Source organism: Kluyvera sichuanensis, from assembly GCF_014218705.1.
In the GTDB taxonomy this organism is placed as follows: Bacteria; Pseudomonadota; Gammaproteobacteria; order Enterobacterales; family Enterobacteriaceae; genus Kluyvera; species Kluyvera sichuanensis.
Genome location: NZ_JABBJF010000003.1, coordinates 115,343 through 173,013, shown reverse-complemented (window position 1 = coordinate 173,013; position 57,671 = coordinate 115,343). Strand labels below are relative to the sequence as shown.

Sequence of the window (57,671 nt, the reverse complement as noted above, 5' to 3'; positions counted from 1 at the left end):
TTTTGTACTCACCGGAGCCAGTCTTAATATCTTCGTGAACCGGGATACTCTCCACCACGGACCAGGTCAGACCTTTTTCAGCCAGCATCGCTTTACGCTGTTTAATTTCTTCAACCGGCCATACCTGACCGTTTGGAATGTGGTGCAATGCCGTTACGACGCCCGTCGCGCCAGCCTGACGCACATCATCAAGAGATACCGGATCGTTCGGGCCGTACCAACGCCAGGTTTGTTCCATTGCCTCACCCTCTAAAGTTGTTATACCAATAAAATCACCTTCAATGACGACTACCATACATGTTTATTCAGAACCGTCAATAAATCCGCTGGGATTGATTGATCAAGCTCACATTAACGCGATAAATACGGCACACCAATTCAATTTGTTGTCATATAACTTTACACTGCATACGTTAATTAATCGTTAATCGGATGTGTGAACAATGAATACAATCGCCACAAGTGCCCTTCCCACCAGCGTCCAGCGCCCTCAATATGATAGACAACAGCTACGTTCGCGGATTGTGCACTTCGGTTTTGGTGCTTTTCACCGCGCCCATCAGGCGCTGTTAACCAACCGGGTATTGAACCAGCACGGCGGCGACTGGGGGATTTGTGAAATCAGCCTGTTTAGCGGCGACGTGCTGATGAGCCAGCTCCGCCAGCAGGATCATCTGTTTACCGTGATGGAGAAGAGCGCTGCGGGCAATCAGCCGATTATTATTGGCGCGGTCCACGAGTGCCTGAACGCAAAGCTTGATTCTCTGGCGGCGATTATCGAAAAATTCTGTGAGCCGCAGGTGGCGATTGTCTCGCTGACGATCACCGAAAAAGGCTATTGCATCGATCCGGCGACCGGTCATCTCGATTTCACCCAGCCGCGGATCGTTCACGATCTTGCATCACCCACGGAGCCCCACTCCGCGCCGGGCATTCTGGTCGAAGCCCTATCTCGCCGTCGCGATCGTGGTCTCCCGGCCTTCACCGTCCTCTCCTGCGATAACATTCCTGATAACGGTCATGTGGTCAAAAATGCGGTGCTGGATATGGCAACTCGTCGGGACCCTGAGCTGGCAAGCTGGATTGCGGAATACGTCAGCTTCCCCGGCACCATGGTTGACCGTATCGTCCCAGCCGCAACCGAAGCGTCGCTGGCAGAAATCACCCTGGAGCTGGGTGTCGAAGATCCGTGTGCCATCAGCTGCGAACCGTTTATCCAATGGGTTATAGAAGATAATTTCGTCGCCGGACGCCCTGACTGGGGCAGCGTGGGGGCGCAGATGGTCAGCGACGTTCTGCCGTGGGAAGAGATGAAGCTGCGTATGCTTAACGGCAGCCACTCGTTCCTTGCCTATCTCGGCTATCTTGCGGGCTATGCGCACATCAGCGACTGCATGCAGGATGAATCTTACCGCCGGGCGGCACGTCATCTGATGATGGCCGAGCAGGCACCCACGCTGCGCATTACCGATGTAAACCTCGGCGCGTATGCCGATAGCCTGATCGACCGCTTCAGTAACCCGGCGCTCCAGCACCGTACCTGGCAAATCGCCATGGACGGCAGCCAGAAGCTGCCGCAGCGTCTGCTGGACGGCATTCGTATTCATCTCCAGAACGGTAGCCGCTGGCCGCTGCTGGCGCTGGCCGTCGCCGGATGGATGCGCTACGTGAGCGGCGTGGACGATGCCGGGCAGCCGATTGATGTTCGTGACCCGCTGGCGGAGAAAATTCGCGGCATCGTGGCGAACAGTAGCGACGAGAAGCGGGTTGCTGCGCTGCTCACGCTGCAGGAAATTTTCGGCAGCGACCTGCCAGCCAACCCGCAGTTTGTTCAGGCTATCGAGCAGGCGTGGCAGCATCTGGTGCAACAAGGCGCACGCCAGGCGGTGCTGACCGCGCTCAATAGTTAACATTTTCTGCTATTTCGCGGGTTAATATTAGATTAGCCCGCCTTAACACTTCTCTTTTCGACGTCGCTTCGCCAGGATAAAGTGATCCAGATAACACTATCACTATGTCCTCTGCGGAGTTTTCGTGACTAAAACCAATCTGATCACCGGCTTTCTCGGCAGCGGGAAAACCACCTCAATTCTGCACCTGCTGGCCAATAAACCTGCCGACGAAAAATGGGCCGTGCTGGTCAATGAGTTTGGCGAAGTCGGCATCGACGGCGCCCTGTTGGCCGACAGCGGCGCGTTGCTCAAAGAGATCCCCGGCGGCTGCATGTGCTGCGTTAACGGCCTGCCGATGCAGGTCGGCCTGAATACGCTGCTGCGCCAGGGTAAACCGGATCGTCTGCTGATTGAGCCTACTGGCCTCGGTCATCCCAAGCAGATCCTCGACCTGCTTACCGCCCCGGTTTACGAGCCGTGGATCGACCTGCGCGCCACGCTGTGCGTGATCGATCCTCGCCAGTTGCTGGACGACAAGGTCGCCAACAATGAAAACTTCCGCGACCAGCTCGCGGCGGCAGACATTATCGTCAGCAACAAAACGGACCGCGCTACCGTCGAAAGCCAGCAGGCGCTGGCCGCCTGGTGGCAGCAGCACGGCGCTGAACGCCAACTGGTAGAAGCCACTCAAGGCAGCATCGATAATGCCCTGCTGGATACGCCACGCAGCAACACGGCGCCGCTCAAGGCCAGTGCGGCGCACTCGCACTCACATCCGTCAAACAAAGGCCTCGCGGCGTTAAACCTGCCGGAGCACCAGCGTTGGCGCAGAAGCGTCAACGAGGGCCAGGGCTATTACGCCTGCGGCTGGATTTTTGACGCCGAAACCGTGTTTGACACCATCGGCCTGCTGGAGTGGGCGCGTCTCTCTCCGGTGACTCGTCTGAAGGCGGTGATGCGTATTCCTGAAGGGCTGGTGCGTATTAATCGCCAGGGCGCCGATCTGCATATTGAAACGCAGAACGTTGCGCCACCAGATAGCCGTATTGAGCTGATAAACGACACGCAAACCGACTGGAATTCGTTACAAACGGCGCTGTTGAAACTTCGTTTAGGTTGAAACCGCTAAGGTTTCCGCCGAGACTAATTGCTATGAATACTAAGATGCGTACACGTTATCCCCTGATTATTTTACTCAACGCCGCCGGCGTGGTGTTGTTTCTCTCCTGGTTCCTGCCGGCAAATCACGGATTCTGGTCCGCGGCCGACCTTGGCATTTTTCACTTCTTTAACCGGGGTTTGACCGCAGATAATTTGGGCTACGCCTGGTTCTTAGCCATTATTAATAATCGCGCCTTTGACGGCTGTTCGCTGTTGGCAATGGGCTGTCTGATGCTGAGTTTCTGGCTTAAAGAATCCACCCAGGGCCGTCGCCGAATCGTGGTGATGGGGCTGGTGATGCTGCTGTCGGCGGTCATCATTAACCAGCTGGCGCAGCACCTGATGCCGGTCACCCGTAGCAGCCCGTCGCTCTCCGTGCCGGGCGTACACCGCGTCAGCGACTTTATCGACTTCTCGACCAAAGACGGCTCGCGGGACAGCTTCCCCGGTGACCACGGAATGATGCTGCTGATATTCGCCACCTTCATGTGGCGCTATTTCGGTCAGAAAGCGTTCATTATTTCACTGATTATTTTTGTGGTTTTCGCCTTCCCGCGCGTGATGATCGGCGCACACTGGTTTACCGATATTGCCGTCGGTTCGTTAACCGCAGTGCTGATTGGCGTACCGTGGGTGCTGATGACGCCATTAAGCGATAATGTGATCGGTCTATTTGAACGAAATTTGCCCCATTTATCCAAAGCGAAATCGGCGCAATAAATAACCAATTCATCTGATATTCCAGAAAGAGGGTATTCACCCTCTTTTTCTTTTTTTTATCCCACCGCGTTATTGTCATCTTCCCGTCACAACATTCATTTTGATAATGAATGAGTTGCCCATTTTTCATTCACCAGCGACGCAATTTTGGCCATTCACAATTTTTAACTTTGTGTATCACGATTTCTTATAAAAAATCGGGCAAAAGCGCTCGCAATGCCGCTTTCGTTAAGGTAATCTCATTCGCGTTTGTCGTTTCAAAGAGCAATTATTTGGTTCGTAAATAAAACTTTGTGCGCTAAGCCACAAAAATGAATTCAAAGAATTGTCTCATTGATTGCGTGTATTTAGTCTCAGACGCGTTTGGCATTTTTTATAACGACTCCATCGTTAAGGACTTCAAGGGAAAACAACGAAAATGGTCAAATCTCAGCCGATTTTGAGATATATCTTGCGAGCGATTCCAGCAGTAGCAGTTGCGGTTCTGCTTTCTGCCTGTAGTAACACCAGCAACACCGCTAAGAACATGCATTCTGAGACGCATGCAGTGGGCACCGAAGATGCCTCGTCACTGCAAGCCTCTCAGGATGAATTTGAAACCATGGTGCGTAACCTCGACGTGAAGTCCCGTCTGATGGATCAATACGCAGGATGGAAAGGTGTCCGTTACCGTCTGGGCGGCGACACCAAGCGCGGTATCGACTGCTCCAGCTTTGTGCAGCGTACCTTCCGCGAACAGTTTGGTTTAGAGCTGCCGCGCTCCACCTGGGAGCAGCAGGAAACGGGCAAATCCGTTAAACGCAATCAGCTTCGAACCGGTGATTTAGTGTTGTTCCGCGCCGGCTCTACCGGTCGCCATGTTGGCATCTACATCGGCAACAACCAGTTTGTTCATGCTTCCACCAGCAGTGGTGTGACGATTTCCAGCATGAATGAACCGTACTGGAATAAACGTTACAACGAAGCACGCCGCGTCCTGAGTCGTTCGTAATGTCGTTTACCGTCAGTTTCCCTTGGCTGACGGTAAGCATAAAAAAAGCACTGCTCCGGCAGTGCTTTTTTTATGCTTCATCATTATTCTTTTCTTTAGAGTTCCGTAGCATAGAGAAGTTGCATGTTCACTCGCCACTCATCAATTAACCGTCGAATCGTCCTCACCAGTATTGTCGCTGGCCTGCTGATTGCGCTCGCGGCCGGGCTGGCACAGTATTCTATTTTCCATCACCGCCGCTCGGTCCAGTTTGATAACACTATCTCCAGCCTGCAAAACTACTTAAATAACTATTTCAGGCAGATCCTGGTGACGATGGATTCCCTGCAGCCGCTGACCATGGATCCATGCCATGCCGTGTCGTCGGAACTCACCGAACGCGCTGCGTTCAGCATGAACGTGCGAGCATTTTTGCTGGTGAAAGATCAGATAGCCTACTGTTCATCGGCTACCGGGGAGATGTCGCTGGGGCTTAAGGATCTGGTGCCAGATCTCGATCTCAGCAAAACGCACGTGATGGGGATCGTCCCCGGTACGCCGATGATGCCAACCACCCCAGCCTTTGTGCTGTGGGTAAAAAGCCCGCTGCTGGAGAACCGTGGCGTTTTCGCCTCGATTAACGCCAACCTGATGCCCTGGGTGCTCTACTCGTCAAAGCAGACCCCGTATAACGGCGTCGCGCTGGTGGTTAACGGTAAGACGGCCATCTCTACCTTTAGCAGCAAACCCCTTGCGGTCGACGACATCACCGATACCGCCGTTCGCCACGTGAAGATCAACGACGTGCCGCTGGAGGTCTATCTCTACAGCAACGCGCTCAGCAGCGATAACTCGCTCTATTCCATCCTGCTTGGGCTCACCTGTGGCCTGATCGGCGGCCTGCTGTGCCTCTATATTCTGGCCATTCGCTCGCGTCCAGGAAAAGAGATCCTCTCTGCCATCAAACACCGTCAGTTCTACGTGGTCTATCAGCCGGTTGTGGATGCGAAGAATCGCCAGATTACCGGCGCAGAGGCGCTGATGCGCTGGTCGCACCCAACCGCCGGGAATATTCCCCCGGATGCGTTTATCAGCTATGCCGAAGCGCAGGATCTCATCGTCCCCCTCACCCACCATCTGTTTGAGCTGATCGCCCGCGATGCGCCGGTGCTAAAAGATCTTCTGCCGCCGGGCGCCAAGCTCGGCATCAATATTGCGCCCGGTCACCTGCATGCCGAGAGCTTCCAGCAGGATATCCGCAACCTGGCGGCCAGCCTACCGCAAAACTACTTCCAGCTGGTGCTGGAGATAACCGAACGAGACATGCTGCACCAGGAGAAGGCCATGAGCCTGTTTACCTGGCTGCGCGGTGAAGGCATTGAAGTGGCTATCGATGATTTTGGCACCGGGCACAGCGCGCTTATCTACCTTGAACGCTTCACCCTCGACTATCTGAAAATCGACCGCGGTTTTGTCAACGCTATCGGTCGGGAGACCATCACCTCACCGGTGCTGGATGCGGTACTGACCCTGACGCATCGCCTGAACCTGGTGACGGTTGCCGAAGGGGTGGAAACGGAGGAGCAAGCAAGCTGGCTTCGCGATCACGGCGTCGACTATCTTCAGGGCTATCTGATAAGCCGCCCGCTCACGCTGCAGCAGCTGATTGTGGAATATCGTAAGCCAGCAAAGTATTTCACAAGTTAAGCAAGGTCATTTAAGATTCAGGGATAAAAGACGTTTTCAATCAATACTTTTCAATGCGGGGTAGCCCTATCGTGATCGTAGCGCGTGTCTGTTTGACCCTGCTGATGCTGTTCAGCCTGTCCCTGCAGGCGCAGACCATTAAAGAGAGCTACGCGTTTGCGGTGATCGGTGAACCTAAATACGCCGTCGACTTCAACCACTTTGATTACGTCAATCCTGCCGCCCCGAAAGGCGGCAACGTCACGCTAGCCGCACTCGGCACCTTTGATAACTTCAACCGCTTTGCGCTGCGCGGAAACGCCGCGGTGCGCACCGACTCGCTGTACGACGCGCTGTTCACCACCTCCGACGACGAGCCGGGCAGCTACTATCCGCTGGTCGCCGACCGGGCGCGCTACGCCGATGACTATTCCTGGGTGGAGTTGACCATCAACCCGCGCGCCCGCTTCCACGACGGCAGCCCTATTACCGCGCGTGACGTCGCCTTCACCTTTAACAAATTTATGACCGAAGGCGTGCCGCAGTTCCGGTTGGTCTACAAAGGCACTACCGTCAAGGCTATCGCCCCACTGACGGTACGCATTGAGCTGGCGAAACCGGGCAAGGAAGATATGCTGAGCCTGTTTACCCTGCCGATTCTGCCGGAAAAGTTCTGGAAAGATCATAACCTCAGTGAACCGCTCAGCACGCCGCCGCTGGCAAGCGGCCCTTACCGCATCAGCGACTGGAAGATGGGGCAATATATCGTCTATCAGCGCGAGAAAGATTACTGGGGCGCCGACCTGCCGGTAAACCGTGGCCGCTGGAACTTCGACACCATCCGCTATGACTACTACCTCGATGACAACGTCGCGTTTGAGGCTTTCAAGGCCGGTGCCTATGACGTGCGCACCGAGAGCAGCGCTAAAAACTGGGCGACGCGCTATATCGGCAAAAACTTTGCCAGCGGTTACATCGTTAAGGATGAACAGAAGAACAACGCCGCGCAGGATACCCGCTGGCTGGCTTTTAATATCCAGCGCCCGGTATTCAACGACCGCCGCGTGCGTCAGGCAGTCAGCATGGCATTTGATTTCGAATGGATGAACAAAGCCCTGTTTTACAACGCCTACAGTCGTGCCGACAGCTATTTCCAGAATACCGAATACGCCGCGCGTGGCTACCCGAATGCCGACGAGCTAACGCTGCTGGCTCCGCTCAAGAGTGAGCTACCACCGGAAGTGTTCACCTCCATCTACCAGCCCGCCGCGTCAGACGGGCACGGCTTTGACCGCAACAACCTGCTGAAGGCGGGAAATCTGCTGACCGACGCCGGCTGGGTGCTGAAAGGCCAGCAGCGCATCAATGCAAAAACCGGCCAGCCGCTGCGCTTTGAACTGCTGCTGCCCTCCGGCGGCAACGATCAGTGGGTGATGCCCTTCCAGCGCAATCTACAGCGTCTGGGTGTGACAATGGATATCCGCCAGGTCGATATCTCGCAAATCACCAACCGGATGCGTAAGCGCGACTACGACATGATGCCGCGCCTGTGGCGGGCGATGCCGTGGCCTAGTTCAGATCTGCAAATCTCCTGGTCATCGGAATACATCAACTCCTCCTACAACTCGCCTGGGGTGGCAAGCCCGGCGATTGATAACCTGATCAACCAAATCATCCGCTGGCAGGGCAATAAGCAGAAGCTGCTGCCGCTCGGGCGCGCCCTCGACCGGGTACTGACCTGGAACTATTACATGCTGCCGATGTGGTATATGTCCGGCAGTCGAACCGCCTACTGGAATAAGTTTTCTTATCCCAGCATCCACCCGCTCTATGCCTCCGGCACGGATGCGCCGGGCTTCGACACCTGGTGGTACGACGTGAATAAAGCGGCAACCTTACCCGCTTCCCGACGTTAAGGAGAGAACATGGGTGCCTATCTGATTCGCCGACTGCTGCTGATTATCCCGACCCTATGGGCAATCATCACGCTCAACTTTTTTATCGTACAGATAGCGCCCGGCGGCCCGGTTGACCAGGCGATTGCGGCGGTAGAGTTCGGCCATCAGGGCGGGCTACCCGGCGGTGGCGGCGGGCTGGAACGTAGCCAGGCGCGGGCGGGCGTTGGCAATATCGCGGAAAGTCAGTACCGCGGCGGACGCGGCCTTGACCCAGAGGTTATCGCCGAGATAACCCATCGCTACGGCTTCGACAAACCGCTGCACGAACGCTACTTCAAGATGCTCGGCGACTATCTGCGCTTTGATTTCGGCAACAGCCTGTTCCGCAACGCCTCGGTTATGCAACTGATGAAAGAGAGCCTGCCGGTCTCCATCTCGCTCGGGCTCTGGAGCACGCTGATTATCTATCTGGTCTCTATTCCGCTGGGCATTCGTAAGGCGGTGTACAACGGCAGCCGCTTTGATATCTGGAGCAGCACCGGCATTATTATCGGCTACGCTATTCCGGCGTTTCTCTTCGCCATCGTACTGATCGTCTTCTTCGCCGGCGGCAGCTATTACGACATCTTCCCGCTGCGCGGGCTGGTCTCAGCGAACTTTGACACCCTGCCGTGGTACCAGAAAATCACCGACTACCTTTGGCACATTACCCTGCCGGTGCTGGCAACGGTGATCGGCGGCTTTGCCGCACTCACCATGCTGACGAAAAACTCATTTCTCGACGAAATTCGCAAACAGTACGTGGTCACCGCGCGGGCAAAAGGGGTCGGCGAAAAGCAGATCCTCTGGAAGCATATCTTCCGTAACGCCATGCTGCTGGTTATTGCTGGCTTCCCCGCCACCTTTATCAGCATGTTCTTCACCGGCTCGCTGCTGATCGAGGTGATGTTCTCCCTGAACGGACTGGGGCTGCTGGGCTACGAAGCGACCGTCTCCCGCGATTATCCGGTGATGTTCGGCACGCTCTATATTTTCACCCTGATAGGGCTGCTGATGAACATCGTCAGCGACATCAGCTACACGCTGGTGGACCCACGCATTGATTTTGAGGGCCGCTAATCATGACCCTAAACGCCGTCAACCAGGCCCGCTGGGCGCGTTTTTGCCACAACCGACGCGGCTACTGGTCGCTGTGGATCTTTCTGGTTATCTTTGTCTGTAGCCTGGGCGCTGAGCTTATCGCCAACGATCGCCCGCTGCTGGTCAGCTATCAGGGCAGCCTGTACGTCCCGGTGGTGAAAAACTACAGCGAAAAAACCTTCGGCGGAGAGTTCGCCACCGCCGCCGATTATCAGGATCCGTGGCTGCAGCAGCGGCTGGAGAAAAATGGCTGGGTGCTGTGGACGCCCATACGCTTCGGCGCCAGCAGCATTAACTTCAGCACCGATATCCCCTTCCCAGCCCCGCCGTCGCGGCAAAACTGGCTGGGCACCGATGCTAACGGCCGTGATGTGCTGGCGCGTATTCTCTACGGTACGCGCATCTCACTGCTGTTCGGCCTGATTCTGACGGTCTGCTCCAGCGTGATGGGGGTGATTGTCGGCGCCGTACAGGGCTACTACGGCGGGCGTATTGACCTATGGGGGCAGCGTTTTATCGAAGTGTGGTCGGGTATGCCGACGCTGTTTTTGATTATCCTGCTCTCAAGCGTCGTGCAGCCAAACTTCTGGTGGCTGCTGGCGATTACCGTGCTGTTCGGCTGGATGTCGCTGGTCGGCGTGGTGCGCGCCGAATTCCTGCGGACCCGCAACTATGATTATATTCGCGCCGCGCAGGCGCTGGGCGTCGGGGATCGCAGCATTATCCTGCGACATATGCTGCCCAATGCGATGGTCGCCACCCTGACCTTTATTCCGTTTATCCTGTGCAGCTCCATCACTACGCTGACCTCGCTCGACTTTCTTGGCTTTGGCCTGCCGCTCGGTTCACCGTCGCTCGGTGAACTGCTGCTTCAGGGCAAAAATAACCTGCAGGCCCCCTGGCTTGGGATCGCCGCTTTTCTCTGCGTTGCCGTACTGCTCTCGCTGCTGATCTTCATCGGCGAGGCGGTGCGCGACGCCTTCGATCCTTCTAAGGCGGTATAAGATGCAGCAACCACTTCTGGAGATCGATAACCTCTCCATCGCCTTCCGCCAGCAGGGCATAACCACCACCGTGGTTGAACAGCTCTCACTGACGCTCGCCGCCGGAGAAACGCTGGCGCTGGTCGGGGAATCCGGCTCGGGGAAAAGCGTCTCGGCGCTGTCGATTCTGCGCCTGCTGCCAGAGCCACCGGTCAGTTACCCAACGGGCGATATCCGCTTTGCCGGGGAGTCACTACTGCACGCCAGCCCGCAGACGCTGCGCGGGGTGCGCGGCAACCGCATTGCGATGATTTTTCAGGAACCGATGGTGTCACTGAACCCGCTGCACAATCTGGAAAAGCAGCTTTATGAAGTGCTGTCGCTGCACCGGGGCATGCGCAAAGAGGCGGCGCGCGGCGAGATCCTCGACTGCCTTGACCGGGTCGGCATTCGCAACGCCGCAAAACGGTTGAGCGATTTTCCCCACCAGCTTTCCGGCGGTGAGCGCCAGCGCGTGATGATCGCCATGGCTCTGCTGACGCGCCCGGAATTATTGATTGCCGATGAACCAACGACCGCACTGGACGTTTCGGTGCAGGCGCAAATCCTTCAGCTACTCAGAGAGTTGCGCACCGAGCTGAATATGGGGCTGCTGTTCATCACCCATAATCTGAGCATTGTACGCAAACTGGCTGACCGCGTGGCGGTAATGCAACATGGCCACTGCGTTGAGCAGAACAGCGCTAGCGCGCTTTTTGCCGCGCCGCAGCATCCGTACACCCGTAAGCTGCTGGACAGCGAACCAGCGGGCGATCCGGTGCCTTTACCGCCGGAGGCTACCCCGCTGCTGGAAGTCAACAAGCTCAGCGTGGCCTTCCCGATTCGCAAAGGTATCCTGCGCCGTGTGGTTAGTCACAACACGGTGGTCAACAACCTGAGCTTTACGCTGCGCAAAGGGGAGACGCTGGGGCTGGTCGGTGAGTCCGGTTCAGGTAAGAGCACCACCGGGTTGGCGCTGCTACGTTTAATCGCCTCGCAGGGCGATATTCGTTTTGCCGGGGAGGCTATTCAGGGGCGTAACCGTCAGCAGATGCTGCCGCTGCGTCGTCGGATTCAGGTGGTGTTTCAGGACCCTAACTCGTCGCTCAATCCACGGCTCACCGCGCTACAGATTATTGAAGAAGGTCTACGGGTTCATCACCCTGCCCTCACCGCAGCAGAACGCGAGCAGCGGGTGATGGCAGCCATGCAGGAGGTGGGCCTGGAGCCGGAGACCCGGCAGCGCTATCCGTCTGAGTTTTCCGGCGGCCAGCGACAGCGTATCGCCATCGCGCGGGCGCTGATCCTGCAGCCGGAGCTTATCGTGCTGGACGAACCCACGTCCTCGCTCGATCGCACCGTTCAGGCGCAAATTCTGGCGCTGCTTAAAGCGTTACAGGAAAAGCATCAGCTGACCTACATCTTCATCAGCCACGATCTGCACGTCGTTCGTTCGCTGTGCCATCAGGTGATGGTGCTGCGTCAGGGAGAAGTCGTCGAACAGGGAGAGTGTCGGCGCGTATTTTCAGCACCGCAGCAGGAATATACGCGTCAGCTCATTGCGCTGAGCTGACGGTTAAAACGGGTTGTTGCCGGAGAACGGTTCGGCAATTGCCACGCCGAAATTTTTCAGGCGGCAGGTTGCCGCAAACTCATCCTGACGTTTCACGAACAGGCACGGCTCCCCTTCGCACTCGAGCACCGAGCAGTCGACGGAGATATCGGTTAACGCCTGGCTCAGGGAATGCATCACCGGCCAGGCGCTATCGCCGTCCGGGCTCAGCAGTTTGAGGGCCACCAGCGCATTTTCGCCGGATGCGCCGTTTTGCGGAATCGGTTCAACTTTCGAACCTGCAAAACCCGCAGACCAACGATAGTCCTGCGGCAGTCGATGTACGATTGATAGCTGTAATGTCATTACGTTCTTTTCCCCGGAAGCGACAGTGCTTCACAATTATTTCACATCCATATTAACACATTGTTGACAAATCGTCCTGCATCCAGAAAAAAAACGCCAGCATTCAACATTCTTCTTACGACATAGTTCGGTGTAATGATGCGTTTTCGCGCTATATGTACCCGTATCTGTGATCTAACGCAACCTTTTTATCTACAACAATGTGACTTTTTACATTAATGGATTTTACATAAAAGAAACATTACACCCTATCAGGAATGCGATTTCAGTTGATATGTATCAACAAAGGGGCGTATTTCGCCCCTCTAAAGGCTTATTAGTGCGTAGTTTTGCGGGGTCGACTGGCGTAGAGATAGAAGAGGATCGAGCAGGTCGCGCACAGGGCGATGGAAATCAGCATTGGCCAGGCGGTGGTGAAGGTCGCCATCGACAGCAGCGCGCCGATAATGGCCCCAATCCCAAAGCGGAACGTCCCCGCCAGCGATGACGCCGTACCCGCCATATGCGGAAACTCATCGAGGATCACCGCCATGGCGTTCGAGGAGACCATCGACACGCAGCCGACAAACACCGCAATGCCCAGCACCAGCGACCAGAAACCAACATCCAGCAGCGCGCAAACCACCATCCAGATTGCCATAACGAACTGGATTGTCAGCCCGGCGCGGAACATCCACAGCGCCCCAACCCGGCGAACAAAGCGGCTGTTAATGGTGGTCATGACAAAGAGGAACACAATGTTCAGCGCGAAGTAGTAGCCGAAGTGCTGCGGCGACACATGGTTAAGCTCGATATAGACAAACGGCCCGGCGCTTAAGAACGAGAACATCGCCGCAAAGCTAAAGCCGCTCGCCAACATGTACGACAGCACGCGCTTGTGGCGGAACAACGACGCAAAGTTGCCGAGCGTGGTGCTCAAGCGGAACGGCTGCCGTTTATCGGCTGACAGCGTTTCGTCAATAAAGAACCAGATCGCCGCCGAGGCTAGCAATGCGGCAACCGCCAGGATCCAGAAGATAGCATGCCAACTAAACCAGACCAGCACCGCACCACCCACCATCGGCGCCACCAGCGGGGCAATAGTCGTCACCAGCATGACAAACGACATCATGCGCGAGAACTCTTCTTTCGGGTAGATATCGCGCATCAGGGCGTTGATCACGACGCTTGCCGCCGCGGCCGCTAGCCCGTGGAAAAAGCGGGTGACGATCAGGTAGTCGATGGTCGGTGCCAGCGCACAGGCCACCGCCGCCGCGGCAAAGATAAGCGTACCGCCCAGAATGACTGGCTTACGCCCGAGGCTGTCCGCCATCGGCCCGTACAGCAGCTGACCCAGCGCAAAGCCCAGAATATAGGTGCTCAGGGTCATCTGTGCGCTGCCTGCCGGCACGCCAAATTGTTGCGAAATGACCGGCAGCGCCGGAAGGTACATGTCGATCGATAACGGCATTAACATGGCCAGAAGGCCAAGAATAAACACAATTTTTAACGACGAGCGCGGCCTGGACGTCACAATTTACCTCGGTTGTTGGTTAGCGCTACGGTGCGCCAACGCTGGCGATTTCTGCTTCTGTTAACGGACGGTATTCGCCCGGCGCTAAGTCTGGATCGAGTGCAATCTCACCGATACGTTCGCGATGCAGACCGACAACGTGGTTACCCACTGCGGCAAACATGCGTTTCACCTGGTGATAACGACCTTCACTGATGGTCAGACGCACTTCGGTCGGCGTAATCACTTCCAGCACCGCTGGCTTGGTAAGATCTTTCTCATTGTGCAGCTGAACGCCTTTGGCGAACTGCGCGGCGGTGTCATCGCTGACCGGATTTTCCAGCGTCACCAGGTAGGTTTTCTCGCAATGATGGCGCGGCGAGGTGATGCGATGGGACCACTGACCGTCATCGGTCATCAGCACCAGACCGGTGGTATCAATGTCTAAACGACCCGCGGCATGTAGCTTGTGCGCCACCGGGACATCGAGGAAATAGAGCACCGTTGGGTGATCCGGGTCTTCCGTGGAGCACACGTAGCCCTGCGGCTTATTCAGCATGAAATAGCGCGGGCCATTCTGCTGGGTCAGCGGGTTGCCTTCGTAGGCTACGTCGTGTTCTGGTAGCAGTTTAAACGCGGTATCGCGCACCACTTCGTCATCAACGGTCACGTGTTGACCGCGGATCAAACGCCCGGCAATAGCACGGCTGACGCCGAGTTGCTGAGCGATAAACTTATCAAGTCGCATGAAGTATTTTTAGCCTGTAATAGTGCCGGGTGCCGGACGAAAGGTCCGAAAAATGGGGTAATCGACTCGATGCCTGCCGCAGAGCGGGAAAATGCCACCGGCAACGGGTGAGACAGCGAGTATAACAATCCGTAAGTATAACGGGCTTGTTATCCCACTCAAGTGAAAAGATTCATGGCATACTATTTGGCTGTTAAGGACAATCATCACGCCAATGACTTTTACACTTCGCCCCTATCAACAGGAAGCGGTTGACGCCACCCTGGCCTACTTCCGCCGCCACACTCAACCTGCAGTTATCGTGTTGCCCACCGGCGCCGGGAAAAGCCTGGTGATCGCCGAGCTGGCGCGGCTGGCGCGCGGCCGCGTGCTGGTGCTGGCTCACGTCAAAGAGTTGGTGGCGCAGAACCACGCGAAATACTGCGCGCTGGGGCTGGAGGCCGATATTTATGCGGCCGGGCTGAAGCGTAAAGAGAGCCACGGCAAAGTGGTGTTCGGCAGCGTGCAGTCGGTGGCGCGTAATCTCGACCACTTCCAGGGTGAGTTTTCCCTGCTGATCGTCGATGAGTGCCACCGCATCAGCGACGATGATGATAGTCAGTACCAGCAGATTCTCACCCATCTGGGGAAAGTGAATCCTCACATTCGGCTGCTGGGCCTCACGGCCACGCCGTTCCGTCTGGGCAAAGGCTGGATTTATCAGTTCCACTACCACGGCATGGTGCGCGGCGACGAGAAAGCGCTGTTCCGTGACTGCATCTATGAGTTGCCGCTGCGCTATATGATCAAGCACGGCTATCTGACGCCGCCGGAGCGGCTGGATATGCCCGTGGTGCAGTACGATTTCAGCCGCCTTCAGGCCAACAGCAACGGGCTGTTCAGCGAGTCTGACCTCAACCGTGAGCTGAAACAGCAGCAGCGCATTACGCCACATATCATCAGCCAGATTGAGGAGTTTGCGCAGACGCGCAAAGGGGTGATGATTTTTGCCGCCACCGTCGAGCACGCTCGCGAAATTACCGGGCTGCTGCCCGCCAATGACGCGGCGCTGATCACCGGCGAAACCCCCGGCCCGCAGCGCGACGAGCTGATTGAAGCCTTTAAAAATCAGCAGTTCCGCTATCTGGTTAACGTCGCCGTACTGACTACCGGTTTTGACGCCCCGCACGTTGACCTGATTGCGATTCTGCGCCCTACCGAGTCCATCAGCCTGTATCAGCAAATTGTGGGCCGTGGCCTGCGTCTGGCGCCGGGGAAAACGGACTGTCTGATCCTCGATTACGCCGGTAACCCGCACGACCTCTACACGCCGGAAGTGGGTTCACCCAAGGGCAAGAGCGATAACGTGCCGGTGCAGGTTTTCTGCCCCGGCTGCGGCTTTGCCAACACCTTCTGGGGAAAAACCACCGCCGACGGCACCATTATTGAGCATTTTGGCCGCCGCTGTCAGGGCTGGCTGGAGGATGATGAAGGTCATCGCGAGCAGTGCGACTACCGCTTCCGCTTTAAAAACTGCCCGCAATGCAACGCCGAAAACGACATTGCCGCCCGCCGCTGTCGGGAATGCGACACGGTGCTGGTCGACCCAGACGACATGCTGAAAGCCGCGCTCAAGCTGAAAGACGCGCTGGTGCTGCGCTGTAGCGGCATGGTGTTACAGGACGGCATGGATGAGAAAGGCGGCTGGCTTAAGATAACCTATTACGACGAGGACGGTGCGGATGTCAGTGAGCGCTTCCGTCTGCACACCCCCGCGCAGAAAACGGCGTTCGAGCAGCTGTTTATCCGCCCGCACACCCGCACGCCCGGCGTGCCGCTGCGCTGGATAACGTCTGCCGATATCATCGCCCAGCAGGCGCTGCTACGCGCGCCGGATTTTGTCGTCGCCCGTAAGAAAGGCGTCTACTGGCAGGTGCGCGAAAAAGTGTTCGACTACGAAGGCCGCTATCGCCGGGCTAACGAACTGCGCTAGCCGCGCGTCTGCTTCACCCACAGCAAACTGTCGACCGGGAACCCGAGCCCACGGGCGATGGTCAGGTAGTTTTGCTGTACCTGTGGCGGCAGCGTTGGCGTGCGCGATAAAATCCACAGATAGTCGCGGTTCGGCCCGCTGACCAGCGCGTACTGGTAGTCATCATCCAGCGCGATGACGTTATAGCCGCCGTAGAAGGGGCCAAAGAACGACACCTTCAGTGCGGCAACGCTCGGCTCGCCGGTGAAGTATGCTTTCCCTTCGCTCTCTTTCCACTCGCCTCTCATTGGGTCAAATCCACGGTTCAACACGCTAATGCCACCGTCCTTACGCTTACCGTAGTGAGCGGTCACCTGCTCCAGACCGCGCTCAAAACGGTTATCCAGACGGGCAATTTCATACCATTTCCCCAGATAGCGGCTGGCATCGAAATGGCGAATCGGCGTCACCCCTTTTGGCGGAGTGGGTGAACGGCAGGCCACCAGCGCGAGCGACAACGCCACTCCGGTGACTACGGGCCATAGCTTCATGCAGTTTCCTCTCTTTACGATCCTCGGTTAAGTGTAGAGGATAAAAAGCCACGCGGCCGGAAGCGGGAGAACCTATGCTTGAGCTATGGCCCACCACAAACAGGACAATAATATGAACGACAAACCGATACTCGGCATCAGCGGCTGCCTGACCGGTGCTGCCGTTCGCTTTGACGGCGGGCATAAGCGGATGGGGTTTATTATGGATGAGCTTGCCGAATGGGTAACTTTCAAACCCGTCTGCCCGGAAATGGGCATCGGCCTGCCCACTCCACGCCCGGCGCTGCGGTTGGTGAAGACCGCAGATGGCGATACCCGCGTGCGCATGAGTCAGGACCTGGATTGCGACCTCACCGATAAAATGCACCGGTTTGCCGAGGGTGTACTGCCGGGTGCCGCGCAATTCTCCGGGTTTATCGTCTGCGCAAAATCCCCCAGTTGCGGAATGGAGCGGGTAAGGCTGTACGATGAACGTGGCAACCGGGGTGCGAAGGAAGGCGTTGGCCTGTTTACCGCGGCGCTACAGGCGCGCTATCCGTGGCTGCCGGTGGAAGAGGACGGCCGGTTGCACGACCCGGTACTGCGGGAGAACTTCGTGGCGCGGATATTTGCGCTGCACGAGTTGAACGCGCTGCGGGAAGAGGGATTAACCCGTCAGGCCCTGCTGGCATTTCACAGCCGCTATAAGCTGCATCTGCTGGCCCACAACCAGCCGGGCTACCGCGAGATTGGTCCTTTTATTGCTCATCTGCATGAGTGGCAGGATCTGGATGCCTTTTTTGTTGCCTATCGCGATAAGCTGATGGCGATTCTGCGCCACCCCGCCTCACGTAAAAATCACACCAACGTGCTGATGCACATTCAGGGTTATTTCCGCAAACAGCTCAACGATCGCCAGCGGGCAGAGCTTCGCGACGTTATCGTCAACTACCACGCCGGGCACCTGCCAATCCTCGCGCCGCTGACGCTGCTGAAACACTACCTCGCCGAGCACCCGGATGATTACCTGCTGACGCAGCGCTATTTTTCGCCCTACCCGGACAGTTTACGGCTGCGCTTAACGGCCAACTGAAGGTGAGGTTTTCATTGCCCGTAAGGCAATAGGCGGCTATAATGCCGCCCGCTTTCACATCCGTGAAGCAGATCATTTGCCTGCTGCTGGGTCGCCTGTAGCAGGATTAATTAAGAGAGCTATCAATGTTTACTATTAACGCAGAAGTACGTAAAGAGCAGGGTAAGGGTGCGAGCCGCCGCCTGCGCGCAGCTAACAAGTTCCCAGCTATCATTTATGGTGGCGAAGCAGCTCCTGTTGCTATCGAACTGGATCACGACAAGCTGTGGAACCTGCAGAACAACGCTGAATTCTACAGCGAAGTTCTGACCATCGTTGTTGATGGTAAAGAAGAAAAAGTTAAGGCTCAGGCGGTGCAGCGTCACCCGTTCAAGCCAAAACTGGCTCACATCGACTTCGTTCGCGCTTAATCGCCGACAAGTCTTCGTGACGAAAGAACGGCTCCTTCTGGAGCCGTTTTTTTTTACTGCTTCGCCGCCTCTCGCACGACCGTCTCCTTCCCTGTCGACGTTATCACCTCATTATTCACGCTGTCTGAAAGCGTAATACCGCTTACCTGCGCAACGTTCCAGGCATGCTCCGTATTATCAAACGTGACGTTGGTAAACTGGCTGTCATGCAGGAAGGTGATTTTGCTCGCCTGTACGTTACGAAACTTCACGTTGCTGAACGCCAGGTTCTGGTGATAGGCATCGCGCGGGTAAGTCATCCCGTAGGCCGCCGCCATTTCCTGCACCGTCATGCCATCCACCAGAATGCTTTTCTTCGCCGCCGTGCCGTCAACGGTGACGTTCTCAACGGTCACGTTGCGGAACTGCGCGGGCTCAGTTGCTGGCGTGGTGTCATTCACGTCGGCACTGTACTTGATGGTGAAGATAAACGGCTCTTTCGCCAGATCTTTCATCGCGTTATTACGGAATAGTACGTCGCGCGCCCCGCCGCCGTAGTACGGGCGGCTTTTCATTCGCAGGCCGATATCCGTCATATACATAACGTTATCTTCCGCTTTGATCTTCTCGATCCAGGCGCCGGTATGGCTGCCGGTCACTACCGCGCCGTGGCCTTTGCGGAAGTAGTTATTGAAAATCCATGCCCCGCTCTGCGGTTTCTGACCAAAGGTTTCAACACCCTTGCCGTAACCCGCTGCGAAGTTCATCCCGTCGTCGCCGGTATCAAAGAAGTTATTAAAGACCAGGCTATTTTGGCTATTACCCAGTTCAATGCCGTCAGCGTTATTACCGTCGAAAGTCTTATGGCTGAGCGCATTCAGCGCGATATTTTCCGACTCCAGCACCATAATCCCATGAAATGCCGGGTTGAGAATCGTCAACCCTTCAATGTAGAGATTGCTGACGCCGCGCAGCGTCATCAGGCTGGAGCGTCGGTTTTTGTAGGCACTGTCGCGGTCCATCCCTTCGGATACCGCCAGCTCGGTCTGATGTTTTGCCAGAATCCCGTCTTCGCCCACTTTATTGGCGTTGCTGGCGCGATACTGCGGCAGCGCATTGCCTGCTTCATCAACGATAGACTCCGGCCCGCCGTGCTTCACGCCTCGCGTCCAGCCATTACCATCGATGGTGCCTTTGCCGACGATGCGAATATTGCGGAAAGTGCCCGCGTGAGAGCTTCCTTTGTCGTCGGCCTCCAGTGCGTTAATTAACGACGGTGGACGCTTCGGCAGCGGATTATCAGTATAGGGGTAAAGAAAGTAACCTTTGTTCATTGGGTACTGCGCTGGGTCATCCGAGCCCAGTAGCGTCGCGTCTTCGGCAATCTCCAGCGTCATATCGCTGTGTAAGAACAGCGCGCCGGTTTTAAACACACCGCCGCGCACGCTGACTTTGCACCCTTGCGGATACTGTGCCAGCGTGCAGCTATCAATGGCTTTTTGCAGCGCGGCGGTATCAAGCGTTGTTCCGTCGCCGACGGCACCTGTCGCTTTGGCATCCACCACGTGCGGCACCTTCGTGGTGCGTAGAGAAATCGGTGCGCTGTCGGCGGACTCGTTGCCGTCTGAATAGACCGCGCGAACGGTAAACTGGTAATCGGTATCGGCTTTCAACCCTTCGACGGTGAAGCTGCGCAGATCGACCTTCTGCTGCCAGTGGTCGTTATCCAGCGTCTGGTAGAAGTTGTCGATATAGGGTTTCGCAGGGGAGAATGCGTCCTGATTGTCGCGTGCGCTGCCCAGCAGTTCGCCGCCATGGTAGACGTGATAGTCCACCACCTTGTCCGCCTCCAGCAACGGTTTTTCCCACACCAGCACCACGCTGTTATCGTCGACGGAGAGCACCGGTGACTGCACGTTTTGTGGCGCCGCTGACGCCTTCGCCTGAGCGGCTACGCTATCATCGCAGCCGCTTAATGCACCCGCGAGCATCATGGTGGTGGCCAGCGCCAGTCGGGAGTGCCTGAAGGTATTGTGCATCTTGTTATTTTTCCTCTCAGTGATTCGCGGCACCCAGCTGCCGCGTCCTTGAGCCCTCCTGAATCAGAGTGGCTCTCCATTTACAAAATCAAAATGTTTTTGCATTTAAAATGAAACGTATTTTTATTTATTTCATTAGGTCTTAACCGAGAGTCAGCTCAAGTTTTAACCTGGATGAAAAAGCATCGATACAGAAAATGAGAGGAACATCACTCAAAAGTGGCGGAAATACGGATAGACAAAGCCCGCTCGGGGATGAGCGGGCTTTAGAGGGAGGACTTAGCTTTTTCCGGAGGTCCGGCGCTGGAGCTGGTCACGCAGGTTTGGCGGCGTGCCTTTAATGGTCAGCGTATCGGTGGCCGGGTCCCAGTAAATTCGCTCACCAAGCAGCATGGCATCGAAGTTAATGGTTAAGCCGCCGCCGCTACCGGCAAATTTAGTCAGCTGGCGCAGGGTGCTACGATCCGCCGGGAAGCTCTCTTCCAGTTCGTAGCCCTTCTCCGCGGTAAATTCGCTGAAGCTCACTTCGCTCACACCGGAGAGCTCTTTTGACAACGACTCCAGCTCAATCTCTTCACCGGCCTGCAGCTGTTCGTTGCAGTAGGAGTAGACCTGCTGACGCACGTTCTGACGCTCGTTTTTGTCGAGCTGCGCTTCGGCGGCAAAATCATCCAGCGCCTGCAGCAGGCCGCGGTTTTGCACTTTCGCATTCAGCCCTTCGCTCGCGCCGAGGAAGTCCATAAAGAAATCGGCGACTTTGCGCCCGACTCGCCCTTTCAGGAAGGTCAGGTAGCGGGTCGATTCCGGGTTAGTTTCCCACTCGGTTAAGTCGATGCGCGCGACGATATCCGCATGGTTGATGTCGAGATAATGGGTCGCGCTGATGTCCAGCTCTTCGTTGACGCGCATGCTGCTGAGATTATTCAGCACCGCCACCAGCAGATACTCCACCGCCAGATAGCGGTAGTGGCAGAACAGCACGATCCCACCGTCGGCGAACGGATATTTCGCCAGCTCGTCGCGCAGACGGCCGGTGGCCGCGCGGCTGAAGGCGAGGAAATCTTCCTCACCCTGACGCTGCAGCTTTAACGCCTGTGCCAGTTCGCTCTCTTCGGTAAACAGGCCGTAGGCTTTATTCTTCGCGCTGTACACCCGATGCAGCTCGGCCATCATCTCTTCAACCGGCGCGGTCGGCTCCAGCAGCGTGTCGCGCAGCACCACGTCCAGGTTTTGCTCATCGCGTTTGATGAGCTGATGCAAAGCAATCTGGTCGATATCCAGACTCATGTTAAACTCTCCTTTAAGATCGGGTGTATTCAATCACCCCCGATGCGACAGTGCAACTCACACATTACCGCCCTCGCGGCAGCATAATGGCGAAAGGATAACGCGTTCCGCTGAAAAAAAGCGGAAAAAATGCTGCTGCTACGGTAATATACTGCCCTTTGATGAATAGACAGATTTCGATTTATGCCACAACAATCCCGCTATAGTGATGAACACGTTGAAAAACTGCTGAGCGAGCTCGCCAACGTGCTGGAAGAACATAAAGCCCCGACCGATCTTTCGCTGATGGTACTGGGCAATATGGTGACCAACCTGATTAACAGCAGCGTGGCTCCGGCTCAACGCCAGGCTATCGCACGTTCTTTTGCCCAGGCGCTCCAGTCTTCTATTAACAGCGATCCTGCGCACTAAGGGTACAAGCAACAGTTTATGGTGACTCATCGTCAGCCTTACCGAGAAAAAGTCTCCCAGATGGTTAGCTGGGGGCACTGGTTCGCCCTGTTCAACATGCTGTTGGCCATGGTGCTCGGTAGCCGCTATCTTTTTGTCGCCGACTGGCCGACGACGCTGGCTGGACGCATTTTCTCCTACATCAGCCTTGTCGGGCATTTCAGCTTTCTGGTGTTCTCTGCCTATCTGCTGATTCTGTTCCCGCTGACCTTTATCGTCATGTCCCAGCGTTTGATGCGCTTCCTGTCCGCCATTCTGGCGACGGCGGGCATGACGCTGCTGCTTATCGACAGCGAGGTCTTTACCCGCTTCCACCTGCACCTTAACCCGGTGGTGTGGGAGTTGGTTATCAACCCCGATCAAAACGAGACCGCCCGAGACTGGCAGCTGATGTTTATCAGTGTGCCGGTGATTCTGCTGGTCGAGATGCTGTTTGCCACCTGGAGCTGGCAGAAGCTGCGCAGCCTGACGCGTCGCCGTCACTACGCCCGCCCGGTCGCATGGTTCTTCTTTGCATCGTTCATCGCCTCGCACGTGATGTACATCTGGGCCGATGCTAACTTCTATCGTCCGGTCACCATGCAGCGCGCCAACCTGCCGCTGTCATATCCAATGACCGCGCGCCGCTTCCTTGAGAAGCACGGGCTGCTTGACGCGCAGGATTACCAGCGCCGTCTGGTGGAACAAGGCGATCCGGAAGCGGTAACCGTGCAGTATCCGCTCAGCGATCTGCGCTATCGCGATATGGGTGTCGGCAAGAACGTCCTGCTGATTACCGTCGATGGCCTGAACTATTCGCGCTTCGAACAGCAAATGCCATCGCTGGCCCGTTTTGCGGACAGCAACGTCAACTTTACCCAGCATATGAGCGCGGGCAACAACGCCGATAACGGCATCTTTGGCCTGTTCTACGGTATTTCACCGTCCTATATGGACGGCGTCCTGTCGGCACGTATTCCGGCAGCGCTGATTAGCGCCCTTAATCAACAGGGCTATCAGCTGGGTCTGTTCTCTTCTGACGGCTTCACCAGCCCGATTTATCGCCAGGCGCTGCTGTCTGATTTCTCACTGCCGCCGGGCAAATCGCAGAATGATGCCCAGACGGCAAGCCAGTGGACTAACTGGCTTAAAAACAACGCCCAGGACGAAAACCGCTGGTTCTCGTGGGTGTCGTTTAACGGAACCACCATCAACAACGCTCAGGCCAACGACCGTCAATATGCTCGTGCCGCAGCGGATGTGGATGCACAAATTGCTAAGGTACTGGACGCACTGCGCAACTCCGGCAAGCTCGATGACACCGTGGTGATTATTACCGCCGGTCACGGCGTGCCGCTCAGCGACGAGAACAGCACTTTTAACTGGTCACGCGCCCAGCTTCAGGTACCGCTGGTCATCCACTGGCCGGGGACCCCTGCTCAGCGCATCGACCTGTTGACCGATCATAAAGATATTATGACCACCCTGATGCAACGCCTGCTGCATGTCAGCACGCCGGCAAACGAATACTCGCAGGGTCAGGATCTGTTCAGCGCCGCGCGCCGCCATAATTGGGTGACGTCGGCAGATAACGATACCCTGGCGATCACCACGCCATCGATTACCGTCGTGCTCAGCCATAATGGTCACTATAAGACCTGGAACGCGGCGGGTGAGAAGGAACGGGATCAAAAAGCCCAACTCAGTTTGCTGCTGCAGGTGCTGACGGATGAAAAACGCTTTATCGCTAACTGATTGATTAATTTTAAATCAATTGGTGAACCCTGACTTGCAATCAGGGATAAAAGCGGTAGTATTTTCTCCATGCGTCGGCACGTAGCGCAGCCTGGTAGCGCACCGTCATGGGGTGTCGGGGGTCGGAGGTTCAAATCCTCTCGTGCCGACCAAAAAGATTATATAAACCAGCCTGTTATGGCTGGTTTTTTTATTTCCTTACCGCGACTTTCCCAGCGCCCAGCGGCTGTCAAAATGCGCCTGATACTGGCGAATCACCTCCGGCTCATCTCGGATCACCAGCACATTCTCTGAGTTTTCCGTCTCTGCCGATTTAGCGAAGTTAAACGACCCGGTCTCCAGCGTATTGCCGTCCACGATCATCACTTTGTCATGCTGAATGTGGTAGTGGCCGTCAATGCGAACATCAATGCCGTTTTCTACCGCCCGGGCAATGGCCTTCTGGCTGACCTCCCCCTGATTTCGTCGCTTATCAATCACCGCCCGTACCTTCACACCGCGTTTTTGGGCACGAATCAGCGCGTCGACAATATCTTTGGCCTGAAACGAGTAGGCCATCATATCAATGGAGCGCTGTGCGCCATCGATAGTGCTCAGCACCAACTCACGGGCGGAGCCTTCAGGTGAGAATCCAACCTGGATTGTGGCCTGTGCGGCAGGGATAACGCCGAGAAGCGCAGCTATAATAAGAAATCTGGTCATTTTCATCGTTATTCAGGATATCCGTACGCTATCATGCGAATAAAACAGTCTTAATCGCTATATTCATTCATAAACACAATATTTAGAACTAGTCCTAATGCAAAATTCAGTAAAATACGATTACCATTGATGTCAGGAATGATATTCTCCTCTCGTTGCAAACTGATAAAAAGGATGAACAGTGAAAAACACACATAAACTTGCCGCTTCGTTACTGGCCATCGCCTGTGCCTCCAGCTCCGCCTGGGCTGCAGAACAGCCGCTGGAAAAGGTTGCGCCTTTCCCTAAAGCGGAAAAAGGTATGACGCGTCAGGTGATTCAGTTGCCGGAACAGAAAGATGAGTCTGCCTACAAGGTGGAATTATTGATTGGTAAAACGCTGGAGGTCGATTGTAACCATCAGCGCCTTGGCGGCGAGCTGGAAAGCAAAACGCTGGAAGGCTGGGGCTACGACTACTATGTGGTGGAGAAAATCTCCGGACCAGTGTCGACCATGATGGCCTGCCCTGACCAGAAGAAAACGAAAAAATTCGTCACCGCATCACTGGGCGACGATGGCATGCTGCGCTACAACAGCAAGTTGCCAATTGTTATCTACGCGCCTGAGAACGTAGAAGTGAAATACCGTATCTGGGAAGCTCAGGAAACGGTACATAACGCCGTCGCGCGTTAATAAAAAACCCGGGGTCGCTTGCGCTCGCCCGGGCTACCAAATAATAAAATCCCGGTATGACCGGGATTTTTTCTTTCTTAGAGTGCGATATCCGCCATCTCTTTTGCTACAACCGGTTTGGACGATACCTGCACCGCTGGCGTCGGATCCGCTTCACGGGTTGCTTCATGACGTAGTCCCAGCACTTCGCTGGTATAGGCCAACGTTTTTTCAATCAGGTGCGGGTTTTCCGTCAGCGTAGAACCGTAGGTCGGTACCACGGCGCGAATTTTTTCCTGCCATTCCGCCGTCTGCATTTTATCCTTAAAGACCTTTTCCATCAGCTCCAGCATGATAGGCGCGGCGGTTGATGCCCCCGGAGATGCCCCCAGTAGCGCGGCAACGGTGCCTTCATCATCGCTGACCACTTCAGTGCCCAGACGCAGTACGCCACCGATACGCGCATCACGTTTGATGATCTGTACGCGCTGACCGGCCTGCCACAAACGCCAGTCCTGCTTTTTCGCCATCGGATAGTAAGCGCGCAGAGCCGCATGGCGGTCTTTATCTTTCTGTAGCACCTGGCTTACCAGGTATTTCACCAGATCGAAGTTATCCAGCCCAACATTCAGCATCGGCAGGATGTTGGATTTATTGGTCGAGGCCAGCAGATCCCACAGCGAACCATTTTTCAGGAAGCGCGTAGAGAAGGTGGCGAACGGCCCAAACAGCACCACGCGTTTGCCGTCGATGATACGGGTGTCGATGTGCGGCACAGACATCGGCGGCGCGCCCACGGAAGCCTGACCGTAGACCTTCGCCAGATGATGGTTAACCACTTCCGGGTTTTCGCACACCAGGAACTGACCGCCAACCGGGAAGCCTGCGTACTCTTTCGCCTGAGGAATTTTGGTTTGCTGTAGCAGCTTCAGCGCCGCACCACCCGCGCCGATGAAAATAAACTTCGCTTTGATGGTACGTTTTTCATGGCTGCCGTTGGCATCAGAAACCGTCACATTCCAGCTGTTGTCTGGATTACGACGGAAACGGCGCACCACGGTGTTGAGCTGCAGCGTAAAGCGTTCGCGCTTTTTGAGGCCCTGAATGAGCTGGCGAGTAATCTCGCCGTAGTTCACGTCGGTGCCTGCTTCAGTTCGCGTCGCAGCAATCTTCTGCTGCGGATCGCGCCCTTCCATCACCAGCGGCGCCCAGTCTTTAATCTGCTCGTGATCTTCGGAGTAGCGCATGCCGTTGAACAGCGGGCTCTTTTGCAGTGCACGATAGCGCGCACGCAGGAAATTGACGTTGTCATCGCCCCACACAAAGCTCATGTGTGGCACGGTGTTAATAAAGCTCTTCGGCTGCGTCAGCACGCCGCGCGTCACCTGGTGGGCCCAGAATTGACGGGAAATCTGGAAGGCTTCGTTGATATCAATAGCTTTGTCGATGCTGACGGAGCCATCGGCTTTCTGCGGGGTATAGTTGAGTTCCATCAGGGCCGAGTGCCCGGTGCCGGCGTTGTTCCAGCCGTTGGAGCTCTCTTCGGCCACGCTTTCCATCTGCTCAACCATGGTAATCGACCAGTCTGGCTCCAGCTCCTGCAGCCATGTACCCAGCGTAGCGCTCATAATGCCGCCACCGATCAGCAATACATCTGTCTCGTGCACCACACGAGTCTTCGCCTTAGTCGCCACAGAAACCTTCTCGGTACCCGATTTCTGTGCGTTGGGTACAGCTATCTTTTTTTTCATCGTAGGGGGCCTTACTTGACTTGCGATTTGTTACATGCAGGTAAAAACATCCGTACGGTTACGTTACCACCAGCCACGGTAAATTTAAATATTGTTTAAAATTTAAGTTGAGTTTTGAGATCTGTTATTAAAATGTTTAATAAATGTGTACAGAAAATGAGATTTGGTACTGGTAGAGTGTGACGGGAAGCGGTATTATTCTCCCCTTTGTGATGGTACGCACGGACGCTGGGGATTATAGAAAACCCGCCATCGATAACCTGTGAATACCCTATGTCGAACGCTTCTCCCTCCCCTCTTTCTGGTTCTCTGCTTGCCGTCCTGACGTCACCTTCCATGTTGACGCGTGAAGTTCTGGCGGGCGTGATTACCGCGCTGGCGCTGATCCCCGAGGTTATCTCGTTTTCCGTGATTGCGGGCGTTGACCCGAAGGTCAGCCTGATTGCCTCCGTGGTGCTGTGCCTGTCGATGTCGTTTCTCGGCGGCCGCCCGGCGATGGTCACCGCCGCTGCGGGTTCCGTGGCACTGGTCATCGGCCCAATGGTGCACCAGCACGGGGTTGCCTATATTCTGCCAGCCGTGGTCATGGCCGGTATCATTCAAATTCTGTTTGCCGCCTGCGGGATGGCAAAGCTGATGCGCTTTATTCCACAATCGGTAATGACCGGGTTTGTGAATGCGCTGGGTATTCTGATTTTCTTTGCTCAGGTACCCCATTTCTGGAGCCGTAGCCCGCTGATTGTCGCGCTGTTTGCCGCCACAATACTCATCGTGTTGTGGCTTCCGCGCGTGATGAAAAGCATTCCATCGCCGCTTATCGCCGTCGTTCTACTCACCCTCTATACCGCCACCAGCGGGCAGATTTTGCCAACCGTCGGCGATGAAGGTTCGATGAGTGGCGGGCTGCCGGGCCTCACCCAGTGGCTGGTGCCGATGAATCTTGAAACGTTGCAGATTATCTGGCCGTGCGCGCTGAGTATTGCTTTTGTTGGCCTGATGGAGTCGCTGCTGACCGCGAAACTGGTCGATGACCTCACCGTCACACCATCGAACAAAACGCGTGAGAGCGCGGGTCTCGGCATCGCCAATATTCTGGCTGGCTGCTACGGCGGCATCGCCGGCTGCGCCATGATCGGTCAGACCATCGTGAACGTGGAGATGGGCAAAGGCCGCACCCGGATATCAACCATCGCGGCAGCGCTGGTACTGCTGCTGCTGGTCACCGCCTTAAGCGAAGTGATGGCAAAAATCCCGATGTCGGTACTGGCGGGCATTATGGTGATTGTCGCCTTCAAAACCTTTAACTGGCACAGCCTGCAGCCCGGCACGCTGAAGCGCACGCCGTGGCCGGAAACGCTGGTGATGTTGGTCACCGTCGGCGCGACGGTCAGCACGGGGAATCTGGCAATAGGCGTGCTGGCGGGCATCATGATGATGGTTGTCGTCCCTGCCCGCCTGAAGCACCGCGCAAAGCTTAAAGCAGAAACACGGTCGCCAGCCCCAGAAAAATAAAGAAGCCGCCGGTATCAGTGATCGCGGTGATCATCACGCTGGAGCCGACCGCCGGGTCGCGCCCCAGTTTAGCCATGATCATCGGGATCAATACCCCCATCACCGAGGCCACCAGCAGGTTGAGGATCATCGCCAGGGTCATCACGGCACCCAGATGTGGATCGCCGTACAATAGCCAGGTGACGGTGCCCATAATGCCGCCCCAGACGATGCCGTTAATCAGCGCTACGCCCATTTCGCGCAGAATCAAAAACGAGAAGTTGCCCGGCTGGATATGCTGTAACGCCAGCGCGCGCACGATCATCGTGATGGTCTGGTTGCCGGTATTGCCACCTATCCCCGCCACAATTGGCATCAGTGAAGCCAGCGCCACCAATTGAGAGATGGTATGTTCGAAACCGTCGATCACGCGCGAGGCAATAAAAGCGGTACAGAGGTTAATGGCGAGCCACGCCCAGCGGGTTTTCACCGCTTTCATCACCGGCGCAAACACATCTTCTTCGCTGCTCAGGCCGCCCATGCGGCGCAGATCGCTGTCGGTCTCTTCGTAGACCACGTCAACGATCTCATCGATGGTCAAACGCCCCATCAGCTTGCCTTCCGAGTCAATGACTGCGGCGCTGATGAGGTTGTCACGCTCGAAGGTACGGGCGACGCTTTCCGATCGCTCCTCCGGGTGAAACGCGACCGGATCGGCCTCCATCACTTCATGCACGTAACGTTCGGCCGCATTCAGCAGGATCGTTTTAAGCTCCAGTTCGCCAATCAGGGTTTGATCGCGCTTTACCACGAACAGTTTGTCGGTGTTCTCCGGCATTTTGCCCAACCGACGCAAAAAGCGTTGCACCGAGGCTAGCGTGACGTCCGGGCGAATGGTGATCACCTCGAACTCCATGATCGAGCCCACCTGCTCGTGGGCATAGTTCATCACCTGGCGAACGCGCGCGCGTTCAGCGGGATCCATAGAGGCCAGCAGGCGCCCGGTCAGGTCACGCGGCAGGTGCTGCACCAGGTAGATCTGTTCGTCGATATCCAGCGTTTGCAGTGCATCGAGCAACGCCCGGTCGCTCATATCTTCAATGAGGTCGTCCCAGACGTTCTCCGATGCTTCCAGCAACACTTTCCCGCGCCGGTCATCTTCAACCATGTTCCACAGCGCGTGACGCTCTTCTGACGGCAGCGCTTCCAGGGTATCGGCGAGATCCGGCGGCGGCAGGTGCGCCACCAGCGCCCCCACTTCCGCAAGATCATCAACCAGCGTGCCCTCATCATACTGCTCGGCCAGCGTCAGCTTGCCCAGCAGCGCTGAAGTCACCGCTTTATCGGTGGTCAGCAGCCAGATGAGCCGCTGGCGCTCTTCGTCGCGCAGGCGGGCACTGTTCTTCTTCAACAGAGACATGAATAATCCTTATTCCTGAAAGTGCGCCCAATCGGATGATTGAGCGCATTAAGCATAGCGCGGGGGAATATAAAAAAGTTAAACAAGCCGCTTAGGCGTTGAAAAATTCAGCAAAGCGGCTAAAAAATCAGGCGGTACGCGCAACGGCATCGCGGGAAGCGCGCTCGCGCTCCTCCCCCACCAGCTCGCTCAACTGACCGTTACGCATCTCCAGCAGGCGATCTGCATGGGTAAAGTAGTGGTCATCGTGGCTGATGGCGAAAATCGTTTTGCCCATTTGCTGCATCAGCGGCAGCAGTACCTGATAAAACTCGCGGCGGAAGTGCGGGTCCTGATCGGCCGCCCACTCATCAAGCATAATGATGTCGCGTTCTTCTGCCAGCGCCAGCAGCAGCGCCACGCGTTTTTTCTGCCCTTTTGACAGCTTCAGGTCAAGAATTCGTCCATCCTCAAGCTTCACCTTATGGCTCATTTGCAGCTGCGCCAGCCACTTCTCTACCAGCTCCGGCTTCGCCTGCTTGCCTTCCGGCCCCAGCAGGTGCTCGAACAGCCAGACATCGGTAAACACCGCGGAGAAGAGCTTGCGATAGTCTTCAGGTTTATCCGCCGCCAGCGGCTGGCCGTCAAGCAGGATCTGCCCGGAGATCGGCTGATACAGCCCGGTCAGCAGCATCGCCAGCGTCGATTTGCCGCTGCCGTTACCGCCAATCAGGAAGACCATTTCGCCGCGCTTCAGCGTCAGGTTTAATGGGCCGACCGCGAAGGTGTTGTCTTCATAGTGGAAGGTGACATCACGCAGCTCCAGCGTCTGCCAGTTCGGGTGCGCCGTTGGCTGCGGGAACGGCTCGCGGAACGGTGCCAGTGAGAATTTATTCAACTTGTTAAACGCGACCTGGGCACTCAGAAGCGTAGGCAATGCCCCTACCGCCGACAGCAGCGGCGTACGCAGGAACAGCAGCGTCAGAGAGTAGGTTGCCGCCACGTTAGTGTCGGCCCAGCCCAGGCCATTTGCCATCCAGAACACCAGGCCAATCGCGCCCAGCATCATGATATTCGACCAGTTCACGGCGCTCAGGTGGAAGGTATCGGCGCGGATAATATGGTGGCGATAAGCCTTTGCGTCCGGCGTGAACTGCTGTTCAAACACGTACTGCGCGCGCTCGCGGTTCAGGGTGAGCTCTTTGCGCCCTTCCAGCACCGTCTGGTAGTCGTTATAAAGGCTATCTTCGGTCTCGCGCAGCGTCGCCATATGCCTGTAGACGCGCGCCACCAGCATAAAACCGCCCCAGATGGTCAGCGCCATCCACAGTGCGGTAATCAGCAGCATTTTAGTCGACAGCATCGCCAGATAGGCGGCAGAGCCCACGGTCAGGATTATCCCCTGCACCAGTTCAGGCAGGCGCACGAAGGCAATGGTGATGGCGCGAATATCGCTGGTCAGCCCCGCGAGCAGCGAGGCGCTGCCGAGCTTCTCCACGCGTTCCACCTGAGTGTCGAGAATACGTTTGATAAATTCGCGACGCAGGCGATAAACAAAATGATGCCCCAGCGTCGTCAGCGCCAGCTGAGAGCCCAGCGTCACGGCCATCAACAGCAGCAGCAGCCCGAGAAACTCCGGCAGCACCGTAAGGTTGGTGTCGACCATTTCAATCAGACGCACGTTAATAAAGGCGATAAGTCCAATACCGAGCGCCGCGCTCAGCAGGCTCAGGGCGATAACGCCAATGAAGGGCCAGCGGTACTGACGCCAGACGAGTAAAAGAAGTTCCATAACAGCAACCAGAGCAAGAAAAACAGCCAGCAGTGTAAACTGCTGAGCAACGACATCAAGAATAATTCTTATTTTTATTCGTCATTGCGCAGCGCGGCGAAACGTCAGGTTATAGCGCCAGGCGCCCACCTGCGGGTGGCTACCTGCCTTGAGAGGCAAAATGGCGTGGTAGAACAGCCGGGAGGCGCCGCCCCACACCACAACATCGCCATGCTCCAGCCAGACGCGCTGCAGCAGATCGCTGCGTTTTAACCCGCCGAACTGGAAGGTAGCCGGTAATCCCAGCGAAACGGAAACGATCGGCGCATCCAGCCGCGCTTCATCTTTATCCTGATGCAGCGATAGCTTCGCGCCCGGCTGGTAGCGATTGATAAGACAGGCATCGGGGCTGAATTCCGGGTATCCGGCCTGGCTCGCCGCCGTCTTCGCCAGGCGGAGAAAAACATCCGGAATAGCTGGCCACGGCCGCCCGGTCAGCGGGTCGATGGCAGCGTAGCAGTATCCGCGGCTGTCCGTGCTCCAGCCCAGCGCCCCGCAGTTGGTCATCGCCACCGACATGGTATACCCGCCCGGCGTCACCATATGGCGAAACGGCGAGACGGCGGCAACCTGCGCAATAGCGGCGAGCAACGCATCGCTCTGTTCACGCGCCAGTCGGCGCAGAACGACGGCCCCCGGTGCCAGTGGCTCTGACCACGGCGCTTCATCAGCAAACAGATCCAGCATCACCGCTCCTGCTCTTTTTCACGCGCTAACAGCGCCGCTTTACGCGTCACGCCCCAGCGATAGCCGGACAAACTGCCGTCGCCGCGCACCACTCGGTGGCACGGTATCAAAATCGCCAGCCGGTTTGCCGCACAGGCCCCGGCCACCGCCCGCACGGCTTTCGGGTTGCCGATGCCGTCGGCTATCTGCTGATAGCTGCGGGTTTCACCGGTTGGAATGGCGCGCAGCGCCTGCCAGACCTGCTGCTGGAAAGCCGTGCCGCGGATATCCAGCGGCAGCGTTAGCGGTGTTGAACGCTGATTCAGACTGGCGATAACGGCTTGAATCTGCGCTTGAGACGATGCATCCGCTGCCGTCAAGTGGGCAGACGGGAAGCTCTGCTGCAACTCCGTCAGCAGCGTAGCGTCATCATCTCCCAGCAACACCGCGCAAATGCCACGGTCGCTCAGCGCCACCAGGCAGCGGCCCAGCTCGCAGCGGTCGGTCGCATAATGAATATCAGCGGTTTTGCCGCCCTGACGGTAAGCGCGCGCCGTCATCCCCAGCACATTGTCTGCCTGACGATAGTAGCTGCTGCTTGAGGGGAATCCCGCCGCCAGCACCGCCTGGGTCACTGGTTCGCCGCCGCTGAGTGAATCACGCAGCCGACGCGCCCGCCACGCCTGCTGCCAGGCCTTTGGCGTGACGCCAGTGACGGATTTAAACAGACGATGGAAATGGTAAGGGCTGACGGCAACCGCCTCGGCCAGCGCCTCAAGCGTCACCGGGCTGTCCTGCTCCAGCAACCGACAGGCCTCGGCAACTTTGTCGATTTTCTGCTGTTCGGGAGAGAGGCTATCTGGCTGACAGCGCTTGCAGGGACGAAATCCGGCCTCCAGCGCAGCCTGTGCATTGGGATAGAACCGGACGTTCTGGCGCAGCGCATGACGGGCACGGCAGGACGGGCGACAGAAAATACCGGTGGTCTGTACGGCAAAAACAAACTGACCATCGGCGCGGGCGTCGCGATTTATCACCGCCTGCCAGCGGTCATCATCGGTATATAGGGTATGAGATGTCATAACGGGCTCCTCCTTTTAGTGTAACCATCACTGTGACCAAAAGGAGGAATTAAAAAACCCGCAATCTTGCTTTTTAATTTTTCCCGCTGACCAGGAACGCACGGAACTGCGGCGACATCCAGGTGGTGAAGCCGTCACCCTCTTTCATGATCATATAGACCGCCAGCCCCTGCTCACGCACCACCTGCTGGGCTTTTTCCGTGCCGAGCACCATCAGACCAGTATCCCAGCCGTCGGCTTCCAGCGCGGTTGGCGCAATCACGGTGACCGACACCAGCTTATGGGTAATCGGCCGCCCGGTTTGCGGATCGATAACGTGTGAGATCCGCTGACCATCCAGCTCATAGTAGTTGCGATAACTACCGGAGGTGCTGATCCCGTGGCCGTTAATGTCGACGATCGCCTGCACCGCGTTTTCCCGGTCGGTTGGCTTTTGAATCGCCACGCGCCACGGCTGGCCATCGGCATTCATCCCACGGCTCACCAGCGCACCACCCACCGAGACCAGATAGCGGGAGATCCCCTCTTCTATCATCAGCCGCGCCAGATGATCGGCAGCGTAACCTTCGCCAACGGTCGAGAGGTCAACGTACAGATCGGGGATCGCCTTTTGCAGATACTGCTGGCCCGCACGGTTAATCACCGTCAGATTTTTCAGCCCGGTGCGCGCTTTCGCGGCATCTATCTGCGCCTGAGTCGGCGTTTTCACCGGTTGTTTATCCGGGCCAAAGCCCCAGAGATTGACCAGCGGCCCCACGGTGATGTCCATCGCACCCTGCGTTTTCTGCCCGATGCGCAGCGATTCGGTGACGATATCCGCCATCCCTTCACTTACCGGCCATGGGGTGGTACTTTGCGACTGGTTAAAACGCATCAGCGCCGAGTCGTTTTTCCAGGTCGACAATAGCTGATCGTCACCATCGAGCAGCGTCTGCACCTTCTGACGCAGATTCTCCGCCCTGTTTTGATCGAGGCCAACCACGCTCACCCGCCAGAACGTGCCCATGGTTTTACCATCAAGTACGGTCACCTGCGCCTTTGGGGTTGCCGGCGCGCTGGTGTTGTCACAGCCAGCCAATAAAATAACGACGCCAAGCAGCATCGTACGTAAAAAAGTCATTTCCATCGGTTATTACCCTCCTGCAATCGGCGCAAGAGTACACTAATTAGCTGAAATCAGACATTAAAAAAGGGGCCCAAGGGCCCCTTTTATCTCGGTCGAAACCGAATTAGAACTGGTAAACCATACCCAGCGCTACGATGTTGTCGGTAGAGATACCGGCACGACGAGTGAAGTCGTTGTCATCCAGCAGGTTGATTTTGTAATCAACGTAGGTGGACATGTTTTTGTTGAAGTAGTAAGTCGCGCCTACATCAACGTATTTCAGCAGATCCTGATCGCCGAAGTTGTCTACGCCGTTGTTAATGTCCTTACCTTTAGACTGCAGGTAAGCGATGGATGGACGCAGGCCGAAGTCGAACTGGTACTGTGCAACCACTTCGAAGTTCTGTGCTTTTTCAGCGAAGCCGCTGATAGGATCAGGATTAGCAGCGCTTTGTTTACCGCTGAAGCGGGTCGCGTTGTAAGTCTGGGTGTACTGAGCGGCCAGATAGATGTTGTTCGCATCGTATTTCACGCCACCGGAGTAGGTGGTCGCTTTATCGCCTTGGCCATAAGCCATGTTGTTCTGATCGGTAGTACGTTTAGAGCTGGAAATTGCGGTACCTACGCTGAAGCCTTCGCCGATATCGTAAGTCAGGGAGCCACCGAAGCCGTCACCGTTCTGTTCCAGATCGTCACGACCGTTGTTGGTGGAACCTTCGCCAGAAGCGCTGCCGTTCTTACCCTGATACTGCAGAGCAAAGTTCAGGCCATCAACCAGACCGAAGAAGTCAGTGTTACGGTAGGTCGCAACGCCGTTAGCACGCTGCTGCAGGAAGTTGTCTGCACCGTAGGTGTCGCCGCCGAATTCTGGCAGGACGTCGGTCCAGGAAGTCACATCGTAAACTACGCCGTAGTTACGACCGTAGTCGAAAGAACCTACGTCAGCAATGCGGATACCGGCGAAACCTACACGGGTCCATGCCTGGTCAGAAGCGCCTTCGGTGTTGTTAGCCTGGATGTTGTATTCCCACTGGCCGTAACCGGTCAGCTGGTCGTTGATCTGAGTTTCACCTTTGAAGCCCAGACGAACGTAGGACTGGTCACCATCTTTACTGTCGTCGCTGGAGAAATAGTGCAGACCATCGACTTTACCGTACAGATCTAATTTGTTGCCATCTTTGTTATAAATTTCAGCCGCATTTGCTGCGCCTGCTACCAGCAGTGCTGGTACCAGGAGGGACAGTACTTTAACTTTCATGTTATTAACCCTCTGTTGTTATATATATGCCTTATATATGCCACTGCTTACTGATTAACCCTCATTAATCAGTCGGCAGATCCATTGTGCTGTAAAAATTAGAATAATCCAATAAGAATATGATACGAAAATCGCTCAAATGTTTCATTTATCCCTATAGATGTTTCAAAATGTAAATTTAAGGGAACTTTTATAAGCACAAAAAGACAGGAAAAATAGCACTAATAATCAAAACCAAAGCAAATAAATTCACTAAATCAATGAGTTAAAAAACACGAAAGGTATAGCACTGAATGGTAAAACAAAACCTTCACCTACAACTAAAATAGTCCTCGCTATCATCATTAACTTTATTTATTACCGTCATTCAATTCTGAATGTCTGTTTACCCCTATTTCAACCGGATGCTTCGCATCCGGTTTTTTTTACCTTTCTTTACGTAAACTGAATCAAACTGTGCTACCGCACGTAAATTGTAACGACTATTAACTAATCAAATCTCATACCATTTTTTATGTCTACCAGGCACTCGATTAATAATGTCTTGTTATTTAGTGCTATTTTTAAGTCGTTATTCGTAAATAACTGTACAATAAATGTTACATTGTACAATTAATCCGCAACAAACTATTTCTGCTCACCGCCAATATCTAACGCCCTCCTCCGCATAGCATTGCCGCCAGCTCCGCGCAGTGTAATTTGCCCCGTAGATGCATCTTGCCGACTTTTTTGTATATACTGCCAGCAGTGCAAAAACAGGATCTTCGCGCCTCAATGCCGATTCAGGCTTGAGCTTCTCCTCATTCAGATGCCGTTATGATGGGTTACACACGCCAATGAGTCAGTCCGACAAGATGAACCCGACGAAATTCTCTCTGCTTCCGGGGAGCATCACGCGTTTCTTCCTTCTTATGATCATCGTATTGCTGGTGACGATGGGCGTGATGATTCAAAGCGCCGTCAACGCCTGGCTTAAAGATAAGAGCTATCAGATTGTCGATATGACGCACGCCGTCCATAAGCGCATCGATACCTGGCGCTACACCACCTGGCAGATCTACGACAACATCGCCGCCGCGAATACCAATGCGCCGCCTGCCGATGGTCTGCAGGAAACCCGCTTAAAGCAGGATGTGTATTACCTTGAGAAGCCACGCCGTAAAACCGAAGCGTTGATCTTCGGTTCGCATGACAGCGCCACGCTCGATATTACCCAACGCATGTCGACCTATCTCGATACCCTGTGGGGCGCGGAAAATGTTCCCTGGTCGATGTACTATCTCAACGGTCAGGATAACAGCCTGATTCTTATCTCTACCCTGCCGTTAAAAGATCTCTCATCCGGCTTTAAAGAGTCGACCGTGGGCAGCATTGTTGATTCCCGCCGGGCTGAAATGCTACAGCAGGCTAACACTCTGGATGAGCGCGAAACCTTCTCGTCGCTGCGCCGTCTCGCCTGGCAGAACGGCCGCTACTTTACCCTGCGTACCACCTTCAACCAGCCGGGGCATCTGGCAACCGTCGTCGCCTTTGATTTACCGATTAACGACCTGGTACCGCCAACCATGTCGCTGGACAGTTTCCGCCTGGAACCCGATCCGGCGCAGAATGCCCAGCGCGCTCAGGAAAAAGACCCGAGCGACAGCGTCTCCATCAACTTTAATAGCTCACGCATTGAGATAACCTCAGCGCTGAACGGCACCGGCATGCGCCTGGTGTGGCAGGTACCGTTTGGCACGCTGCTGCTCGACACCTTCCAGAACATCATGCTGCCGCTGCTGCTGAACATTGGGCTGCTGGCGCTGGCGCTGTTCGGCTACTCGACGTTCCGTAATCTGCCCACTCGCGGCAGCAACAGCAACGTTCCTTCGACGGGGACCAATAATGAGCTGCGCGTGCTGCGCGCCATTAATGAAGAGATTGTCTCATTGCTGCCGCTAGGGCTATTAGTGCACGATCAAGAGTCGAACCGAACCATAATCAGCAACAAAATTGCCGACCATCTACTACCGCACCTCAACCTGCAAAACATCACCAGCATGGCGGATCAGCATCAGGGAGTGATTCAGGCCACCATTAATAATGAACTGTATGAAATTCGTCAGTTCCGCAGCCAGGTTTCACCGCGCACCCAAATTTTCATTATTCGCGATCAGGACCGGGAAATTCTGGTGAATAAGAAGCTCAAGCAGGCCCAGCGTCTGTATGAGAAGAACCAGCAGGGCCGCGCGGCGTTTATGCAAAACATCAGCGATACGCTGAAGCAACCGATCAAAGCGCTCGCCGCCGAGGCCAGCACCATTGATACGCCAGATGGACAGAAGCTCGCGAACCATGCCGACCTGCTGGTACGGCTGGTCGATGAAATTCAGCTCGCTAATATGCTGGAAAACGACAGCTGGAAAGGATCGTCCACGCAGTTCTCCCTGCAGGAGCTGATCGACGAAGTGGTACCTGAAGTGTTGCCGTCGATTAAGCGCAAAGGGCTGCAGCTGCTGATCAATAACCCGCTTCCGGCAAAAGAGCAGCGTCACGGCGACCGCGATGCGCTGCGCCGCATTCTGCTGTTGCTGATCCAATATGCGGTGACCACCACGCAAATTGGTAAAATTACCCTTGAGGTCAATGCCGATGAGTCGGTGGAAGAACGTTTAACCTTCCGTATTCTTGATACCGGCAACGGCGTATCGCACGGTGAAGTCGATAATCTACACTTCCCATATCTGAACGACACCCAGTCAGACCGCTACGGCAAAGCTAACGCCCTCACCTTCTGGCTGTGCGATCAGCTGGCGCGTAAACTCGGCGGTCACCTTAATATTAAGGCACGAGAGTCGCTGGGCACGCGCTATACGCTGCATGTCAAAATGCCGGTGCGTGAAGAGGACGTGGAGCCCGAAGAGCAGCTGCTGGATGATGTGGTGGCGATGGTGGATATCACCTCAAACGAGGTCCGCAACATTGTCACGCGCCAGCTTGAAAGCTGGGGCGCGACCTGTATCAGCCCTGACGAACGAGCAACAAGTCAAGAATTTGACCTTTTTTTAACAGATAATCCGTCTAATCTTACTGCTTCGGGCTTGCTTTTAAGCGATGATGAGGCTGGGATACGCAAAATTGGCCCAAGTCAGCTGCGTGTGAACTTTAACATGAGCAACGCCATGCAGGATGCCGTACTCCAGCTTATTGAAGAGCAACTGGCGCAGGAAGAAGTGACGGAATCGCCGCTGGGCGGAGATGAAAGTGCCGAGCTTCAGGCCAGTGGCTATTATGCTCTGTTTGTGGATACGGTACCGGAAGATGTTAGCAGGCTGTATACTGAGTCCGCGGCGAAGGATTTTGCCGCATTGGCACAGACAGCTCACCGCCTTAAGGGTGTGTTTGCCATGCTAAATCTGGTACCTGGCAAGCAGTTATGTGAATCGCTTGAGCATCTGATTCGTGAAAAAGATGCGTCAGGCATAGAAAAATACATCAGCGACATTGACGCCTACGTCAAGAGCTTGCTGTAGCAAGGTAGCCTTTACATGAACAATATGAACGTAATTATTGCCGATGACCATCCGATTGTGCTGTTCGGGATCCGTAAGTCTCTGGAGCAAATTGAATGGGTTAATGTTGTTGGCGAATTTGAAGACTCCACTGCGCTAATTAACAACTTACCGAAGCTTGACGCACACGTACTAATTACCGACCTCTCCATGCCAGGAGACAAGTACGGTGATGGTATTACGCTTATCAAGTACATCAAACGCCATTTCCCAGGTCTGGCTATTATCGTGCTGACCATGAACAACAACCCGGCGATTCTGAGCGCCGTGCTGGATCTGGATATTGAAGGGATCGTGCTGAAGCAAGGCGCGCCGACTGACCTGCCAAAAGCGCTGGCGGCGCTGCAAAAAGGCAAGAAGTTTACCCCGGAAAGCGTCTCTCGCCTGCTGGAGAAAATCAGCGCGGGTGGTTACGGCGACAAGCGCCTGTCACCAAAAGAGAGCGAAGTGCTGCGTCTCTTTGCTGAAGGCTTCCTGGTTACGGAGATTGCGAAGAAGCTGAACCGCAGCATCAAAACCATCAGTAGCCAGAAGAAATCGGCCATGATGAAGCTGGGCGTGGAAAACGACATCGCGCTGCTGAACTACCTCTCCTCCGTGACGCTTTCGCCGTCAGACAAAGACTAAACAGCGTTGCACATCGGGCCTGCTTTACATAGGCCCGATGGCGATGCTGCCGTCGTACCATCTGTGATAATCCCGGCGACGCTTCGCCTGGCCGGGCTACCCATAAAATACTTTATTCCCGCGCTTTACGGACGCGTGCGGCATAGACCGTTAGCGTCTGTTTGAGCACGTCCAGCGTCACCGGTTTCGACAGGCAGCTATCCATCCCCGATTCCAGACAGCGCTGCTTCTCTTCGGCCAGCGCGTTGGCCGTCACCCCAACGACCGGAAGCGTCAGCCCCAGCTGTCGAATACGCTGCGTCAGGCGATAACCGTCCATATTCGGCATGTTGACGTCGCTGAGCACAATATCAATGTGATTCTTGCTCAATACGTTCAGCGCATCAACGCCGTCGTTGGCAGTTTTACACTGATATCCCAGCGATCCCAGCTGATCGGCCAGCAATCGGCGGTTGATTGGATGATCGTCGACGACGAGGATCATCATGTCGTCGTTGCTGTCTGCCGGGGCTTCATGGGCAGACTGCAGCTCCGCCGCATCGCCCGTTTCCACCTTCACGCGGTAGATACGCCCCAGCAACGTCAGTAGCTCATGCGGAGAGACAATACTGTGCACCCATTGGCCCGGCGCGTATTCCTGTGGAATACCAATATGGCGGCGACAGAAAACTACCGCAGCCCTGCCCGCCCATGGTTGCGACAGCTCGTCATCAGCGATCAGCAGATCGTCCGGCCCCGGCGTTTTACCGTCGTACAGGCGAACGTCCATACCGTGCCAGCTCAGCAGCGAATGAATAAAGTCGGAGAGCGACGCATTACGTACCGCTAGCCAGCAGCGAATCTTCGCCAGCCCGTCAATCGCCAACGGCGTAGCATCCTGCTCACCGTACAGCGGAATGCGCAGCGTAAACTGGCTGCCCATACCCGGTTCGGTATCTACCGCGATATCGCCGTCCATCATATTGACCAGCTTTTCACAAATCGCCAGCCCCAGCCCGGTCCCCTGGAAGTTACGCTGTACGCCGGTCCCCACCTGGAAGAATGGGTCAAACAGGCGCACCACTTCTTTCGCCGGGATGCCGACACCGGTATCACGAATGCTGATGCTGAGGTAATACCCTTCGCGTTTCAGATGTAAAACGATACAGCCGATATCGGTAAACTTGATGGCGTTGCTTAGCAGGTTAGAGATAACCTGCTGCAGGCGCATCGGGTCGCCCATCAGCTTCATCGGCACATCCGGCTCAATAAAGCAGTACATGCCGAGCTGTTTTCTCACCACCAGCGGCAGGTAGTTGGCGGTAATGTGGTTCATCACCTCTTTTGGCGAGAACTCGCGCGGCTCGATTTTCAGCTGCTCGGACTCAATTTTCGAGAAATCGAGGATGTCGCTGATGATCTTCAGCAGCAACCCGGAAGAGTTGTTCATCGCTGTGACCAAGCGGTCAACGCCCTTCGGCAGCTCTTTGGTTTGCAGCAGGTCGAGGTTACCGATAATTCCGTACAACGGGGTGCGCAACTCATGGCTGACGGTAGCGAGGAACATCGATTTCGACTGGCTCGCCTGCTCCGCCGCCTGCGCCATCTCCTGCAAGGACTCTTCCATTTTGACGCGCGAACTCACGTCCACCAGCACGCAGATCGCTACGTTTTCGTTGCGGTAGCGCGAGTGAACGAAGCTGATTTGCAGGTTGGTATTGTTGCTGGTCAGCACGTCGACGAAGTTAACCTGCTGGCCGCAGATAATCTGCGTCAGACGCTGACGATCCTCGTGGGTCAGCATATTGAGATAGTTATGCGCCAGTTCGTTACTCAGGATGTTAGTGCCGTCCTGAGTACGCAGAATACAGATCCCCACCGGCGCCGAGGCGACAATTTTGCGGTTGAACTGCTCGTGCTCTTCAAGGCGCAGCGCATCGGATTCAGCCGGTAAAAAGATACGCCGCTCGTACATGCGTGCCATGGTAAACAGCGCAATGCCGGTCAGCAGGTTCAGCAACAGCGCATTCAGCACCAGAATACGAATCCGCTCCAGTACCGCATCCAGCGGCACCGAGTAGACAATACTCAGCGAGGACGGCGACAGCGTCTTTTTCAGCACCAGCTCACGGTAGCCGGCGGTATAGCCGAACCATAGTCGCTCCTGCAATCCACGCGCGTTGATATGCATTTTGGTATCCGGCCCCGCCAGATTAATCAGCGTGTTGCCGTTATCATCCAGAATGGATACGCCCATCGGCATACTGCCCGGGGTAAAGAAGTTTTCCGCACGAATGGTTTGCTCAACGCCCAGCAGCGCCTGCAGACGGTTTGCCAGATAGACCGGCGTCAGCGCATAGAAGTAGCCGACGCTATGGCGCGGCCCTTGCCCGACCCAGAACAGGTTGCCGCCGCGATCGTCCTGCGGAGCATTGCGATAGGCCATAATGCGTTCGTGCAGCGCCTTCAGCGCCTCGCTGCGATCTACCGGCATTTCGCGCAGGCCAAAGTTGGCCATGCACAGGTTGTCACTGCCGATTAAAAAGACGCGGTTGAGATCGTAAGCCGCCGAGAAATTTTCCCGCCAGTAACGCAAGAACCAGGACAGCGATTCCAGCGGACCACGCCAGGTGGTGTCGAGGGTGCCGCAGTCAGAGTCGGGGAACAGCGGTTCAAAATCCGGCACATCGGAATTGTCTTTTACCTGCCCGCCCGGCAGCGCACCGTTCGCCGCGGTGAGTCGGTTTTCCGCAATGTACTTGAGCTCCTTTATCACATCGGAGGTGCGCTGGAAGTAACGCTGGGCCTGATCGGAGTTAAGGATAAATTCCTGGCGGATTTCCGACTCTTTTTGATGCAGGGCATTCACGATATAGAAGACGGAAATCAGCGCGATAAGCAGCCAAAGCAGCAGCGCCAGCGCCCGAAACAGGTAACGTGAAACTTTCAGCGTTGTGCGAAAGGAGACAAGATATTTCAAAGTGGCGAAACTCCGCCGTTGAGGGCTAACAGGATGTGGTTAAGGTAGCGGGAAAAGCCGCTAGCCGCAATCAGAGAGTCACTTAGAACATCCCGGAGTCGGTGTCCGGGCTGCTCTATACCACGTAGCCCGACCGAGCGAAGCGACGCCGGGAATACCGCTCGCATAAAAAAGGGCCGATTTTCACCGGCCCTTTCTCAACGTTGCTCAACGATTACTCTTCAGCATCGTCCGCTACATCGTCATCGCTGTCGGTTTCCGGCGCGATATCATCGTCGCCTTCCGCCACGCTACCGTCGATAGCGTCCAGCTCTTCGTCATCAACCGGCTCGGCCACGCGCTGCAGACCCACTACGTTTTCATCTTCCGCAGTACGGATGAGGATAACGCCCTGGGTGTTACGCCCTACCACGCTGACTTCGGACACGCGAGTACGCACCAGCGTACCGGCATCGGTGATCATCATGATCTGGTCGCAGTCGTCAACCTGCACCGCGCCCACCACGGAGCCGTTACGCTCGGTGACTTTAATAGAGATAACGCCCTGCGTCGCACGCGACTTGGTCGGATACTCTTCGGCAGCGGTACGTTTACCGTAGCCGTTCTGGGTCACGGTCAGGATTGCGCCTTCGCCGCGTGGAACAATCAGCGATACCACGCTGTCTTTTTCCGCGAGCTTAATACCGCGTACGCCGGTCGCAGTACGACCCATTGCGCGGACGGCATCTTCTTTAAAGCGCACCACTTTGCCGGCGGCAGAGAACAGCATGACTTCATCGGTACCGGAGGTCAGGTCAACGCCAATCAGCTCGTCGCCTTCGTTCAGGTTCACCGCGATAATACCGGCAGAACGCGGACGGCTGAACTCGGTCAGCGCCGTTTTCTTCACGGTACCGCTAGCGGTCGCCATAAAGACGTTCACGCCCTCTTCGTACTCGCGTACCGGCAGGATGGCGGTGATACGTTCGTTCGCTTCCAGCGGCAGCAGGTTGACGATCGGACGGCCACGCGCGCCGCGGCTAGCTTCCGGCAGCTGATAAACCTTCATCCAATACAGACGACCACGGCTGGAGAAGCAGAGGATAGTGTCATGGGTGTTGGCCACCAGCAGGCGGTCGATAAAGTCTTCTTCTTTAATACGGGCAGCTGACTTGCCTTTACCACCACGACGCTGAGCTTCGTAATCGGTAAGCGGCTGATATTTAACGTAACCCTGGTGAGACAGCGTGACGACAACATCTTCCTGGCTGATCAGATCTTCGATATTAATATCGGCGCTGTTGGCGGTGATTTCAGTACGACGCGCGTCGCCGAACTGTTCGCGAACCAGTTCCAGCTCTTCGCGGATCACTTCCATCAGACGCTCGGCGCTGCCCAGAATGCGCAGCAGTTCTGCTATCTGTTCCAGCAGCTCTTTGTACTCGTCGAGCAGTTTTTCATGCTCAAGGCCGGTCAGTTTCTGCAGACGCAGATCCAGAATCGCCTGTGCCTGCTGTTCGGTCAGGTAGTATTTACCGTCACGAACGCCAAACTCAGGTTCCAGCCACTCTGGACGCGCCGCGTCATCACCCGCACGTTCCAGCATCGCGGAAACGTTGCCCAGTTCCCACGACTGTGCCACCAGGCCCGCTTTCGCTTCGGCTGGGGTTGGCGCGCGACGGATCAGTTCAATGATCGGGTCAATGTTAGCCAGCGCAACGGCCAGCGCTTCCAGGATGTGCGCGCGATCGCGTGCTTTACGCAGTTCGAAAATGGTACGGCGAGTCACCACTTCACGGCGGTGACGCACGAACGCAGCGATAATCTCTTTCAGGTTCATGATCTTCGGCTGACCATGGTGCAGCGCAACCATGTTAATACCGAAGGAGACCTGCAGCTGGGTCTGGGAGTAGAGGTTGTTCAGCACCACTTCCCCGACCGCGTCGCGTTTCACTTCAATCACGATGCGCATGCCGTCTTTATCAGACTCGTCACGCAGCGCGCTGATGCCTTCAACGCGTTTATCTTTTACCAGCTCGGCGATTTTCTCGATCAGGCGCGCTTTGTTCACCTGATACGGAATTTCGTGCACGATGATGGTTTCACGACCGGTTTTGGCGTCGGCTTCGACTTCCGCGCGGGCGCGAATGTACACTTTGCCACGACCGGTACGATAGGCTTCTTCAATCCCGCGGCGGCCATTGATGATGGCGGCAGTCGGGAAATCCGGGCCTGGGATGTGTTCCATCAAACCTTCGATGGTGATGTCTTCGTTGTCGACATATGCCAGACAGCCGTTGATCACTTCCGTCAGGTTGTGCGGTGGAATGTTGGTGGCCATACCTACGGCGATACCAGAGGCACCGTTAACCAGCAGGTTAGGAATTTTGGTCGGCATTACATCTGGAATACGTTCGGTGCCGTCGTAGTTATCGACGAAGTCCACCGTCTCTTTTTCCAGATCGGCCATCAGCTCATGGGCGATTTTCGACATACGGATTTCCGTATAACGCATCGCTGCGGCGGAGTCGCCATCGACAGAACCGAAGTTACCTTGACCATCTACCAGCATGTATCGCAGCGAGAATGGCTGTGCCATACGGACGATAGTGTCATAGACGGCAATATCACCATGCGGGTGATATTTACCGATCACGTCACCCACGACACGGGCTGATTTTTTATAGGCTTTGTTCCAGTCATTGCCCAATACGTTCATGGCGTAAAGTACGCGACGGTGTACCGGCTTCAGGCCATCTCGGACATCCGGTAGCGCACGGCCAACAATGACCGACATCGCATAATCCAGATAAGAGTTCTTTAGCTCTTCCTCAATGTTGACCGGTGTAATTTCTCTCGCAAGGTCGCTCATCTAACCGCTATCCCTCTACTGTATTCCCGGATTCAAAGGTCGCAAATTATAACACATTAGCGTAAAGACAGGTAAACCCATTAGCACCCCGCGAACGCTTTATTCACACAGTGGTACTGATATACTCGCTGGCAATAACGAAATAAGGAGCAGGAACAGCCATGAATGCCGAAAAAGCTGCGGTAGCGCACAACGTAGACCACGAAGAGATCGCCAAATTCGAGGCCGTCGCGTCACGCTGGTGGGATCTGGAGGGGGAATTTAAGCCTCTGCACCGCATTAACCCGCTGCGTCTGGGCTACATCGCCGAACGTTCCGGCGGACTGTTTGGCAAAAAAGTGCTGGATGTCGGCTGCGGCGGCGGCATTCTGGCCGAAAGCATGGCGCGTGAAGGTGCGACGGTCACCGGCCTGGATATGGGCTTTGAGCCGCTGCAGGTGGCAAAACTGCACTCGCTGGAAACCGGTATTCCGGTCGATTACGTGCAGGAAACCGTCGAAGAGCATGCGGCAAAACACGCCGGGCAGTATGACGTGGTGACCTGCATGGAGATGCTGGAACACGTTCCGGACCCGCAGTCGGTGGTGAAAGCCTGCGCCCAACTGGTGAAACCCGGCGGTCAGGTCTTCTTCTCCACGCTCAACCGCAACGGCAAATCCTGGCTGATGGCAGTAGTTGGCGCGGAGTACATTCTGCGCATGGTGCCAAAAGGCACCCATGACGTGAAGAAATTCATCAAGCCGGCCGAACTGCTGAGCTGGGTTGACCAGACCGTGCTGAAAGAGCGCCATATGATTGGCCTGCACTATAACCCAATCACCAACAGCTTTAAGCTGGCACCGGGCGTAGACGTTAACTATATGCTACACACCACCGCAAAAGCAGAGTAAATCTGCGCTCATGGCCTGATGACGCTTATCAGGCCTACGTGCCCCCTACCAATCATTAGGATGTATTTACGACAAAATTGCGCTACATCATATTGCGCAATTTCCCCCTTCGACGAAGAAATCAGCACTCGATCAAATTTTCATTTTTTTTTGCAAATTATTGACATTCCCGCCAGCCCTTACGTGCCGTGGACTTAGCGTTTTTTACCCTTTATCAACCTCAAGTTAACCTCAAAATCAACCCTTGTGCTCAAAAGAATCCAGACTAGAATACTCACCATATAGCGTTTAATTAATCAACGAACCCCTACATGTAGTATTTATCCACAGGTTTTGCTACAACGGCAATTGTGGATAAATCAGGGGATATTTTCCTTTTCACGGACAGGTAAAAATCACATGAATCAGAGTCTGCTGGTGACGAAGCGTGACGGCCGCACAGAGCGCATTAACCTCGACAAAATTCATCGCGTGCTGGATTGGGCCGCCGAAGGGCTGCACAACGTTTCGATTTCTCAGGTCGAACTGCGTTCACACATCCAGTTCTACGACGGGATTAAAACGTCCGACATTCATGAAACTATCATCAAAGCAGCCGCAGACCTGATCTCCAGCGAAGCACCAGACTACCAGTACCTGGCCGCGCGCCTGGCGGTATTCCACCTGCGCAAAAAAGCCTACGGCCAGTTTGAGCCACCGGCACTGTTCGACCATGTCAAACACATGGTTAACCTGGGTAAATACGACAATCATCTGCTGGAAGACTATACGGAAGAAGAGTTCAAGCAGATGGACTCGTTCATTGTTCACGACCGTGACATGACCTTCTCCTACGCTGCCGTTAAGCAGCTGGAAGGGAAATACCTGGTACAGAACCGCGTGACCGGCGAAATCTACGAGAGCGCCCAGTTCCTCTATATTCTGGTCGCGGCGTGCCTGTTCTCGAACTACCCGCGTGAAACCCGTCTGAGCTACGTGAAGCGCTTCTACGATGCGGTTTCCACGTTCAAAATTTCTCTGCCTACGCCGATTATGTCCGGCGTGCGTACCCCAACTCGTCAGTTCAGCTCTTGCGTACTGATCGAGTGCGGCGACAGCCTGGATTCCATCAACGCCACCTCCAGCGCTATCGTGAAATACGTTTCCCAGCGCGCCGGTATCGGCATCAACGCCGGTCGCATCCGTGCGCTGGGTAGCCCGATTCGCGGCGGTGAAGCGTTCCACACCGGCTGTATTCCGTTCTATAAGCACTTCCAGACGGCGGTTAAATCCTGCTCCCAGGGCGGCGTGCGCGGTGGTGCGGCCACCCTGTTCTACCCAATGTGGCACCTGGAAGTCGAAAGCCTGCTGGTGCTGAAAAACAACCGCGGCGTGGAAGGCAACCGCGTGCGTCATATGGACTACGGCGTACAGATCAACAAACTGATGTACACCCGCTTGCTGAAAGGCGGCGACATCACCCTGTTCAGCCCGTCCGACGTCCCAGGCCTGTACGATGCGTTCTTCGCCGACCAGGACGAGTTCGAACGTCTGTACACCCAATATGAGAACGACGACAGCATCCGCAAACAGCGCGTAAAAGCGGTCGAGCTGTTCTCTCTGATGATGCAGGAACGTGCCTCTACCGGTCGTATCTACATTCAGAACGTTGACCACTGCAACACCCACAGCCCGTTTGACCCGGTAGTCGCGCCGGTGCGCCAGTCTAACCTGTGCCTGGAAATCGCCCTGCCGACCAAACCGCTGGACGACGTGAACGACGAAAACGGCGAAATCGCCCTGTGTACGCTGTCCGCCTTCAACCTGGGCGCTATCAAAAGCCTGGACGAGCTGGAAGAGCTGGCGGTGCTGGCCGTGCGCGCACTGGATGCCCTGCTGGACTACCAGGATTACCCAATTAAAGCCGCTGAACGTGGCGCAATGGGTCGTCGTACGCTGGGTATCGGCGTTATCAACTATGCCTACTGGCTGGCGAAAAACGGCAAGCGCTACTCCGACGGCAGCGCCAATAACCTGACGCACCAGACCTTCGAAGCGATTCAGTACTACCTGCTGAAAGCCTCCAACGAGCTGGCGAAAGAGCAAGGTGCCTGCCCGTGGTTCAATGAAACCACCTACTCGCAGGGCATTCTGCCGATCGACACCTATAAGAAAGACCTGGATGCGATTGCCAACGAGCCGCTGCATCTGGATTGGGAAACGCTGCGTGAGTCCATTAAGACCCACGGCCTGCGTAACTCCACGCTCTCTGCCCTGATGCCGTCCGAGACCTCTTCGCAGATCTCCAACGCCACCAACGGCATCGAACCGCCGCGCGGCTACGTGAGCATCAAAGCGTCGAAAGACGGTATCCTGCGCCAGGTGGTGCCGGACTACGAACACCTGCACAACGCTTACGAGCTGCTGTGGGAAATGCCGAACAACGACGGTTATCTGCAGCTGGTGGGTATCATGCAGAAATTTATCGACCAGTCGATCTCGGCCAACACCAACTACGATCCGACGCGCTTCCCATCTGGCAAAGTCCCGATGCAACAGCTGCTGAAAGACCTGCTCACCGCCTATAAATTTGGCGTGAAGACGCTGTACTACCAGAACACCCGTGACGGTGCGGAAGATGCGCAGGACGATCTGGCCCCTTCCATTCAGGATGACGGCTGCGAAAGCGGCGCCTGTAAGATCTAATAACCATTGCCGGGCAGCGACACGCTGACCCGGCCTTTGATTTCCGTATCGACCAAAACCTTATTCGGTGTACGGATTTATTTGCGATGATATTGTAAGCAGGTAAGTAACCGCCATCCGGCATTACTCTCCAGACAGGATTGACATCAATGGCATATACCACTTTTTCACAGACGAAAAACGATCAGCTCAAAGAGCCGATGTTCTTTGGCCAGCCGGTCAACGTGGCACGCTACGACCAGCAGAAATATGACATCTTCGAAAAACTGATTGAAAAGCAACTCTCCTTCTTCTGGCGTCCGGAAGAAGTTGACGTGTCCCGCGACCGTATCGACTACCAGGCGCTGCCGGAACACGAAAAGCATATTTTCATCAGCAACCTGAAGTATCAAACCCTGCTGGACTCCATCCAGGGCCGTAGCCCGAACGTCGCGCTGCTGCCGCTGATTTCCATTCCGGAACTGGAAACCTGGGTTGAAACGTGGGCGTTCTCTGAAACCATCCACTCGCGCTCTTACACCCACATCATCCGCAACATCGTCAACGATCCGGCGATTGTGTTTGATGACATCGTTACCAACGAACAGATTCAGAAGCGCGCGGAAGGCATCTCCAGCTATTACGACGAGCTGATCGAAATGACCAGCTACTGGCACCTGCTGGGCGAAGGCACCCACACCGTCAACGGCAAAACCGTGACCGTGAACCTGCGCGAGCTGAAAAAGAAACTCTACATCTGCCTGATGAGCGTGAACGCGCTGGAAGCGATTCGCTTCTACGTCAGCTTCGCCTGCTCCTTCGCCTTCGCCGAGCGCGAACTGATGGAAGGTAACGCTAAAATTATTCGCCTGATCGCCCGCGATGAAGCGCTGCACCTGACCGGTACCCAGCACATGCTGAACCTGCTGCGCAGCGGCGCGGATGACCCGGAAATGGCGGAGATTGCGGAAGAGTGCAAGCAGGAGTGCTACGACCTGTTCGTGCAGGCGGCGGTGCAGGAAAAAGAGTGGGCGGACTATCTGTTCCGCGACGGCTCGATGATTGGCCTGAACAAAGACATTCTGTGCCAGTACGTTGAGTACATCACCAACATTCGTATGCAGGCGGTTGGCCTGGATCTGCCGTTCCAGACCCGATCCAACCCGATTCCGTGGATCAACACCTGGCTGGTGTCCGATAACGTGCAGGTTGCCCCGCAGGAAGTGGAAGTCAGCTCCTACCTGGTCGGCCAGATTGACTCGGAAGTCAATACTGACGATCTCAGCGACTTCCAGCTCTAATGAGCCGCGTTTTTCTGCGCATCTCTGGCACGCGTTTACAGTGCCAGGATGAACACCCTTCCCTGCTGGCGGCGCTGGAGTCTCACAACGTTGAGGTGGAATACCAGTGCCGCGAAGGCTACTGCGGCTCCTGCCGCACGCGGTTGGTGTCGGGCCAGGTTGACTGGCTGACCGAGCCGCTGGCTTTTATCCAGCCGGGTGAAATTTTGCCCTGCTGTTGCAGGGCAAAGGGCGATATAGAAATTGAGATGTAACGGTTAGTGCACCTCGTGTGCGCTAACCAGCGGCATCGCGCCTCGGCGCTTCATCTGCGAGATATACAGCGCCCCCGCCAACACCACCAGCAGCGCACCGACCAGGTAAATAGTGCGGTAGCCCACCCCTTCCACCATCATCCCCATCACGAAAGCACCAATTGCCAGCCCGGCATCCATCGCGTTGAAGAACAGCGAGTTCGCCACGCCAATTTTATGCGGCTCCACCGAGCTGATAATTTGCGTCTGGAAGATAGGCGTCACCGAACCGTAGCCAATACCAATTAACGCGCCTGCCAGAATCATCGACACGCTGCCGTGAGTGTATCCCAGCACGACCAGGCCGATAGTGAACGCCAGCAAGCAAGGATAGACCACATATTTCGGCCCTTTTTTATCGCAGATGTTGCCGGTAAAGGCGCGGCAGATCATCAGGAAAACAGCGTAGCACAGCAGGAAGTTGCTGGCGGCGGCCATCAGATCCAGCTCACGCGCATACAGGGCGAGAAATGCAGAAACGCCAGCGTAGGAGAAGGTCATAAAGAAGGTGACCAGCGCAAACGGCATAGCGGCGCGATCGAACATGGCGGAGAAACCGAGCTTTGGCTGAGAACCATCGGCATGACGAATAACCGGCGGCACGCGAACCATCAATGACAACACGATACCAATGGCCGAGACCAGGGTACACATCCAGAACGCCTGGGTAAACGCACTATGCCGCGCCATATTCAGGCCAATCCACGGCCCCACGACCATCGCCAGCCCCATGGCTAAAGAGAAAAAGCTGATGCCTTCCCCACGTCGGGAAGCAGGAATCAGGCGCGCGGAGATCGTACCCTTCACCGTGGTGATCACCCCAAAGGTAATACCGTGCAGCACGCGAATAAAAAGCAGTGCTTCAATGGAATGACAGAACGGATACAGCGCAGTCACCGCTAAAAACGCCAGGGAGGAGAGCATCAGAATCGTTTTGTTCGAATATTTTCCCACCCATTGCCCGGCAAACGGGCGGACGATAATTGCAGCGGCGAGGAAAAAGGTCACCAGCAGCCCGGCTTTCTCCGCCGTAGCGTGGAGGTTATCGGCGATGTAAATCGGCAGGAGCGTGAGAAGAACATAAAATACGAAGAAGATAATAAAGCTAATAATCGTGATTGCCCAAAAATCTTTAGTCCATAATTTTTCTTTCATTTATATGCAACCTAATTAAACGGCGCGCATTATCACATTCATCACGAATATATAATTCAGGAATGCATTATAAATACAAATAATTGCGTGCGTGATTGTGTGATTCAGTCCGTAGAAAAAATTATAGGCAGGCGATATAAATTAGTAAAATTAATCGTTTTAATGACTTTAATTAGGAAAGACTAATGACGTTAACGCAGATCGGCGCGCTGTTAACGGTCCTCGAATGCGGGGGATTCACCGAGGCGGGCAAACGACTGTACATGACCCAGTCCGCCGTCAGCCAGGCTATTTCCGCGCTGGAGGAGGAGCTGGGCGTCGCCATCCTGGTCCGCGAGCGCCGTAAGGCCATCACGCTGACAGTCGCAGGCGTTCGCATCGTGTCCCACCTTCGCCGCCTGATGAGCGAAGTCAGCGCGGTTAAAGAGATTGCCGAGCAGGAGAAAAAAATGCCGCAACGCCTGCTGCGCATTGGCTGCTTTCCGAGTATTTGCGCCAGCGTACTGCCCGAGGTGGTGCGCTATTTTGAACAGTATCATCCGAATATTAAAATCGTCCCCCACGAAGCGAATAGCGCTGAAATTATCGATGCGATTCGCGGCAATACTATCGACGCCGGTTTTGTGCATATTCCGGTCGAAGGTATGTTTGTGGCACCGGTGTATAAAGACAGATTTGCCGTCGTGGTGCCAGATAATCATCCCTTTGCGGGGAAAAAAGCCATTTCGCTGAACGCCCTGTTTGACGAGCCGCTGATTGTCAGTAAAGGGCGCTATGAAATGAGCATCATGTCGCTGTTTGCCGGCATGCATATTACCCCCAACATTAAATACGAATTTAACCACCCCAGCACGGCGATGAGCTTTATTCGTCAGGGACTAGGCATCGCACTGCTGCCGGAGCTAACCCTGAAAACGCTGGAGCAACCGCTACGCTCGGTGCCGCTGGAGCCGCCGTTCTATCGCCAGGTGTCGCTTATCGCCAGCGAACCTCCGGTGAGCGGTAGCCCTTTACAGTTGTTGCACGACTGCCTGCATCAGCTCGTCGGCGACGGGCACATCTAATAAAAGGCGATAGGCAGCACATTTCTCGCCATTACTCTTTTCGATTAATGCGCGAATATGTTCGAAATCAAACAAAATAATCCATACACATGACTTAATGTTGTTAAAACGAACATTGAGGACACATTATGGACAGCGCCTCTGTCAATGAATACGATGCCATCATCATCGGCGGCGGAGCCACCGGAGCCGGTATCGCCCGCGACGCCTCCCTGCGCGGGCTGAAGGTTGCGCTGGTTGAACGCTTTGATATTGCCACCGGCGCCACCGGCCGCAATCACGGCCTGCTGCACAGCGGCGCACGCTATGCGGTCACCGACAGCGAATCGGCGCGCGAATGCATCAGCGAAAACCAGATCCTGCGGCGCATCGCCCGTCACTGCATTGAGCCCACCAGCGGGCTGTTTATCACCCTGCCCGAAGACGACCTCAGCTACCAGCGCACCTTTATGGATGCCTGCCAGATAGCGGGCATTCAGGCCGAAGCCATCGACCCCGCGCTGGCGCGTCGAATGGAGCCCGCGGTGAACCCGGCATTAGTCGGTGCCGTGCGCGTACCCGACGGCACCGTTGACCCCTTCCGTCTCACCGCCGCCAATATGCTCGACGCGCGCGAGCACGGCGCGGCGATTTTTACCGCCCATGAAGTCACCGGCCTGATTCGCCACAATGACCGCATCAGCGGCGTTCGCCTGCTCAACCACACCACCGGGCAACCACGCGAGCTGCGTGCACCGGTGGTGGTTAACGCCGCCGGGATCTGGGGCCAGCGCATCGCCGAATACGCCGACCTGCGCATCCGTATGTTTCCGGCAAAAGGCTCGTTGCTGATTTTTGAAAACCGTATCAACCAGCACGTGATCAACCGCTGCCGCCCGCCAGCCGATGCCGATATTCTGGTGCCCGGCGACACGATTTCGCTGATTGGCACCACCTCAACGCACATTGATTACGATGATATTGACCGCTGCCGCGTCACCGCCGACGAGGTGGATATCCTGCTGCGCGAAGGTGAGAAGCTGTCACCAATCATGGCGAACACCCGCATTCTTCGCGCTTACTGCGGCGTGCGTCCGCTGGTTGCCAGCGACGATGACCCCAGCGGGCGCAACGTTAGCCGGGGCATTGTCCTGCTGGATCACGCCGAGCGCGACGGGCTGGAAGGGTTTATTACCATTACCGGCGGCAAGCTGATGACCTACCGTCTGATGGCGGAATGGGCCACCGATGCTATCTGCCGCAAGCTCAACCACAGCGGCACCTGCACCACCGCCCAAACGCCGCTGCCCGGCTCTCGCGAATCCGCAGAGAAAACGCTCCAGCGCATGATTTCCCTGCCCGCGCCGCTACGCGGGTCGGCGGTCTATCGCCACGGCGACCGCACGCCGGAGTGGCTCGGCAACAGTCGATTGCAGCGCAGCGTGGTTTGCGAATGCGAAGCCGTGACCGCAGGCGAAGTGGAGTACGCGGTGGAAAATCTGGCGGTCAATAACCTGTTGGATTTACGCCGTCGCACCCGCGTCGGCATGGGAACCTGTCAGGGCGAGCTGTGTGCCTGTCGCGCCGCCGGTCTGCTCCAGCGCTATCGCGCCGCCACCTCGGCGCAATCGCTCACCCAGCTTTCTGCCTTCCTCAACGAGCGCTGGAAAGGCGTGCAGCCGATCGCCTGGGGCGATGCGCTGCGCGAAAGCGAACTGACCCGCTGGGTGTACCAGGGATTGTGCGGCCTGAAAAAGGAGCCTGAAGATGAAATTTGATAGCGTAATTATCGGCGGCGGGCTCGCCGGGCTGCTGTGCGGTATTCAGCTACAAAAAGCGGGCCTGCGCGCGGTGATTGTTTGTCGAGGCCAGAGCGCGCTGCACTTCTCTTCCGGCTCGCTGGACTTGCTCAGCACCCTGCCCGACGGCCAGCCGGTTACCGACCTCGACAGCGGGCTGGCCGCGCTGCGCGAGCAATCTCCACAACATCCCTATAGCCTGATTGGCGCTGACCTTGTGCAGCGCTATGCGCGACAGACGCAGACCCTGCTGGCAGAGTGTGGGATGAACATGCTCGGTGATATAGCAAAGCCGCATCAGCGCATTACCCCGCTGGGCACCCAGCGCGCCGCTTGGCTCAGCCCGTCGGAAGTACCGATTATCCCGCTCACACACGGGCGCATTCGGGTGGTGGGCATTAGCGGGTTTCTCGATTTCCAGCCGCATCTGGTTGCCGAATCCCTGCAACAGCAGGGATTTAACGCCGATGCCGCTGAAATCGATTTACCGGAGCTGGATGTGCTGCGCGAGAACCCCACCGAGTTCCGCGCGGTCAATATCGCCAGAGTGCTGGATGAAAAAGCGCATTGGTCGGTGCTGCATCAGGCGCTGCTACCGCTCAGCGAAGGGCGCGATACGCTGGTGATGCCCGCCTGCTTTGGCCTGCGCGATACCGCGCTGTTCGACTGGCTTAACCATAACCTCCCCTGCACCCTTTCGCTGCTGCCAACGCTGCCGCCTTCAGTGCCAGGCATGCGACTGCACGCTTCGCTGCAACGGCGGTTTGTTGCGCTGGGCGGCACCTGGATGCCGGGCGATGAAGCGGTGCGCGTCAGCCACGACTGCGGCGAGGTTCGGGAAGTCTGGACGCGTAACCACGGCGATATCCCTCTGCGCCCACGCTTTGCGGTGCTAGCCAGCGGCAGCTTCTTCAGCAACGGCCTGACCGCCGGGCGCGACGGTATTCGTGAGTCGATCATGGGGCTGGATATTCAGCAGCCCGCCTCGCGCAGCGCAGGCTACCGCAATGACTTCTTTGACCCACAGCCATGGCAGCAGTCCGGTGCTATCGTCGATACCGAACTGCATCCCGCGTTCCGGGGCTTACCTATGCGCAACCTGTTTGCCATCGGCTCGGTGCTCGGCGGTTTCGACCCGATTGCCGAGGGCTGCGGCGGGGGCGTGTGCGCCGTCACCGCGCTACACGCGGCTGCACAGATTATCCGTTTAGCTGGAGGTGAAGCATGAGCCAGCAAAGCTTTGAAAACTGTATTAAATGCACCGTATGCACCACCGTCTGCCCCGTCAGCCGCGTCAACCCGCGCTATCCGGGGCCAAAACAGGCCGGGCCGGACGGCGAACGCCTGCGCCGCAAAGATGCCGGGCTGTATGACGAGGCGCTGAAATACTGCATCAACTGCAAGCGCTGCGAAGTCGCCTGCCCGTCCGATGTAAAAATTGGCGATATTATCCAGCGCGCCCGCGCCGACTATAGCCAGCAAAAGCCGGGCATCCGCGATACGATCCTCAGCCATACCGATCTGATGGGCACGCTCTCTACGCCGTTCGCCCCCATCGTCAACGCCGCCACCGGCCTGAAGCCGGTACGCCAGTTGCTGGATAGCGCCCTGAAGATTGACCACCACCGCGCCCTGCCGAAATACTCGTTCGGCACCTTCCGCCGCCGTTACGCTCGCCTTGCTGCACAGCAGGCGCAGTTTGCCGAGCAGGTGGCGTTCTTCCACGGCTGCTACGTCAATTACAACCACCCACAGCTCGGGCTCGACCTGATTAAGGTGATGAACGCGATGGGGATTGGCGTGCAGCTGCTCAGCAAAGAGAAGTGCTGCGGCGTGCCGCTGATTGCCAACGGGTTCTTTGACAAAGCGCGCCGCCAGGCACAAAGCAACGTTGCCTCACTGCGGGAAGCGATTGGCGGCAAAAAGCTGCCGGTGATTGCCACCTCATCCACCTGCACCTTTACGCTACGCGATGAGTACCCGCACCTGCTCGATGTGGATAACCACGACCTGCGCGACAACATTGAGCTGGCGACCCGCTGGCTGTGGCGCAAACTGGACGATGGCGCTGCACTGCCGTTAAAGCCGCTGCCACTGAAGGTGGTGTATCACACACCGTGTCATATGGAAAAGATGGGCTGGTCGCTGTACACCCTCGAACTGCTGCGGCGCATACCGGGTATTGAGCTGCAGGTACTGGACTCACAATGCTGCGGAATAGCGGGAACCTACGGTTTCAAAACGGAGAACTACCCAACATCACAGGCGATAGGCGCACCGCTCTTCGCACAAATTGAAGCGAGCGGTGCAGACCTGGTGATTACCGACTGCGAAACCTGCAAATGGCAGATTGAGATGTCCACCAGCAAGCGCTGTGAGCATCCGATTACGCTGTTGGCGCGGGCGTTAGTTTAAACAACGCCTTCCAAAGGGGGAGAACGCTAGTAGCTCCCCTTTCCTTTTGGTTGTTCGGCCAAGGGT

The 57,671-nt window shown here is 55.9% G+C and carries 45 protein-coding genes and 1 tRNA gene (2 of these 46 running past the window's edge); 27 read left to right on the top strand and 19 right to left on the bottom strand.

Annotated features, from left to right (window positions below; genetic code table 11):
* Nucleotides 1-238, bottom strand: the 5' end (the start) of a protein-coding gene (uxuA, locus tag HII27_RS05135; RefSeq protein ID WP_035893479.1) for a mannonate dehydratase. 953 nt of this gene lie to the left of the window's left edge; only the first 238 of its 1,191 coding nucleotides appear in the window; its start codon is at nucleotides 236-238; its stop codon lies beyond the left edge, outside the window.
* 205 nt (nucleotides 239-443) lie between these two features.
* On the opposite strand from uxuA, the gene HII27_RS05130 reads away from it, so the two are divergent.
* The 9 genes from HII27_RS05130 to yejF all read left to right on the top strand — a co-directional run bounded on the left by HII27_RS05130 (nucleotide 444) and on the right by yejF (nucleotide 12,062).
* Nucleotides 444-1,910 (top strand): mannitol dehydrogenase family protein, encoded by a 1,467-nt coding sequence (locus tag HII27_RS05130; protein WP_185666889.1) that lies wholly within the window; start codon nucleotides 444-446, stop codon nucleotides 1,908-1,910.
* 124 nt (nucleotides 1,911-2,034) lie between these two features.
* Complete coding sequence (locus HII27_RS05125) at nucleotides 2,035-3,012, top strand: CobW family GTP-binding protein (RefSeq protein WP_185666888.1); 978 nt, start codon at nucleotides 2,035-2,037, stop codon at nucleotides 3,010-3,012.
* A gap of 44 nt (nucleotides 3,013-3,056) precedes the next feature.
* On the top strand, nucleotides 3,057-3,773 hold the full coding sequence (locus HII27_RS05120; RefSeq protein ID WP_185666887.1) for a phosphatase PAP2 family protein: 717 nt from the start codon (nucleotides 3,057-3,059) through the stop codon (nucleotides 3,771-3,773).
* 418 nt (nucleotides 3,774-4,191) lie between these two features.
* A complete protein-coding gene (mepS, locus tag HII27_RS05115; protein ID WP_185666886.1) occupies nucleotides 4,192-4,764 on the top strand; it encodes a bifunctional murein DD-endopeptidase/murein LD-carboxypeptidase in 573 nt (190 codons plus the stop codon).
* 123 nt (nucleotides 4,765-4,887) lie between these two features.
* Nucleotides 4,888-6,450 (top strand): cyclic di-GMP phosphodiesterase, encoded by a 1,563-nt coding sequence (locus HII27_RS05110; protein ID WP_185666885.1) that lies wholly within the window; start codon nucleotides 4,888-4,890, stop codon nucleotides 6,448-6,450.
* A gap of 104 nt (nucleotides 6,451-6,554) precedes the next feature.
* A complete protein-coding gene (locus HII27_RS05105) occupies nucleotides 6,555-8,345 on the top strand; it encodes an extracellular solute-binding protein (RefSeq protein WP_370631772.1) in 1,791 nt (596 codons plus the stop codon).
* A 9-nt stretch (nucleotides 8,346-8,354) separates the two neighbouring features.
* Nucleotides 8,355-9,446 carry a microcin C ABC transporter permease YejB gene (locus HII27_RS05100; RefSeq protein WP_185666884.1) on the top strand — a complete coding sequence of 364 codons (1,092 nt, stop codon included), beginning with the start codon at nucleotides 8,355-8,357 and terminating at the stop codon, nucleotides 9,444-9,446.
* Nucleotides 9,447-9,448: 2 nt separating this feature from the next.
* A complete protein-coding gene (locus HII27_RS05095) occupies nucleotides 9,449-10,471 on the top strand; it encodes a microcin C ABC transporter permease (RefSeq protein WP_191091994.1) in 1,023 nt (340 codons plus the stop codon).
* 1 nt (nucleotide 10,472) lies between these two features.
* Nucleotides 10,473-12,062, top strand: a complete 1,590-nt coding sequence (gene yejF, locus HII27_RS05090; protein WP_185666883.1) for a microcin C ABC transporter ATP-binding protein YejF — start codon at nucleotides 10,473-10,475, stop codon at nucleotides 12,060-12,062.
* Between the two features lie 3 nt (nucleotides 12,063-12,065).
* Here yejF and HII27_RS05085 read toward each other — a convergent pair whose 3' ends face one another.
* The 3 genes from HII27_RS05085 to rsuA all read right to left on the bottom strand — a co-directional run bounded on the left by HII27_RS05085 (nucleotide 12,066) and on the right by rsuA (nucleotide 14,647).
* On the bottom strand, nucleotides 12,066-12,407 hold the full coding sequence (locus HII27_RS05085; RefSeq protein WP_185666882.1) for a YejG family protein: 342 nt from the start codon (nucleotides 12,405-12,407) through the stop codon (nucleotides 12,066-12,068).
* A 316-nt stretch (nucleotides 12,408-12,723) separates the two neighbouring features.
* The gene (locus HII27_RS05080) at nucleotides 12,724-13,920 is read right to left on the bottom strand and encodes a Bcr/CflA family multidrug efflux MFS transporter (RefSeq protein WP_185666881.1); all 1,197 of its coding nucleotides are present in this window, start codon (nucleotides 13,918-13,920) and stop codon (nucleotides 12,724-12,726) included.
* A gap of 25 nt (nucleotides 13,921-13,945) precedes the next feature.
* Nucleotides 13,946-14,647, bottom strand: coding sequence for a 16S rRNA pseudouridine(516) synthase RsuA (rsuA, locus tag HII27_RS05075; protein WP_185666880.1), 702 nt, complete (start codon nucleotides 14,645-14,647; stop codon nucleotides 13,946-13,948).
* 214 nt (nucleotides 14,648-14,861) lie between these two features.
* Here rsuA and HII27_RS05070 point away from each other — a divergent pair, with 214 nt between their 5' ends.
* Nucleotides 14,862-16,619 (top strand): DEAD/DEAH box helicase, encoded by a 1,758-nt coding sequence (locus HII27_RS05070; RefSeq protein ID WP_185666879.1) that lies wholly within the window; start codon nucleotides 14,862-14,864, stop codon nucleotides 16,617-16,619.
* On the opposite strand, the gene HII27_RS05065 is transcribed toward HII27_RS05070, so the two are convergent.
* On the bottom strand, nucleotides 16,616-17,149 hold the full coding sequence (locus tag HII27_RS05065) for a lipocalin family protein (protein ID WP_185666878.1): 534 nt from the start codon (nucleotides 17,147-17,149) through the stop codon (nucleotides 16,616-16,618). The genes HII27_RS05070 and HII27_RS05065 overlap by 4 nt on opposite strands.
* Nucleotides 17,150-17,261: 112 nt before the next feature.
* On the opposite strand from HII27_RS05065, the gene HII27_RS05060 reads away from it, so the two are divergent.
* Both HII27_RS05060 and rplY read left to right on the top strand, forming a co-directional pair.
* A complete protein-coding gene (locus HII27_RS05060) occupies nucleotides 17,262-18,221 on the top strand; it encodes a YbgA family protein (RefSeq protein ID WP_185666877.1) in 960 nt (319 codons plus the stop codon).
* A 125-nt stretch (nucleotides 18,222-18,346) separates the two neighbouring features.
* Entirely contained in the window at nucleotides 18,347-18,631 is a 285-nt protein-coding gene (rplY, locus tag HII27_RS05055) for a 50S ribosomal protein L25 (RefSeq protein ID WP_052285124.1), read from the top strand.
* Nucleotides 18,632-18,684: 53 nt separating this feature from the next.
* Here rplY and HII27_RS05050 read toward each other — a convergent pair whose 3' ends face one another.
* Together HII27_RS05050 and yejK are read right to left on the bottom strand one after the other, a co-directional pair.
* Nucleotides 18,685-20,649 (bottom strand): glycosyl hydrolase family 28 protein, encoded by a 1,965-nt coding sequence (locus HII27_RS05050; protein WP_185666876.1) that lies wholly within the window; start codon nucleotides 20,647-20,649, stop codon nucleotides 18,685-18,687.
* Between the two features lie 279 nt (nucleotides 20,650-20,928).
* Nucleotides 20,929-21,936 carry a nucleoid-associated protein YejK gene (gene yejK, locus HII27_RS05045; protein WP_035892652.1) on the bottom strand — a complete coding sequence of 336 codons (1,008 nt, stop codon included), beginning with the start codon at nucleotides 21,934-21,936 and terminating at the stop codon, nucleotides 20,929-20,931.
* 183 nt (nucleotides 21,937-22,119) lie between these two features.
* Between yejK and HII27_RS05040 the strand changes: the two genes are divergently transcribed.
* The 3 genes from HII27_RS05040 to HII27_RS05030 all read left to right on the top strand — a co-directional run bounded on the left by HII27_RS05040 (nucleotide 22,120) and on the right by HII27_RS05030 (nucleotide 24,272).
* Nucleotides 22,120-22,347, top strand: a complete 228-nt coding sequence (locus tag HII27_RS05040) for a YejL family protein (protein WP_035892650.1) — start codon at nucleotides 22,120-22,122, stop codon at nucleotides 22,345-22,347.
* 18 nt (nucleotides 22,348-22,365) lie between these two features.
* Nucleotides 22,366-24,120, top strand: a complete 1,755-nt coding sequence (gene yejM, locus HII27_RS05035; protein WP_185666875.1) for an LPS biosynthesis-modulating metalloenzyme YejM — start codon at nucleotides 22,366-22,368, stop codon at nucleotides 24,118-24,120.
* 75 nt (nucleotides 24,121-24,195) lie between these two features.
* Nucleotides 24,196-24,272, top strand: a tRNA-Pro gene (locus HII27_RS05030).
* 46 nt (nucleotides 24,273-24,318) lie between these two features.
* Here the strand turns inward: HII27_RS05030 and HII27_RS05025 are convergent.
* The gene (locus tag HII27_RS05025; protein WP_223883148.1) at nucleotides 24,319-24,822 is read right to left on the bottom strand and encodes a phospholipase D family nuclease; all 504 of its coding nucleotides are present in this window, start codon (nucleotides 24,820-24,822) and stop codon (nucleotides 24,319-24,321) included.
* A gap of 181 nt (nucleotides 24,823-25,003) precedes the next feature.
* On the opposite strand from HII27_RS05025, the gene eco reads away from it, so the two are divergent.
* On the top strand, nucleotides 25,004-25,495 hold the full coding sequence (eco, locus tag HII27_RS05020; RefSeq protein ID WP_185666873.1) for a serine protease inhibitor ecotin: 492 nt from the start codon (nucleotides 25,004-25,006) through the stop codon (nucleotides 25,493-25,495).
* 77 nt (nucleotides 25,496-25,572) lie between these two features.
* On the opposite strand, the gene mqo is transcribed toward eco, so the two are convergent.
* Nucleotides 25,573-27,225: a malate dehydrogenase (quinone) gene (mqo, locus tag HII27_RS05015; protein ID WP_185666872.1), complete on the bottom strand. Its 1,653-nt coding sequence runs from the start codon at nucleotides 27,223-27,225 to the stop codon at nucleotides 25,573-25,575.
* 273 nt (nucleotides 27,226-27,498) lie between these two features.
* Here mqo and HII27_RS05010 point away from each other — a divergent pair, with 273 nt between their 5' ends.
* Entirely contained in the window at nucleotides 27,499-28,737 is a 1,239-nt protein-coding gene (locus HII27_RS05010; protein WP_185666871.1) for a SulP family inorganic anion transporter, read from the top strand.
* Here the strand turns inward: HII27_RS05010 and mgtE are convergent.
* The 6 genes from mgtE to HII27_RS04980 all read right to left on the bottom strand — a co-directional run bounded on the left by mgtE (nucleotide 28,700) and on the right by HII27_RS04980 (nucleotide 36,057).
* A complete protein-coding gene (gene mgtE, locus HII27_RS05005; protein ID WP_185666870.1) occupies nucleotides 28,700-30,136 on the bottom strand; it encodes a magnesium transporter in 1,437 nt (478 codons plus the stop codon). The genes HII27_RS05010 and mgtE overlap by 38 nt on opposite strands.
* A gap of 127 nt (nucleotides 30,137-30,263) precedes the next feature.
* Nucleotides 30,264-31,907: a multidrug ABC transporter permease/ATP-binding protein gene (locus HII27_RS05000; protein WP_185666869.1), complete on the bottom strand. Its 1,644-nt coding sequence runs from the start codon at nucleotides 31,905-31,907 to the stop codon at nucleotides 30,264-30,266.
* 81 nt (nucleotides 31,908-31,988) lie between these two features.
* Nucleotides 31,989-32,633 carry a DNA oxidative demethylase AlkB gene (alkB, locus tag HII27_RS04995; protein ID WP_185666868.1) on the bottom strand — a complete coding sequence of 215 codons (645 nt, stop codon included), beginning with the start codon at nucleotides 32,631-32,633 and terminating at the stop codon, nucleotides 31,989-31,991.
* Nucleotides 32,633-33,694, bottom strand: coding sequence for a bifunctional DNA-binding transcriptional regulator/O6-methylguanine-DNA methyltransferase Ada (gene ada, locus HII27_RS04990; protein ID WP_185666867.1), 1,062 nt, complete (start codon nucleotides 33,692-33,694; stop codon nucleotides 32,633-32,635). Before ada ends, alkB begins: the two co-directional genes overlap by 1 nt.
* 73 nt (nucleotides 33,695-33,767) lie before the next feature.
* Nucleotides 33,768-34,820, bottom strand: coding sequence for an FAD:protein FMN transferase ApbE (gene apbE / locus HII27_RS04985; protein WP_185666866.1), 1,053 nt, complete (start codon nucleotides 34,818-34,820; stop codon nucleotides 33,768-33,770).
* A gap of 103 nt (nucleotides 34,821-34,923) precedes the next feature.
* Nucleotides 34,924-36,057 carry a porin OmpC gene (locus HII27_RS04980; RefSeq protein ID WP_185666865.1) on the bottom strand — a complete coding sequence of 378 codons (1,134 nt, stop codon included), beginning with the start codon at nucleotides 36,055-36,057 and terminating at the stop codon, nucleotides 34,924-34,926.
* Between the two features lie 836 nt (nucleotides 36,058-36,893).
* On the opposite strand from HII27_RS04980, the gene rcsD reads away from it, so the two are divergent.
* Nucleotides 36,894-39,569, top strand: a complete 2,676-nt coding sequence (rcsD, locus tag HII27_RS04975; RefSeq protein WP_185666864.1) for a phosphotransferase RcsD — start codon at nucleotides 36,894-36,896, stop codon at nucleotides 39,567-39,569.
* 15 nt (nucleotides 39,570-39,584) lie between these two features.
* Nucleotides 39,585-40,235: a response regulator transcription factor RcsB gene (rcsB, locus tag HII27_RS04970; protein WP_064544005.1), complete on the top strand. Its 651-nt coding sequence runs from the start codon at nucleotides 39,585-39,587 to the stop codon at nucleotides 40,233-40,235.
* Nucleotides 40,236-40,347: 112 nt separating this feature from the next.
* On the opposite strand, the gene rcsC is transcribed toward rcsB, so the two are convergent.
* Together rcsC and gyrA are read right to left on the bottom strand one after the other, a co-directional pair.
* Entirely contained in the window at nucleotides 40,348-43,194 is a 2,847-nt protein-coding gene (gene rcsC / locus HII27_RS04965) for a two-component system sensor histidine kinase RcsC (RefSeq protein WP_185666863.1), read from the bottom strand.
* Between the two features lie 214 nt (nucleotides 43,195-43,408).
* Nucleotides 43,409-46,045 (bottom strand): DNA topoisomerase (ATP-hydrolyzing) subunit A, encoded by a 2,637-nt coding sequence (gene gyrA / locus HII27_RS04960; RefSeq protein WP_185666862.1) that lies wholly within the window; start codon nucleotides 46,043-46,045, stop codon nucleotides 43,409-43,411.
* Nucleotides 46,046-46,206: 161 nt separating this feature from the next.
* On the opposite strand from gyrA, the gene ubiG reads away from it, so the two are divergent.
* From ubiG to yfaE, 4 genes are all read left to right on the top strand, one after another.
* The gene (ubiG, locus tag HII27_RS04955; RefSeq protein WP_185666861.1) at nucleotides 46,207-46,935 is read left to right on the top strand and encodes a bifunctional 2-polyprenyl-6-hydroxyphenol methylase/3-demethylubiquinol 3-O-methyltransferase UbiG; all 729 of its coding nucleotides are present in this window, start codon (nucleotides 46,207-46,209) and stop codon (nucleotides 46,933-46,935) included.
* Between the two features lie 399 nt (nucleotides 46,936-47,334).
* The gene (gene nrdA, locus HII27_RS04950) at nucleotides 47,335-49,620 is read left to right on the top strand and encodes a class 1a ribonucleoside-diphosphate reductase subunit alpha (RefSeq protein WP_185666860.1); all 2,286 of its coding nucleotides are present in this window, start codon (nucleotides 47,335-47,337) and stop codon (nucleotides 49,618-49,620) included.
* 149 nt (nucleotides 49,621-49,769) lie between these two features.
* A complete protein-coding gene (gene nrdB / locus HII27_RS04945) occupies nucleotides 49,770-50,900 on the top strand; it encodes a class Ia ribonucleoside-diphosphate reductase subunit beta (protein ID WP_035892621.1) in 1,131 nt (376 codons plus the stop codon).
* Complete coding sequence (gene yfaE, locus HII27_RS04940) at nucleotides 50,900-51,154, top strand: class I ribonucleotide reductase maintenance protein YfaE (protein ID WP_035892620.1); 255 nt, start codon at nucleotides 50,900-50,902, stop codon at nucleotides 51,152-51,154. The genes nrdB and yfaE overlap by 1 nt, the downstream gene beginning before the upstream one ends.
* Nucleotides 51,155-51,157: 3 nt before the next feature.
* Here the strand turns inward: yfaE and HII27_RS04935 are convergent, their stop codons facing one another.
* Nucleotides 51,158-52,348 carry an MFS transporter gene (locus HII27_RS04935; RefSeq protein WP_185666859.1) on the bottom strand — a complete coding sequence of 397 codons (1,191 nt, stop codon included), beginning with the start codon at nucleotides 52,346-52,348 and terminating at the stop codon, nucleotides 51,158-51,160.
* Nucleotides 52,349-52,533: 185 nt separating this feature from the next.
* On the opposite strand from HII27_RS04935, the gene HII27_RS04930 reads away from it, so the two are divergent.
* The 4 genes from HII27_RS04930 to glpC all read left to right on the top strand — a co-directional run bounded on the left by HII27_RS04930 (nucleotide 52,534) and on the right by glpC (nucleotide 57,605).
* Nucleotides 52,534-53,412 (top strand): LysR family transcriptional regulator, encoded by an 879-nt coding sequence (locus HII27_RS04930; protein ID WP_185666858.1) that lies wholly within the window; start codon nucleotides 52,534-52,536, stop codon nucleotides 53,410-53,412.
* A 128-nt stretch (nucleotides 53,413-53,540) separates the two neighbouring features.
* The gene (gene glpA / locus HII27_RS04925) at nucleotides 53,541-55,169 is read left to right on the top strand and encodes an anaerobic glycerol-3-phosphate dehydrogenase subunit A (RefSeq protein WP_185666857.1); all 1,629 of its coding nucleotides are present in this window, start codon (nucleotides 53,541-53,543) and stop codon (nucleotides 55,167-55,169) included.
* Nucleotides 55,159-56,418 carry a glycerol-3-phosphate dehydrogenase subunit GlpB gene (glpB, locus tag HII27_RS04920; RefSeq protein WP_185666856.1) on the top strand — a complete coding sequence of 420 codons (1,260 nt, stop codon included), beginning with the start codon at nucleotides 55,159-55,161 and terminating at the stop codon, nucleotides 56,416-56,418. The genes glpA and glpB overlap by 11 nt, the downstream gene beginning before the upstream one ends.
* Nucleotides 56,415-57,605 (top strand): anaerobic glycerol-3-phosphate dehydrogenase subunit GlpC, encoded by a 1,191-nt coding sequence (glpC, locus tag HII27_RS04915; RefSeq protein ID WP_185666855.1) that lies wholly within the window; start codon nucleotides 56,415-56,417, stop codon nucleotides 57,603-57,605. Before glpB ends, glpC begins: the two co-directional genes overlap by 4 nt.
* A gap of 26 nt (nucleotides 57,606-57,631) precedes the next feature.
* Here the strand turns inward: glpC and yfaU are convergent, their stop codons facing one another.
* Nucleotides 57,632-57,671, bottom strand: the end of a protein-coding gene (gene yfaU / locus HII27_RS04910; RefSeq protein WP_185666854.1) for a 2-keto-3-deoxy-L-rhamnonate aldolase. 764 nt of this gene lie beyond the right edge of the window; 40 of the gene's 804 nt are visible here — the last part of the coding sequence; its start codon lies off the right edge, out of view; the stop codon is at nucleotides 57,632-57,634.

What these genes read in the sequence shown, in the direction of transcription:
- HII27_RS05130 (WP_185666889.1), top strand. Translation starts at nt 444, where the DNA reads ATGAATACAATCGCCACAAGTGCCCTTCCCACCAGCGTCCAGCGCCCT.
- HII27_RS05120 (WP_185666887.1), top strand. Translation starts at nt 3,057, where the DNA reads ATGCGTACACGTTATCCCCTGATTATTTTACTCAACGCCGCCGGCGTG.
- mepS (WP_185666886.1), top strand. Translation starts at nt 4,192, where the DNA reads ATGGTCAAATCTCAGCCGATTTTGAGATATATCTTGCGAGCGATTCCA.
- HII27_RS05110 (WP_185666885.1), top strand. Translation starts at nt 4,888, where the DNA reads ATGTTCACTCGCCACTCATCAATTAACCGTCGAATCGTCCTCACCAGT.
- HII27_RS05105 (WP_370631772.1), top strand. Translation starts at nt 6,555, where the DNA reads ATGCTGTTCAGCCTGTCCCTGCAGGCGCAGACCATTAAAGAGAGCTAC.
- HII27_RS05100 (WP_185666884.1), top strand. Translation starts at nt 8,355, where the DNA reads ATGGGTGCCTATCTGATTCGCCGACTGCTGCTGATTATCCCGACCCTA.
- HII27_RS05095 (WP_191091994.1), top strand. Translation starts at nt 9,449, where the DNA reads ATGACCCTAAACGCCGTCAACCAGGCCCGCTGGGCGCGTTTTTGCCAC.
- yejF (WP_185666883.1), top strand. Translation starts at nt 10,473, where the DNA reads ATGCAGCAACCACTTCTGGAGATCGATAACCTCTCCATCGCCTTCCGC.
- HII27_RS05085 (WP_185666882.1), bottom strand. Translation starts at nt 12,407, where the DNA reads ATGACATTACAGCTATCAATCGTACATCGACTGCCGCAGGACTATCGT.
- rsuA (WP_185666880.1), bottom strand. Translation starts at nt 14,647, where the DNA reads ATGCGACTTGATAAGTTTATCGCTCAGCAACTCGGCGTCAGCCGTGCT.
- HII27_RS05070 (WP_185666879.1), top strand. Translation starts at nt 14,862, where the DNA reads ATGACTTTTACACTTCGCCCCTATCAACAGGAAGCGGTTGACGCCACC.
- HII27_RS05065 (WP_185666878.1), bottom strand. Translation starts at nt 17,149, where the DNA reads ATGAAGCTATGGCCCGTAGTCACCGGAGTGGCGTTGTCGCTCGCGCTG.
- HII27_RS05060 (WP_185666877.1), top strand. Translation starts at nt 17,262, where the DNA reads ATGAACGACAAACCGATACTCGGCATCAGCGGCTGCCTGACCGGTGCT.
- rplY (WP_052285124.1), top strand. Translation starts at nt 18,347, where the DNA reads ATGTTTACTATTAACGCAGAAGTACGTAAAGAGCAGGGTAAGGGTGCG.
- HII27_RS05050 (WP_185666876.1), bottom strand. Translation starts at nt 20,649, where the DNA reads ATGCACAATACCTTCAGGCACTCCCGACTGGCGCTGGCCACCACCATG.
- yejK (WP_035892652.1), bottom strand. Translation starts at nt 21,936, where the DNA reads ATGAGTCTGGATATCGACCAGATTGCTTTGCATCAGCTCATCAAACGC.
- HII27_RS05040 (WP_035892650.1), top strand. Translation starts at nt 22,120, where the DNA reads ATGCCACAACAATCCCGCTATAGTGATGAACACGTTGAAAAACTGCTG.
- yejM (WP_185666875.1), top strand. Translation starts at nt 22,366, where the DNA reads ATGGTGACTCATCGTCAGCCTTACCGAGAAAAAGTCTCCCAGATGGTT.
- HII27_RS05025 (WP_223883148.1), bottom strand. Translation starts at nt 24,822, where the DNA reads ATGACCAGATTTCTTATTATAGCTGCGCTTCTCGGCGTTATCCCTGCC.
- mqo (WP_185666872.1), bottom strand. Translation starts at nt 27,225, where the DNA reads ATGAAAAAAAAGATAGCTGTACCCAACGCACAGAAATCGGGTACCGAG.
- HII27_RS05010 (WP_185666871.1), top strand. Translation starts at nt 27,499, where the DNA reads ATGTCGAACGCTTCTCCCTCCCCTCTTTCTGGTTCTCTGCTTGCCGTC.
- mgtE (WP_185666870.1), bottom strand. Translation starts at nt 30,136, where the DNA reads ATGTCTCTGTTGAAGAAGAACAGTGCCCGCCTGCGCGACGAAGAGCGC.
- HII27_RS05000 (WP_185666869.1), bottom strand. Translation starts at nt 31,907, where the DNA reads ATGGAACTTCTTTTACTCGTCTGGCGTCAGTACCGCTGGCCCTTCATT.
- alkB (WP_185666868.1), bottom strand. Translation starts at nt 32,633, where the DNA reads ATGCTGGATCTGTTTGCTGATGAAGCGCCGTGGTCAGAGCCACTGGCA.
- ada (WP_185666867.1), bottom strand. Translation starts at nt 33,694, where the DNA reads ATGACATCTCATACCCTATATACCGATGATGACCGCTGGCAGGCGGTG.
- apbE (WP_185666866.1), bottom strand. Translation starts at nt 34,820, where the DNA reads ATGGAAATGACTTTTTTACGTACGATGCTGCTTGGCGTCGTTATTTTA.
- HII27_RS04980 (WP_185666865.1), bottom strand. Translation starts at nt 36,057, where the DNA reads ATGAAAGTTAAAGTACTGTCCCTCCTGGTACCAGCACTGCTGGTAGCA.
- rcsD (WP_185666864.1), top strand. Translation starts at nt 36,894, where the DNA reads ATGAGTCAGTCCGACAAGATGAACCCGACGAAATTCTCTCTGCTTCCG.
- rcsB (WP_064544005.1), top strand. Translation starts at nt 39,585, where the DNA reads ATGAACAATATGAACGTAATTATTGCCGATGACCATCCGATTGTGCTG.
- gyrA (WP_185666862.1), bottom strand. Translation starts at nt 46,045, where the DNA reads ATGAGCGACCTTGCGAGAGAAATTACACCGGTCAACATTGAGGAAGAG.
- ubiG (WP_185666861.1), top strand. Translation starts at nt 46,207, where the DNA reads ATGAATGCCGAAAAAGCTGCGGTAGCGCACAACGTAGACCACGAAGAG.
- nrdA (WP_185666860.1), top strand. Translation starts at nt 47,335, where the DNA reads ATGAATCAGAGTCTGCTGGTGACGAAGCGTGACGGCCGCACAGAGCGC.
- nrdB (WP_035892621.1), top strand. Translation starts at nt 49,770, where the DNA reads ATGGCATATACCACTTTTTCACAGACGAAAAACGATCAGCTCAAAGAG.
- yfaE (WP_035892620.1), top strand. Translation starts at nt 50,900, where the DNA reads ATGAGCCGCGTTTTTCTGCGCATCTCTGGCACGCGTTTACAGTGCCAG.
- HII27_RS04935 (WP_185666859.1), bottom strand. Translation starts at nt 52,348, where the DNA reads ATGAAAGAAAAATTATGGACTAAAGATTTTTGGGCAATCACGATTATT.
- HII27_RS04930 (WP_185666858.1), top strand. Translation starts at nt 52,534, where the DNA reads ATGACGTTAACGCAGATCGGCGCGCTGTTAACGGTCCTCGAATGCGGG.
- glpA (WP_185666857.1), top strand. Translation starts at nt 53,541, where the DNA reads ATGGACAGCGCCTCTGTCAATGAATACGATGCCATCATCATCGGCGGC.
- glpB (WP_185666856.1), top strand. Translation starts at nt 55,159, where the DNA reads ATGAAATTTGATAGCGTAATTATCGGCGGCGGGCTCGCCGGGCTGCTG.
- glpC (WP_185666855.1), top strand. Translation starts at nt 56,415, where the DNA reads ATGAGCCAGCAAAGCTTTGAAAACTGTATTAAATGCACCGTATGCACC.